This window comes from Streptomyces clavuligerus, assembly GCF_005519465.1.
GTDB lineage: Bacteria > Actinomycetota > Actinomycetes > Streptomycetales > Streptomycetaceae > Streptomyces > Streptomyces clavuligerus.
In genome coordinates this window covers 5,395,877-5,452,509 of record NZ_CP027858.1, presented here as the reverse complement: position 1 = coordinate 5,452,509, position 56,633 = coordinate 5,395,877, and the positions used below count along the sequence as shown (strand labels likewise).

The window sequence follows — 56,633 nt, the reverse complement described above, 5'->3', positions numbered from 1 at the left end:
GCCGGGTGGCGGGGGTCGGCGCTACGCGCCTCCCGTGTGGACCTGGAAGGCGGCGCGGCGGACGGCCTTCGCGAGGGCCGGATCGGGATGCGCGGCGGCCAGGGCCACCAGGACCTGGACCGTACGGGGGTGACCGCCGGACCGGACCTCTTCGAGGAGGGCCGGGACGGTGCCCTGGACCGCGGAGTCGAGGTGGCGCAGCAGCAGTTGGGGCTCGCCGTGGTCGGCGACGGCCGCCGCGGTGTCCACCCAGAGCCAGGTGGCGTCCTCCCGGCTGAGGACATCGGGCGCGTCCTCGGGGTCCATGCCCTCGTACTCGGCGAGCCAGAGCAGGGCGTAGGGGCGCAGCGACGCCTCGGCGGCGGCGGAGCGGACCTCGGCCTCGGCGGGGGCGCCGACGACGCGCAGCGCCTCGAAGGCGAGCCCGCGCAGCAGGGCGTCCTCGCCCCGGGCCACGGTCAGCAGTTCGGTCACCGCACTGGAGACCGGGCGCGCCGCGAGCCAGGCCCGGTACTCGGCCCTGGCGGGCCCCGGGGTGAGCCGGGCACAGCCGCGGAGCATGTCCTCGGCCGACTGCTCGATATTGCCCGCGGGGCTCTGCGCGGCCACGCAGATCTGCTCCAGCTTGACCCAGACCGCCCAGTTGCCGAGCGGGGTGAGCGTGGCGGAGCGGCCCTTGTCCAGGGTGAGCGCGCCCACGGCGGCGAGCCCGTCGAGGGCCCAGTCGAGCAGCGGGGAGACGGAGGGCAGACCGTGCAGGACGGGCGCCCCGCCCTCGCCCCCGGGGCGGGGTGCCGTGTCCTGGCCGGGGGGCGTTCCGCCGTCCGGCACCGGTTCCGACGATGATTGCGGCGATTGCGGCGTTCCGCCGGGGCCCCCGGCCGCGGGTCGGTGGCCGGGGCCGTAGGGGACCTCGCAGCGCTCCTCGCGCAGCTCCTGGACCCGCTGCTCCAGCAGGTCCAGCAGGGCGGGCACCAGGACGGGCCCGGCCGAGAGCTGAAGGAGGGAGAGCAGTTGCGGAACGGCTTCCACCACTTCCGCCACGGCGGTCGGGGGGACCTCGGTGGGCGCCGGGTGCGCCAGCGACCAGGCGTCGAAGAGGGCGACCCAGCCGCGCAGCACGGCCATGTCGTCCCGGTCCCAGGCGCGCAGCCGCCAGCCGGGGCGGGCGGTGCCGCCGTGCAGCTCCACCAGTCCGGCGAGGCGGGCGCGGTCCCAGCCCGCGCGCACCTGGAGGGGGGTCATACGGAGTGCGGCGGCGGCCCGGTCCCGGGCCGGGGCGGCCAGGGGCACGGGCCCGGGGTCGCGCTCCACGGCCGCCCAGCGGGCGATGCGCACGGCGTCGGCGAGGACCTCTCTGGCCTGGCGGGCCAGCTCGGCGGGGGGTGGGGTGCCCTCGGGTGGCCTGGCGGCCGACCGGGTGCGCCGGGTCGTCACCGCCCTCCGGGCGGTGGCCAGGGGTCGCGGGCGGACAAGACGGAGTCTGGAGTTGCGCGCCAATTGCTCATCAGGCTTTCGGGACGTCACAAGGAGCAGTGTTCCCGCTGACGGCCCGAAAGCCCAAACGGAACCCGGTGGGCACGGGCCGGGACGGGCCGGCAGGAGCACACCGCCGGGGGTCGCCGCGGACCGTGCTGGTGGCGGTGTGCCGCCCGTGTTCCGACGGGGCGTCAGATCAAGGGGGTGAGGAAGCGGCGCAGCGCCTCCTCGTACCGCTCCGGGTCGGCGTTCCACATGGCGGCGTGCGGGGCGCCCCGGACGGTGGTCAGCCCGACCAGGTCGGGGCGGCGGGCCGCCAGCTCGCGCGAGGGCTCCCACGGGGCGACGGTGTCGTCCGGGCCGTGGAGGATCAGCGTGGGGACCCGGAGCGTCTGCGCGTCCGCGACCGGGGCCGGGAGCTGCCGGCCGTCGTAGAGCCCGGCCCGGCTGCGGGCCGCCCGGACCGCGAGCGGCACCAGCGGGGCGGGGGTGTGCCGGGCGGCGGCGAGGGCGTGCAGGGTCGCGTCCTTGTCGAGCACCGGCGAGTCGAGGACCAGTCCGCTGATCCGGTCGCGCAGCGCGGAGTCCGCGGCGGTGTGCAGCGCCATGGTGGCGCCGGTGGACCAGCCGTACAGGACGACCCTGCGGGCGCCGCCCCGGACTGCGAAGCGGAGAGCGGCGTCGAGGTCGCGCCACTCGGTGTCGCCGAGGTGTCCCATGCCGTCGGGGGAGCGAGGGGCGTCGGGGTCGCCGCGGTAGCCGACGCCCAGCACCGGAATGCGGCGGCGGTGCAGGAACGGAAGGAGGTTCAGAGGGTGCTCGCGGGTGGTGCCCAGGCCGTGGACCGCGATGACCCAGGTCTCCCGGGCGCCGGGGACGGACCACGCGGGGAGCGGGCCCAGCTCGCCGGGGACGGTGACGTCGGCGTACTCGATACCGAGGGCTGCCGCCGGGTCGCCCCGGTGGAGCTGCGGGGTGAGCCGGACCCGGGCGCCCGGTTCCAGGACGCCGTGGACGACGCGCTCCACTCTGCGGACGAGGGTGTCCGCGGAACGGGTCACCTCCTCCAGGACCGGGCCGACCACGGCGTGGACCCCGGGCCCGCGCAGCCCGTAGACGCCGGGGCGGCCCGCGGCGAGGGTGCGGCTGAGGGTGACGCGGTCCTCGTCGAGGGCGTGGACCGTGAGGCGGGGGTCGCCGGGGAAGGGGCGGTCGGGGGTGGGGCGGAGGATGGCGTCGCTGGTGTGGCGGCCGACGGCGAAGGTGGCTGCGCCGAGGCCCAACAGGGTGGTGGCAGCCGCTGCCGCCGCGGTGACCGGTCGCACTGTTCCAGTGTCGGTGCCGGGTCCGTCCGCTGCCAGTGGACACCCCGGGTGGGGGGCAAGTCGACCCCTTGGGGGTGTGTGGTCCCCTCCGGGGGGGGCGGTGTGGGGCCTGAGGTTGCAGCCTCGTGGGGGTGCCCGAAATTCAGCCTCGCCGACGATTGAGGCGCGGGGGTTCGGGGGCTGGCCCCCGACAACGGGGCCGCGCGGGGGTCCGTCGGCTTGCGCATCAGCCTTGCGTTGGACGCGGGTCCGTCCTCAATCGCCGGACGGGCTTGTTGTGCTCGGGTCGGCCGTATTGGTGCGGGATGTGGGGGCCTCCGGGCTCGACTCCTCAGGGCCGGCAGACCGGACGTCCGACGCAGAGTGCGGGCGGTTCTCCGCCGGTCCCTTCCGGGGACGACCCTGCACCCCCCACCACGGGCAGACGGCCCACTCGGTGCGGGACGTGGGCACACTCCCGCCCGGTGGGAAGGGGGAGCCGCAGGCCCCTCCCGCACGCAGGGGGCACACCCCCGCCCCGGGGGGAGACAGACGGCCCCTTCGGGTCCCGCCAGGGGGATGACCCTGCCCCCACCACGGGGCCGGGCCGTCTCGGTGCCGGCAGCGGGCACACCCCCGCCCGGTGGGAGACGGACGGCCTCGGGTCCCGTCACAGGGGCCAGGCCGCCCGGTGCGGGAAGTGGGCACCGTCCCGCCGGGGGGAGAGTGCCCTGCGCCGCCGTCCCGCGGGACGGCGGCGTCCCGCCCCGGGGGGAGCGCGCGGCCCCTCTGGGGCCGGAGGTCAGCCCGGCTGGCCGTATGTCGAGAGTTTGGACGCGGTCTCCGCGAGCTGCGCGGAGGTGAGGAGCGTCGGGGTGCGGCCCGGGAGGGAGGAGGCGAGGAGCCAGAGGTGGCACATCCATTCGAGCTGGGCCGTGTGGTCGTAGGCCCGGTCGAGGGTGTCGGCGTACACGACCGTCCCGTGATTCCTCAGCAGCGCGGCCGTCCGCCCCTCCAGCGCCCCCGCCAGGTTCCGCGCCAGCTCCTCCGTCCCGTAGAGCGCGTACTCCGCCACCCGCACCGGCCCGCCGAGCGCGGCGGTCATGTAGTGGATCGCGGGCAGCTCCCGCACCAGCGTGGAGACGGCCGTGGCGTGCACGGCGTGGGTGTGGACGACGGCGCGCGCCCCGGTGTGGCGGTAGACCTCCAGATGGAGCGGCAGCTCACTCGTGGGTCCGAGCGTGCCGAGCACCTGCCGTCCGTCGAGGTCGACGCCCACGACGTCGTCCGGGGAGAGCCGGTCGTAGGGCACCCCGCTGGGGGTGACCAGGATCAGTTCGCCGAGCCGGGCCGAGACATTGCCCGATGTGCCCACCACCAGGCCCTCGGCGGCGGTCCTGCGGGCGGTGTCCACCACGGCCCGCCAGGTCGTGTCGATCGCGTCCTGCCGCACGTAATCGGTCATGTGAACGATCCTGTCAGCATCGGGCGCCCGACTACAGAGGGCGACCATCGGGAGACGCGAAACGGCTCACCCGGCAAAGCGGTCAGATCCTTGGAAAAGGTGATGAAAGCCACTTTGATCGGCGTCCATCCCGTCACAGAGGCCCATCCAGCCCCCCGAGAACGGAAGCGGAACCATGATCCTCAGTTGGATCAACCGGGATGCCCGCCTGAGTTCACCTTCCGTTCACTCAGGTTACCTACGTTCGCCGAGCCACTGACGTCCAAAGATTGCCTGGGTAAATGGAACACATCACGCTGCTGCTCGCGATTGTGATCGTGACGGCTCTCGTGTTCGATTTCACGAACGGTTTCCACGACACCGCCAACGCGATGGCGACGACCATCTCGACCGGCGCGATGAAGCCCAAAGCCGCGGTGGCCATGTCCGCCGTGCTCAACCTCGTCGGCGCGTTCATGTCCGTGGAGGTCGCCAAGACGATCTCCAGCGGCATGGTCGACGAGTCAGGCATCACACCAGAAGTGATCTTCGCGGCGCTCGTCGGCGCCATCCTCTGGAATCTCCTGACGTGGCTGGTCGGCCTGCCGTCCAGCTCCTCGCACGCCCTCATGGGCGGTCTGATCGGCGCGACCATAGCCTCGGTCGGCATCAGCGGCGTCAACGGCGGCACCGTCGTCACCAAGGTGCTGATCCCCGCCCTCGCGGCCCCCCTGGTGGCCGGTATCGGCGGTTACCTCGCCGCGAAGCTGACCTACAAGCTCGGCAAGAACATCGACGACAAGACCAGCGCCAAGGGCTACCGCGCGGGGCAGATCGCCTCGGCCGGCCTGGTCTCGCTCGCCCACGGCACCAACGACGCCCAGAAGACGATGGGCATCATCACGCTGGCCCTGGTCGCCGGCGATGTCCTCGCCCCCGGCTCCAACCCGCCCATGTGGGTCATCGTCTCCGCCGGTGTCGCGATCGCCCTCGGCACCTACCTCGGTGGCTGGCGCATCATCCGCACCATGGGCAAGGGCCTGACCGACCTCCAGCCGCAGCAGGGCTTCGCCGCCCAGACCAGCGCCGCGAGCGTCATCCTGGCCTCCTCGAACCTGGGCTTCTCGCTCTCCACCACCCACTCCTGCTCCGGCGCCGTCATGGGCTCGGGCCTCGGCCGCAAGGGCGGTGTGGTCCGCTGGTCCACCGCCACCCGGATGTTCGTCGCCTGGGGTCTGACCCTGCCGGCCGCCGGTCTGGTCGCCGCCCTCTCCGAGCTGGTCACCAAGCAGGGCCCCTGGGGCGTCGGTGTCGTCCTCGCCTTCCTGATCGGCTCCTCCGTCGCGATCTGGGTCTACTCCCGCCGCCAGGTCGTCGACCACACCAACGTGAACGAGGCCGAGACCGCCGAGGAGACGGACGCTCCCGGTGTGGTCACCACCGCCATGGCCGCCGTCACCCCGCCGCCCGCCGGTGTCGTCACCGGTCAGGACGGGTTCCAGAAGACCCCGGCCACCCCGGCCACCGCCCCCGACTCCGGCCCGGCCAGCCCGGCCGCGGTGTAAGGACAAGATCAGCATGAACATCGACTGGGTAGCCCTCGGCTCCGTCTTCGGCGTGAGCCTCCTGGCCACCGTGACCATCGCGGGCCTCTTCGTCCTCGGTCTCGTCGGCCTCAGCAAGCAGGAGATCGCCTCCGCGCAGGGCGGCTCGGCCGTCCTCGCCCGCACCAGCGCCTACCTCTGCTTCGCGCTCTGCGCCGTCGCGGTCAGCTTCGGGATCTACCTGATCGTCACCTGACGAGCGGCGCGACAGCCGAACGAAAAGGGCCGGGCATCCCCCAGGGACGCCCGGCCCTTCCGTGTGCCCGCGCACCCCGCCGTCGCAGGTCAACGGCAGGTTGACGGCTGTTCTCACAGCGTGGTGGACTGCCGGGGCCAATGGGCGGCAGCAGAGGAAGCCGGTGCGAATCCGGCGCGGTCCCGCCACTGTCACCGGGAACCCCCGGAAGCCAGGAACTCTCGCCGCCGATCACGTCGAACCAGGGCGCGGACACCCTGAGTGAGGACATATCGCCATGCCCGGCCCCGACCCCACCCCCGTCGCCCCGGCGGCCCTCTCGTGCGCCCCCGGAACCGGTGGCTGAGCCGGTGCGGGCCGAACGGATCTTCGTCTGCGGCGCCGCCGCGGGCATCGCCGCCGATCTGCTGCTGGGCGACCCCCGCCGGGGCCACCCCGTCGCCGCCTTCGGGCGGGCCGCCGGGGCCGTCGAGCGGGTGCTCTGGCGCGACCACCGCGGCTGGGGCGCCCTGCACACCGCCGTCTGCGCCGGGGGCACCGCCGCGGGCGCCGCGCTGCTGGCCCGGGGCGCGCGCCGCAGCCCGGCGCTCTCGCTGGCGCTGACCGCCGCCGTGACCTGGTCCGTCGTCGGCGGCACCACCCTGGGCCGGGAGGCCGGGACCATCGGTGCCGCGCTGGCCGAAGGGGACACCGAACGCGCCCGGGCGCGGCTGCCGCATCTGTGCGGCCGTGATCCGCAGGCCCTGGACGAGCGGGGGATGGCCCGCGCCGTGGTGGAGTCCGTGGCCGAGAACACCTCCGACGCCGTCGTCGGCGCGCTGGTGTGGGGCGCGCTCGGGGGTGTGCCCGGACTCGCCGCGTTCCGCGCGGTCAACACCCTGGACGCGATGGTCGGCCACCGCTCCCCCCGCTACCAGCGCTTCGGCTGGGCCTCGGCCCGGCTGGACGATCTCGCGGGCTGGCCGGGGGCCCGGCTGACGGCCGCCCTCGCGGTGCTCGCGGGCGACGACCCGAAGGGCGCCGTACGGGCCTGGCGGGCCGACGCCCACCGGCACCCCAGCCCCAACGCCGGACCGGTCGAGGCGGCCTTCGCGGGCGCCCTCGGCGTACGGCTCGGCGGGACCCTCGCGTACGGCGGGCGGGTGGAGCACCGCCCGGTGCTCAACGGCGGCGCGGGCCGCCCGGTGGAGATCGCGGACATCGAGCGCGCGGCCCGGCTCTCCCGGCGGGTGGGGCTGCTGGCGCTGGGGGTCAGCGCGGTGGGGCGGCTCGCCGCCGGACACATGCTGCGGACAGCGCGCGGGGGACGGGGAGGGACACGATGACCGGAGGCGGACTGCTCGTCGCGGGCACCACGTCCGACGCGGGCAAGAGCGTCGTCACCGCGGGGATCTGCCGCTGGCTGGTGCGCCAGGGGCTGAAGGTGGCCCCCTTCAAGGGGCAGAACATGTCGCTCAACTCCTATGTGACCCGGGACGGCGCGGAGATCGGCCGGGCGCAGGCGATGCAGGCGCGGGCCGCCCGGGTGGAGCCGACCGCGCTGATGAACCCGGTCCTGCTCAAGCCCGGCGGGGACCGCACCAGCCAGGTCGTGCTGCTGGGCCGCCCGGTGGGCGAGATGGGCGCCCGGGGCTACTTCGGCTCCCCCCAGGCCCCCGGGGACTCCCCCGGACCGCTGCGCGGGGGCGGCCGGGAGGCCCTGTTCGGCACCGTCATGGAGTGCCTGGAGGAGTTGCGCGCCACCCATGACGCGGTGATCTGCGAGGGCGCGGGCAGCCCCGCCGAGATCAATCTGCGGCGTACGGACATCGTGAACATGGGCGTCGCCCGGGCCGCGCAACTGCCGGTGCTCGTCGTCGGCGACATCGACCGGGGCGGCGTCTTCGCCTCGTTCTTCGGCACCACGGCCCTGCTCACGGCCGAGGACCAGCGGCTGGTCTCCGGCTATCTCGTCAACAAGTTCCGCGGCGACGTGTCCCTCCTCGAACCGGGGCTCGACATGCTCCGGGGGCTGACCGGGCGGCCGACGTACGGGGTGCTGCCGTACGCGCACGGCCTCGGCATCGACGAGGAGGACGGGCTCCGGGTCTCGCTGCGGGGCGCGGTCCGCGAGTCCCGGCCGACCCCGCCGGCGGGCGAGGACGTGCTCCGGGTCGCGGTCTGCGCGGTGCCGCTGATGTCGAACTTCACCGACGTCGACGCGCTGGCCGCCGAGCCGGGCGTCGTCGTCCGCTTCGTCGACCGCCCGGAGGAGCTGGCCGACGCCGATCTGGTCGTCGTCCCCGGCACCCGGGGCACCGTCGGCGCCCTGCGGTGGCTGCGGGAGCGCGGACTCGCCCGGGAGCTGGCCCGCCGGGCCGCCGCGGGCCGTCCCGTGCTCGGCATCTGCGGCGGGTTCCAGCTCCTGGGCGAGCACATCGAGGACGGGATCGAGTCCCGCGCCGGGTCCGTGCCCGGTCTGGGGCTGCTGCCCGTACGGGTGCGCTTCCACGCCGGCAAGACGCTGGCCCGGCCGGTGGGCACCGCGCTCGGTGAGCGGGTGGAGGGGTACGAGATCCATCACGGTGTCGCCGACGTCCTGGGCGGCGAACCCTTCCTGGACGGCTGCCGGGTCGGCGCGGTGTGGGGCACCCACTGGCACGGCTCGCTGGAGAGCGACGGCTTCCGCCGGGAGTTCCTGCGGCGGGTCGCGGCGGACGCGGGGCGGCGTTTCGTCCCCGCGCCGGACACCTCGTTCGACGCGCTGCGCGAGGAACAGCTCGACCGGCTCGGCGATCTGATCGAAGAACACACGGACACGGACGCGCTGCTGCGGCTGATCGAGCAGGGCGCGCCCGCCGGACTTCCCTTTGTCGCGCCCGGAGCGCCCGAACTGGTCGAGGAGACCGCATGAGCACCCCGTACCCGTTCACCGCCGTCGTCGGCCAGGACGATCTGCGGCTGGCACTGCTGCTGAACGCCGTCTCCCCACGGGTCGGCGGGGTGCTGGTGCGCGGCGAGAAGGGAACGGCCAAGTCCACCGCCGTACGGGCCCTGGCGGCGCTGCTGCCGCCGGTGGAGACGGTGGCGGCGTGCCGGTTCTCCTGCGACCCCGCCGGGCCCGACCCGCTCTGTCCGGACGGTCCGCACGGCGCGGCCGACGGGGCCGGGGCACGGCCCGCGCGGATGGTGGAGCTGCCCGTCGGCGCCTCCGAGGACCGGCTGGTGGGCGCGCTGGACATCGAACGGGCGCTCGCGGAGGGCGTGAAGGCGTTCGAGCCGGGTCTGCTGGCCGACGCGCACCGGGGCATCCTCTATGTCGACGAGGTCAATCTGCTCCACGACCATCTCGTGGACGTCCTCCTGGACGCCGCCGCGATGGGGGCGTCCCATGTGGAGCGCGAAGGGGTATCCGTCCGGCACGCGGCGCGTTTTCTGCTGGTGGGGACGATGAACCCGGAGGAGGGCGAGCTGCGCCCGCAGCTCCTGGACCGGTTCGGGCTGACCGTCGAGGTCGCGGCCTCCCGGGAGCCCGATCAGCGGGTCGAGGTGGTGCGGCGGCGGATCGCGTACGAGGACGACCCGGCGGCGTTCGCCGAGCGCTGGGCCGGTGCCGAGGAGGAGTTGCGGGGCCGGATCACGGCCGCGCGGGAGCTGCTGCCCCGGGTGGTGCTGGGGGACGCGGTGCTGCGGCAGATCGCCGCGACCTGCGCCGCGTTCGAGGTGGACGGGATGCGCGCGGACATCGTGATGGCGCGGACCGCGACCGCGCTGGCCGCCTGGGCGGGGCGCACGGACGTGCTCCCCGAGGATGTCCGGCAGGCCGCGCTGCTGGCGCTCCCCCACCGGCGGCGGCGCAATCCGTTCGACGCGCCCGGCCTGGACGAGGAGAAGCTCGACCGGACGCTGGACGAGTTCGGCCCGCAGGAGTCAGAGGAGTCGCAGGACTCGCAGGAGCCGCAGGAGCCGCAGGACGACCCCGATCCCGACCCCGATCCCGATGGGGACGGTCCGGGTGACGGCGGCCCCGGCGGGGGCGGCGGCGGGGTGCCTCCGCAGGGCGGACCGGAGCAGCGGCAGGAGGCCCCGGAGCCGGAGCGGCCCGCCGGCGGCGGCGCCGACGGCGGCGGCGCCGACGGCGAGGAGAGCGGAGCGGTGGCGGGCGGCGGTGGACGCGAGCAGCGGCCCGTGGCGGCGGCCGAGCCCTTCCGTGCCCGGACGCTGAGCGTCCCCGGCATCGGCGAGGGCGCGGCGGGCCGCAGGTCCCGTTCCCGCTCCGAGCACGGGCGGACGACCGGGTCCCGGCGGCCCCGGGGCGCGCTGACCCGGCTGCATCTGGCGGCGACGGTACGGGCCGCCGCCCCGCACCAGCGGGCGCGCGGGCGCGGCGGCCCCGGGCTCGTGGTGCGGCGGGACGATCTGCGGCAGGCCGCCCGGGAGGGCCGCGAGTCCAATCTGGTGCTCTTCGTGGTGGACGCCTCCGGTTCGATGGCGGCCCGGCGGCGGATGAGCGCGGTCAAGGGCGCGGTGCTGTCGCTGCTCCTCGACGCGTATCAGCGCCGGGACAAGGTCGGTCTGGTCACCTTCCGGGGCCGGGAGGCGGAGGTGGCGCTGCCGCCGACCTCGTCGGTGGACGCGGCGGCGGCCCGGCTGGAGCGGCTGCCCACCGGCGGGCGCACCCCGCTGGCCGCCGGGCTGCTGAAGGCCCATGACGTGCTGCGGGTGGAGCGGATGCGCGACCCCTCGCGCCGGGCGCTGCTCGTGGTGGTCACGGACGGCCGGGCGACGGGCGGACCGGATCCGCTCGGGCTCGCGGCCCGCGCGGCACGGCTGCACGCCGCCGAGGGCACCGCCGCGATCGTGGTGGACTGCGAGTCGGGCCCGGTGCGGCTGGGGCTCGCGGGCGAGCTGGCCACGGAGCTGCGCGGCACGGCCGTCACCCTGGACGAGCTGCGCGCGGACGCCATCACCGGGCTGGTGCACGGCGCCCGTGCCGCGTCCACGGGCGGCCGGGCCGCGCCCGCCGCCCGGCCGCACCGCGACACCGGGCTCCCGGGCCGCACCGCGTCCGCATCCGCATCCGCGTCCACGTCCGCCGACCGCGCCGAGAGAAGGGTCGCGTAATGCCACAGGGAAAGCCGTCCGTCGTCCCCGAGGACGGGCTCACCACACGTCAGCGCCGCAACCGTCCGCTGGTGTTCGTCCACACGGGCACCGGCAAGGGCAAGTCGACGGCCGCCTTCGGGCTGGCGCTGCGCGCCTGGAACCAGGGCTGGCCCATCGGGGTGTTCCAGTTCGTCAAGTCCGCCAAGTGGAAGGTCGGCGAGGAGAACGCCCTCCGGGTGCTGGGCGCGTCCGGTGAGGGCGGCCGGGTGGACTGGTTCAAGATGGGCTCCGGCTGGTCCTGGGTGCAGCGGGACGCGCAGTTCAGCAACGAGGACGCGGCCCGGGAGGGCTGGGAGCAGGTCAAGCGGGATCTGGCCGCCGAGACCTATCAGCTCTACGTCCTCGACGAGTTCGCCTATCCCCTGCACTGGGGGTGGGTGGACACCGCCGAGGTGATCTCCGTGCTGCGGGACCGCCCGGGGAACCAGCATGTCGTGATCACCGGCCGCAACGCCCCGGCCGAGCTGGTGGACTTCGCCGATCTGGTGACCGACATGACCAAGGTGAAGCACCCGATGGACACCGGGCAGAAGGGCCAGCGGGGCATCGAGTGGTAGCACGACTCGTCATCGCCGCGCCCGCGTCCGGCAGCGGCAAGACCACGGTGGCGACGGGCCTGATGGCCGCCTTCGCCGCGACGGGGCTGAAGGTCTCCCCGCACAAGGTGGGCCCCGACTACATCGACCCGGGGTACCACGCGCTCGCCACCGGGCGCCCCGGGCGCAATCTCGACGCGTATCTGTGCGGTACGGAGCTGATGGCGCCGCTGTTCGCCCATGGCGCCGCCGGGTGCGACCTGGCCGTGGTCGAGGGCGTCATGGGGATGTTCGACGGCGCGTCGGGCGCGGGTGAGCTGGCGTCCACGGCGCAGCTCGCGAAGGTGCTGCGGGCGCCGGTGGTGCTGGTCGTGGACGCGTCCTCGCAGTCCCGTTCGGTGGCGGCGCTGGTGCACGGCTTCGTCTCGTTCGACCCGGAGGTCCGGATCGGCGGGGTGATCCTCAACAAGGTGGCGACCGACCGTCATGAGCTGCTGCTGCGCCAGGCTCTGGAGGAGGTGGGCATGCCGGTGCTGGGTGTGGTGCGGCGCCGGGCGGCGGTGGCGACGCCCTCGCGCCATCTGGGTCTGGTGCCGGTGGCCGAGCGGACGGCGGACGCGGTCGGGTCGGTGGCCGCGATGGCGGAGCTGGTGCGCGAGGGCTGCGATCTGGAGGCGCTGCTCGCGCTCGCGCGCTCCGCCCCCGGGCCGGTCGGCCCGGCCTGGAGCCCGCAGAGCCCGCAGAGCCCCGGCGGTAGCCCGGCCGCCGTGGCGGCCGGGCGACCGCCGGGGAGCGGGGAACGGCCGGTGGCCGGGGGGCGGCCGGTGGTCGCGGTGGCCGGGGGGCCCGCGTTCACCTTCTCCTACGCCGAGCACCCGGAGCTCCTCGCCGCGTGCGGCGCCGAGGTCGTCACCTTCGATCCGCTGCGGGACGAACGGCTGCCCGAGGGCACGGCGGGGATCGTCATCGGCGGCGGCTTCCCCGAGGTGTACGCGCCGGAGCTGTCCGCCAACAAGGAGCTGCGGGCCGAGGTCGCCGCGTTCGCCCTGGCGGGCGGAGCGGTGGCGGCGGAGTGCGCGGGGCTGCTCTATCTGGCGCGCTCGCTGGACGGGCTGCCCATGTGCGGGGTGCTGGAGGCGGACGCGCGGATGGAGAAGCGGCTCACCCTCGGCTACCGGGAGGCCGTGGCGCTCACCGACAGCTGTCTCGCGCCCGCCGGAACCCGGATGCGGGGGCACGAGTTCCACCGGACGGTGATCGAGCCCGGGGCCGGGCCCGCGCCCGCGTGGGGCATGCACCGCCCCGAACGGCGGGTCGAGGGTTTCGTCCGGCAGGGGGTGCACGCCAGCTATCTGCACACGCACTGGGCCGCGGAGCCGGGGGTGGCCCGCCGGTTCGTGGACCGGTGCGCGCGGCCGGGCCCGTGGTGACACACGGAGTCCGGGGCGTCCGGTCCGCGGTCCCCGCAGCCGGGCACCCGGGGGTGGCCTGGGCGCACACCCCCGGAAGAATCGTTTCCTCAGCGCCCTCGGAGCCCGTGGCCCGGCGGGCGCCCCGGCCCGGCCCTCAGTCAGAGGAGACGCCGACCACCAGCCAGATGAAGCCCGCGCCCGCCGCCGTGCAGAGCAGGGTCGAGCGGGCCGGGTGGGTGTGATGGGCCTCCGGCAGGATCTCCGCCGCCGCGAGATAGAGCAGCGCCCCGCCGAAGAAGCCGAGGTAGCTGCCGAGCGCCTCCGGCGGGATCGTCACCAGCAGGGTGGACGCGGCCCCGACCACCGGGGCGCACGCGTCCGCCACCAGCATCGCGACCGCCTTCGTCCGGGTGTTCCCGTACAGGCTGGTGAGCGTGTACGTGTTGAAGCCGTCCGCGAAGTCATGGGCGATGACGGCCAGCGCCACCGTGAGCCCCATGGCCTCCCCCACCTGGAAGGCGGCGCCGATCGCGACACCGTCGAGCAGGCTGTGGCCGACCATGGCCGCGGCGGCCGTCAGCCCCACCTGGGGCACCCGCTCCTCGGCGGCGCCGTGCGCCGCCTGGCGCACCGCCAGCAGCCGCTCGACCATATGGGCCAGCAGAAAGCCGCCCACGAAGAGCAGCAGCGCCTGCGGAACGCCGAAGACTCGGGTGCCGGCCGCCTCCAGTGCCTCGGGCAGGAGATCGAGACCGACGACGCCGAGCATCAGCCCGCCCGCCAGACCGAGCACGAGATGCCTGCGGTCGGTGACGCGCTGCGCCGTCCAACCGCCGACCAGCGTCATCACCAACGCGCCGAGCGCGACAAACACCGCCATGCGCCTTTGTAGCGGATTCGTCCGCCGCTGACCGGCCACACGGTGAAGAGCCGCCCGAATCCGCCTGAATCACCCGTTCGGCGCGCCCGCGCGCCCCTCGTCCGCCATCCGCCCCGCTGTCCGCGCACCCGCCGTCCGCCGTCCGCCGTCCGCCGTCCGCCGTCGGAACCCCTCCCCGTCGACCGCACTTCCCGCAGAGAGGCCGGGCACCGTCCATGCCAGCGCACAGGGACCCCGGAGCACCCCGGGTCACGGACCGTGTCGTCCCCTTCGGCCGCCGGGACGCGGTGCTGCGTCCGCCGTCGCTGGTGGCCGGGGTGGGCGCGGCGCGCGGGGTGGACGCGGACGAGATCGTGGAGCTGGTGACGGCGGCGCTCGGGGCGGCCGGGCTCTCGGTGCTGAGCCTCGCGGAGCTGGCCACGGTCGCCGCGAGGGCGGCGGAGCCGGGGGTCGTGGCGGCGGCCCGGCGGCTGGCCGTGCCCGTGGTGGCCCACGGCGCCGACCGGCTCGCCCGGGTCCGGGTGCCCCATCCGTCGGAGCGGGTGCTGCGGGCCCTGGGCACGGCCTCGGTCGCGGAGGCCGCCGCGCTGGCGGCGGGCGGGGAACTCCTCGTCCCCAAGCGGGTGTCCCGCCCCCGGGGCCGGGCGGCCCGTGCCACCTGCGCGGTCGTCCGCCGTCCCGGCTTGGGTCCGCCGCCGTCCGGGAGGGTTCCGGCAGCGGAGGTCTGGGTCGGTCTCTGCGATGGTTTTCCGCCATGGGAGCTTCTGCGGGAGCGGCTGGGGGACCGAGTGGACTCCGGGGCGGCCGTGACCCTGCTCAACAGTGGTGAGCAGGGAGAAAGCCAGCGACTTGGCGCGATTCTGGCGTGGTTCACCCAGCGGTGGGGATCTCGGACGCCGGTGAAAATCGTATGGAACGAGTCTCGAACGGATGAATCAAGCCGTGTGACCACCCTGGCCGGAGTGGATGCCGCACGGGTGGACATGATGTCCGTCGTGACGGTCGGCAACTCAGCCACCCTCGCCATCGCCGGTCCTGCGGCGACCCCGCGCGGCTATCGGTGGCAGGCGTGATTCCGCGCGCCCCCACGCCCGGAGCCGCGCGGCGCGCGGGGGCCCTTCCGCTGAGCGGTGGGGTCGGCTCCGTGCTGCCCGTGCCCGGAGCCGCGCGGGCGGCGGCCGTCCGACCCGCGTCCGTCTCCGGGTATCCGCCCGGTTCTCCGGCCCACCGCCGGGGGGTCCGTCCGCCGCACGGACCCCCGTACCCCCTCCCGCCGTCCCCGTGTCCGGCCGCCGCCGGGCCGCGGCGGTGCGGGGGGTGCGCGGGCGGGCGGCGGGCCCGGCACCGTCCCCGGCACGGCCGGAACCGCTCCGGCGCACCCGGGTGCGGACCGGGTACCGGTGATTCCCGGGACCCGTGCGGGCATCACACGGGCCAGGGCACCGGGGCGAGGAGGACGCGCCCCGCCCGTCCCATGGCGTACTCCCCGGCCGTCCGGTACCCCGGGCGCCCACGCCGGGCGGAGCGCCGATCCGTTCCGCTCTTCGACGGCCTCTTCCCCGTGACCGTTTCCGCCCCCTTCGTCCTCGCTTCTGTCCCCCACCCCCCTAGGAGAACGCTGATGAACGTCGGCCATGCCACCCGCAGCGGCACGGCGAGACCGGACGGCGCACCCGCCGTCCCCGTGAAGAGACGATCCGCCTCCCTGCCGCGGACAACCCCCGGCAGCTGCGGCACGTCCCCCGCGCGGCCCGTGGTGCCCACCGGTCCCGCCGGGCATCCCGGCCCCGTCCGACCCGACCGACCCGGACGGCCCGACGGACCCCGGTCCGGCCGGGTCGCCGGTCCGCACCAGCACGGGCGCCACGCACATGTATACGCACACTGACGGCCCCCACGACCTGCGCCACCACGGCGACGCCGAGATACGCGACTCCGGTGCCCTGCTGACCGATCTCGCGGTCAACGTCCGTACGGGCACTCCCCCCGAGTGGCTGCGCGAGTGCATCGCGGGCTCCCTGCGTTCCCTGGCGGCCTACCCCGACGGGCGGGCCGCGCGCGGGGCCGTCGCGGCCCGGCACGGTGTCGCCGCCGAGCGGGTGCTGCTGACGGCGGGCGCGGCGGAGGCGTTCGTCCTGCTGGCGCGGGCGCTGCCGGTCCGCCATCCGCTGGTGGTGCATCCGCAGTTCACCGAGCCCGAGGCGGCGCTGCGGGACGCGGGCCACACCGTGGACCGGCTGCTGCTGCGGGAGGAGCAGGGCTTCCGGCTCGACCCCGACTCCGTTCCGGAGGAGGCGGACCTGGTCGTGGTCGGGAACCCCACCAACCCCACGTCGGTGCTGCATCCCGCCGCGGATGTCGCCGCGCTGGCCAGGCCCGGCCGGGTCCTGGTCGTGGACGAGGCGTTCATGGACTCCGTGCCGGACGAGGCGGAGTCCCTGGCGGAACGTACCGACGTACCGGGTCTGGTGGTGCTGCGGAGCCTCACCAAGACCTGGGGGCTCGCGGGGCTGCGGATCGGCTATGTGCTGGCCGATCCGGAGCTGATCCGGACCCTGGAACGGGCCCAGCCGCTGTGGCCGGTGTCGACACCGGCGCTGGCGGCGGCGGAGGCGTGCATGACCCCCGCCGCGCTGAAGGAGGCCGAGCAGGCCGCCCGGCAGATCGCGGTGGAGCGTGCCCATCTCCTCGCCGGTCTCTCCGAGTTCGACGAGGTCCGGGTGGTGGCGACCGCGGAGGCGTCGTTCGTCCTGGCGCATGTGCGGGAGGGCGCCCGGGTGCGGGAGCGGCTGCGGCTGCTGGGGTTCGCGGTGCGGCGCGGCGACACGTTCCCGGGGCTGGGTCCCGACTGGCTGCGGATAGCGGTCCGGGACCGGGTCACGACCAACCGTTTCCTCCAGGCGCTGGACCAGGCACTCGCCATGGTCTGCGGCTGAGCACGGCACGGCCCCGGGGCGGGTGGGAGCCGCTCCGGGGCCGTGTTCCTCACTCGGCCGCCGCCGACCGCGGGTCAGCCCCGGGCACGGGCCCGGGCGCGGTTGCGGGCCACCAGGACGGTTCCGCCGCCCAGGGCCAGCAGCACGGCGGCGCCGCCCGCGATATAGGCGGTCGCGGAGGTGCCGCCGGTCTCGGCGAGGTTCTCGTTCGGCCCCTGCGGCTCGATGCCCGGCTTCTGGGGGGTCTCGGGCTTCGCCGGGCCGGTGGGCTGTTCCGTGGGCCGTTCCGTGGGCTGCTCGGTGGGCTGCTCCGCCGGGGGCTTCACGGCCGCCCGGGGCGCCTCGCAGGTCGCCTTGGCGAGGGTGACGGTGCCGTTCACCTCGGCGACGTTCAGCTTGAGCGGGTTGACCGCGACCCTCAGCTCCAGCGCCGTGGCCGCCGCGGTGGTGGAGGCGATCTGCTTGCGGGCCAGGTCGAGGGTGACCTCGCCGACGCCCGCCGCGGTGACCCGGGTGGTCCCCGCCGCGGTGAGGGTGACCTCCTTGCCGAGCACCTTCACCGGGCCCAGCAGGACCGACTCGGCCACCGGCCGCGCCCCCGCGGCGCAGACGGCCCGGGAGGTGGCCTTCCCGATCTCGACGAGCGGGATCAGCGGCAGCCCCGGAAGCTGCACCCGGGCCCCCGCGAGCCGGGCGTACCCCTCGGTCCGCCCCTGTTCCGTGGTGGCGCGCGCGGTGGCCACGTCCGCGCGGGCGAGCTGGACGGGACGGCCCCCGTCGACCCCGTCGAGCCGTACGGTGAGCGCGGTGCGGGAGGCCGACGCGGGTGCGGTGACCTCGTTGAGCGAGGTGTTCACCGGCACCTGGACGGTCTTGTCGAGCAGCGAGACATCGAGTCCGGCGCGGAGGACGACCGCGCTCGCCCGCCCCTGGGCCCCGCTCCCGGTGGCCGCAGCCGGACCGGCCAGGGCCACGGGCCCCGCGAGCAGCGCGACGGCGGCCGTGGCGGCGGCGCAGCGGCGTGCGGGCATGCGGAAGGTGTTGCTGTTCACGGTTGGTGGAACCCCCACAGAAGTCATGACGTCGCCCGCCGACGGGAGAGGACCCGGGAGGCGGCGACAGGGACACCGGAATACTTACGCACTGAGAGTGAACTGACAGACACCTGGCGTCAGTTCATCCCAACGGGTGGTTTCCGAGTCCGCGTTCGAATCCTGCGGTACGGCTGTTCCCACCGGCCCCGGCCGAGGGGGCTGAGCACCGTGTGGTCAACGACCCGGACCGGCACGGCGTCACGCGCCGTCAACCGCGTTCGGCCGAACCCGGCCGGTGCGGCGGCACACATACCGACCGGGCCGGACCGGTGCGGCGGCGCACCTGGCCGGCCGGGCCCGGCCGGCGGGGCGGGCGCGGCGTCGACCGGTGCGGCGGCACGCGCCGTCGTACGGACCCGGCCCGACCGGCCGGCGAGCGCGGCGGCACCCGGCACCGGACGGGCTCAGCCGACCACCCTGCCGCGCAGGACGATCCGCAGCGGGGCGGCCAGTACCCGGACGTCGGCGCGCGGATCTTCCTCGTAGACCACCAGGTCGGCGGGGGCGCCCTCGTCCAGGCCCGGCCTGCCGAGCCAGGCGCGGGCGCCCCAGGTGGTGGCCGAGAGCGCCGCGAGCGGCGGAAGGCCCGCCGTGACGAGTTCGGCCACCTCGGCGGCGACCAGGCCGTGGGGCAGCGAGCCGCCCGCGTCGGTGCCGACGAAGACCGGGATGCCCGCGTCGTACGCGGAGCGGACGGTGTCGTGGCGCCGCGCGTGCAGTCGGCGCATATGGGCCGACCAGGCGGGGAACTTGGCCTCGCCGCCGTCCGCGAGGGCCGGGAAGGTGGCGATGTTGACCAGGGTGGGCACGATCGCGACCCCGCGTTCGGCGAAGAGCGGAATGGTGTCCTCGGTGAGTCCGGTGGCGTGCTCGACGCAGTCGATGCCCGCCTCCACCAGGTCCCGCAGGGAGTCCTCGGCGAAGCAGTGCGCGGTGACCCGGGCGCCCAGCCGGTGGGCCTCGGCGATGGCCGCCTCGACCGCGCCGCGCGGCCAGCAGGCGGTGAGGTCCCCCACCTCCCGGTCGATCCAGTCGCCGACGAGCTTCACCCAGCCGTCGCCGCGCCGCGCCTCCCGGGCCACATACGCGACCAGGTCGTCCGGTTCGATCTCATGGGCGTAGTTGCGGATGTAGCGGCGGGTGCGGGCGATGTGCCGGCCCGCGCGGATGATCTTCGGCAGGTCCTCGCGGTCGTCGATCCAGCGGGTGTCGGAGGGCGAGCCCGCGTCCCGGATCAGCAGCGTGCCCGCGTCCCGGTCGAAGCGCGCCTGCCGCTCGCTGGTGGCGTCGTCCACCGGGCCGTGCGCGTCGAGTCCCACATGGCAGTGGGCGTCGACCAGGCCGGGCAGCGCCCAGCCGGTGACCGTGGGCGCCGTGTCGGCGCCGGCCGGGCGCCGGTAGGTGATCCGGCCGCCGACGACCCACAGTTCGTCCCGCACCTCCTCCGGGCCGACGAGCACCCGCCCCTTCACATGCAGTTCCACGCGATCGCTCATGCCCGCACTGTACGAGCAGCCACACGGGGCGGGACCGCCCCGGGGGCGCCCGGGCCCGGGCCGGGGAGGCCGGGGCCGGGTGCGGACGGGCGGCTACTCTCGTCCCGGAGACCGGACAAGGCCGGTCGAGCGCACTCAATTCCGAAGAAGGCACCGCCGTGACTCATCCGCTTCTGGACCTGCCCCCGCTCACCGCCGAGCACTTCGCGCGCATCGCGGCGCGGGTCGCCGCCCTGCTCGACACGGAGCAGGACGTGGTGATCACCCAGGGTGAGGCGCTGCTGCCGCTGGAGGGCTGCATCCGCTCCGGGGCCCGCGCCGGGTCGACCGCGCTGAACGTCGTGACCGGCCCGTACGGCCAGACCTTCGGCAACTGGCTGCGCGACTGCGGCGCCCGGGTCGTCGATCTGGAGGTCCCCTTCCACACGGCGGTCACCGCCGAGCAGGTGGAGCGGGCGCTCGCGGCCCACCCCGAGATCGACTTCGTCTCGCTGGTGCACGCGGAGGCCGCCACCGGCAACACCAACCCGGTCGCGGAGATCGGTGAGGCGGTCCGCCGCCACGGGGCCCTGTTCATGCTGGACGCGGTGGCCTCGGTGGCCGCCGAGCCGCTGCTGCCGGACGCGTGGGGCGTGGACCTGTGCGTGATCGGCGCCCAGAAGGCGATGGGCGGCCCGGCGGGTGTGTCGGCGGTGTCGGTGAGCCCCCGCGCCTGGGAGCGGTTCGCGGCCAACCCGGCCGCGCCCCGGCGCTCGTACCTCTCGCTGCTCGACTGGAAGGAGCGGTGGATCGACGGCGGTCGCACGGCGCTGCTGCACGCCCCCGCCCAGTTGGAGATGCTGGCGCTGGAGGCGTGCGTCGAGCGGATCGAGTCGGAGGGGCTGACGGCCGTCATGGAGCGGCACGCGCACGCGGCGGCGGCGACCCGGGCGGGGGCGCTGGCCCTCGGCGGCGGTCTTGAGCCGTATGTGTACGAGGCGAAGGACGCCGCCCCGGTGGCCACCACGCTGCGCGCGCCCGCCGGGATGGACGCCTCCGCGCTGGTGACGAAGGCGCTGGCGGCGGACCCCTCGCTGCCGCTGATCGCGGGCGGCGGGGCGCTCGCCAAGGAGATGATCCGGGTCAACCACTACGGGGTGGACGCCACCCGGGGCGCGGTGCGCTCCTCGCTGGCGGCCCTGGGGGTCGCCCTCGCCGAGGCGGGCGCGACGGTGGACCCGGTGGCGGCGGGCCGCGCGGTCTCCGAGGTCTGGGCCTGACCGCTTTCCGGTCCGCCTCTTCGCGGTCCGTCTCTTTCTGGCCCACCGCTTTCCGGTCCGCCGCTTTCCTGAGAAGTCAATCCATACGGGCAGTCGCTTTTCTGGCGGCTGCCCGTATTTTTCTTTCCCTCTTTTTCCCCGCCTTTCGAGCGGTAAACGCAAAGATTCCAACAAGATCCGAACGGATGTGACCGACCCCACATCGCGCCCTTTTTGCGGTATATATGCCGGACAAAAGCCTCCATACTTCTGAGCTGCCGGCCAGGGATTCACGCCCGCGCGATAACACGGGCCGACCATCGGTCCAAGCGTTCACGACCAGGAATATTCCCTTTCCGATCGGTAAGTTGCGAGGTCATGACCACCGTGCAAGAACCTCGCCCCCAAGCCGACCGCACCGAAAGCAGCGGATTCACCGAGAACGCCGGAAGCACCGGAAGCACCGGGGAATTCACCACGGTCGAGAGCCCGCGGGTGACGGACGGGGCGGCGCTCTGGCGGCTCGCCCGGGACACCCGGACCCTGGACCTCAACTCCCCCTACAGCTATCTGCTCTGGTGCCGGGACTTCGCCGCCACCTCGCTGGTGGCGCGGGACGCGGCGGGCGCGCCGATCGCCTTCGTCACCGGCTATCTCCGGCCCGGTCGGCCACATGCGCTGGTGGTCTGGCAGATCGCCGTCGACCGCGCGCACCGGGGGCGGGGGCTGGCCGGGACCCTGCTCGACACACTGACCGCCCGGGTGACCGCCGGGCAGGGGGTGCGCGAGGTCGAGGCGACCGTCACCCCCGACAACACCGCGTCCGACCGGCTCTTCACCTCGTACGCGCGGCGCCACGGGGTCCGGCTCGAACGCGAAGTGCTCTTCGACGGGCCGCTGTTCCCCCGGGAGCCGGACGGGGCGGCAGGCACCCCGGCGCACCAGCCCGAGGTGCTGTACCGGATGGGCCCCTTCCGGGACTGAGACCCCGCCCGCTCGGCCCCCGTTCCCCCGGCCCCCCGTTCCCTCAGCCCTCCCCGCCCTCTGCGCTCCCTCTCCGCTCCCTCTGTTCGCTCCGCACGACCGACCACCCCCTCAGGAGACCGCCGTGACCATCACCCCGCCCGCCCTGAGCGTCTTCGAGACCCTGGAGTCCGAGGTCCGCAGCTACTGCCGCGGCTGGCCCGCCGTCTTCGACCATGCCCGGGGCTGCCGCGTCCACGACGAGGACGGCCACAGCTATCTCGACTTCTTCGCCGGGGCGGGATCGCTCAACTACGGCCACAACAACCCAGTCCTGAAACGGGCCCTCCTCGACTACATCGAGCGCGACGGCATCGTCCACGGCCTGGACATGGCCACCACCGCCAAGCGGGCCTTCCTGGAGTCCTTCCAGAACATCGTGCTGCGTCCGCGCGATCTGCCGTACAAGGTGATGTTCCCCGGGCCGACGGGGACCAACGCCGTGGAGGCGGCGCTCAAGCTGGCCCGCAAGGTCAAGGGCCGGGAGTCGGTGGTCTCGTTCACCAACGCCTTCCACGGCATGTCGCTGGGCTCGCTCGCCGTCACCGGCAACGCCTTCAAACGGGCGGGGGCCGGGATTCCGCTGGTGCACGGCACCCCGATGCCGTTCGACCACTACTTCGACGGCACCGTGCCGGACTTCCTCTGGTTCGAACGGCTGCTGGAGGACCGCGGTTCCGGCCTCAACCAGCCCGCCGCCGTGATCGTGGAGACGGTCCAGGGCGAGGGCGGGATCAACGTCGCCCGCGCCGAGTGGCTGCGCGCGCTCCAGTCGCTGTGCGAACGCCGGGACATGCTGCTGATCGTGGACGACATCCAGATGGGGTGCGGCCGGACCGGCGGCTTCTTCTCCTTCGAGGAGGCGGGCATCACCCCGGACATCGTCACCCTGTCCAAGTCCATCAGCGGCTACGGACTGCCCATGTCGCTCTGTCTGTTCAAGCCGGAGCTGGACATCTGGGAGCCCGGCGAGCACAACGGCACCTTCCGGGGCCACAACCCGGCCTTCGTCACCGCCGCCGCCGCGCTCGACACCTACTGGGCGGACGGGCAGATGGAGAAGCAGACCCTCGTCCGGGGCGAACAGGTCCAGGAGGCGCTGCTCGCGATCGCGGCGGAGAGCGGCGATCCGGGAGTGTGCTTCCGGGGCCGGGGCCTGGTGTGGGGGCTGGAGTTCACCGACCCCCGGCGGGCCGGAGCGGTCTGCTCCCGCGCCTTCGAACGGGGGCTGCTGCTGGAGACCTCCGGGCCGCGCGGCGAGGTGGTGAAGCTGCTGCCGCCGCTGACGATCACCCCCGAGGAGCTGGACGAGGGGCTGCGCGTCCTGGCCCGTTCCGTCCGCGAGACCGCCTGACACCGCCACCAGCAACCGCAAGCGACCGCAAGCGACCGCAAGCGACCGCAAGCAGCCGTCAGCAGCCGTCAGCAGCCACAAGCAGCAGAAAGTACCCGTAGCCAGAAAGGCCGTGCACCCGTGATCGTCCGATCGCTGAAGGACATCGAGAACACCGAGCGCCATGTGAGGTCCGCGTCGGGCACCTGGGAGAGCAAACGGCTCGTCCTCGCCCGGGAGAAGGCGGGTTTCTCGTTCCACGAGACCGTGCTCTACGCCGGGACACAGACGTCGATGTGGTACGCGCACCACGTCGAGGCCGTCCTGTGTGTGGCGGGCGAGGCCGAGCTGACCGACGAGGAGACCGGCGAGACCCACTGGATCGAGCCGGGAACGATGTATCTCCTGGACGGGCACGAGCGCCACACGCTCCGCCCGAAGACCGACTTCCGCTGTGTCTGTGTCTTCAACCCGCCGGTCACCGGCCGGGAGGACCACGACGAGAACGGCGCCTACCCTCCCCCGGACCCTTCGGCCTGGGAGGACTCCCGGACCGAGGAGGGATGATCATGACCGCTTCCGTACCGGCCGATGCCTACCCGACCCGCGGCGCGCGGGAGGCGGCCGTCCCCCGCCGGGACCCGGTGGTCTGGTCGGCCCCGGGCGCCCCAGGCCCGGCGACCGCCGCTGAACTGCTGGCGTACGAGCGGGACGGTTTCCTCCCCGTCGCGGACATGATCTCGGACGCCGAGGTCGCCCTGTACCGGTCCGAGCTGGAGCGGCTGGTCGCCGATCCCGCCGTGCGCGCCGACGAGCGCGCGATCGTGGAGCCGAACTCCCGTGAGGTGCGCTCGATCTTCGAGGTGCACCGGATCAGCGAGGTGTTCGCCGCCCTGGTCCGCGACGAGCGGGTGGTGGGGCGGGCCCGGCAGATCCTCGGCTCGGACGTCTATGTCCATCAGTCCCGGATCAATGTGAAGCCCGGCTTCGGCGCCTCCGGCTTCTACTGGCACTCGGACTTCGAGACCTGGCACGCGGAGGACGGGCTGCCCGGGATGCGCGCGGTCTCCGTCTCCATCGCGCTCACCGAGAACCACGACACCAACGGCGGGCTGATGATCATGCCCGGGTCGCACCGGACCTTCCTGGGGTGCGCGGGGGCCACACCCGAGGAGAACTACCGGACCTCGCTGCGGATGCAGCAGGTGGGCACCCCGTCGGACGCCGCCCTGACCCGGCTCGCCGACGCGCACGGCATCCGGCTGCTCACCGGGCGGGCGGGGTCGGCGACCTGGTTCGACTGCAACTGCATGCACGGTTCGGGGGACAACATCACCCCGTTCCCCCGGAGCAATGTGTTCATCGTCTTCAACAGTGTGGAGAACGCGGCCGTAGGGCCGTACGCGGCTCCGGCGCCCCGGCCGGAGTTCATCGGCGCGCGGGACTTCACACCGGTGCGCTGACCCCGTCGGGCCGCTGCCGCGCGGACCGCGCGCCCGGTGGGCGGCGGTGGGGCCGGGACCACCCCCGTGTGTCCCGGCCCCGCCGCGTCCGGCGGCCCGGTGGCCGGGGGTCAGACGGCCGTCGTCTCCAGCGCGGGGTAGTCGGTGTACCCCGTCCCGCCCCCGCCGTAGAAGGTGGTCAGGTCGGGGGTGTTGTACGGGCCGAGGCCGCGCAGCCGCGCGGGCAGGTCGGGGTTGGCGAGGAAGAGCGCGCCGAAGGAGAGGAGATCGGCCAGGCCCTCCTCGATCAGCGGGAGCGCCCGGTGGTCGGTCGGCCCCTCGGTGACCGGGTTGAGCACGACGGTCCCGCCGTACTGCGCGCGCAGCGCCCGGGTGATCTCCCGGGCCTCGGCCGATGTCTCGGTGATGTGGAGATAGGCCAGGTCCAGCGGTTCCAGCTCCCGGACGAGGGCGGGGTAGAGCGTGTGCGGGTCGCTCTCCGAGATGTCGTTGAACGTATTGGCCGGGGAGATCCGGATGGCGGTGCGGTGCCCGCCGATCCGGGCCGCGACGGCCCGGGTCACCTCCACGGCGAAGCGGATGCGGCCCTCGGTGGAACCGCCCCACCCATCGGTGCGCAGATTGGTGTTGGAGGCGAGGAACTGGCTGATGAGATAGCCGTTCGCGCCATGCAGCTCCACCCCGTCGAAACCGGCCTCGACGGCGTTCGCCGCGGCCTGGGCGAACTCCTCGATCACCCCGGGGATCTCCTCGGCGGTCAGGGCGTGCGGCTCGGTGAAGTCCTTCATGCCCTCGCCGGTGTAGAGCTGTCCCGCGGCGGTGACCGCGGACGGGGCCACGCTCGCGCGGCCGTCCGGGAAGAGCGACGGGTGGCCGGTGCGGCCGGTGTGCATGAGCTGGGCGAAGATCCTTCCGCCCCGCTCGTGGACGGCGTCGGTGACCGTGCGCCAGGCCGCGATCTGCTCGGCGCTGTGCAGACCGGGGGTGTGGGGGTAGCCCTGTCCGGTGACGGACGGCTGGATGCCCTCGGTGACGATCAGCCCCGCCCCGGCGCGCTGGGCGTAGTAGCGGACGGTCTCGGCGGTCGGGGTGAGGCCGGGGCCGTGGGCGCGGCTGCGGGTCATGGGGGCCATGGCGATGCGGTTCGTGAGCGGGACGCCGGCGAGGTCGAAGGTGTCGAACGCGGTGGGCATGGGATCTCCAAGGATAAGTGGTCGACCAAATAATTATGTGGTCGGCCAATCATGTGCGCCGCGAGCCACTGTAGCGCATTCACTTGGTCGACCAAGGTAAAATTTCCGGAACCGGATGCCCGACAGTGGACACCAGCGGTCGAGGGGGACTGCGCCGACCACCGCCACCCGACCACGTCACCCCGAGGAGGCCCCATGACACCCGAGGCCATGACATCCGAGGCCACGGCATCCAAGGCTGCGGCACCCGAGGCCGGGCCGGCTCCGGCCGGGGAGTGCACCACCGGCCCGCAGCGGCTGGAGTGCCTGCTCGACGGGCCCGCGAGCCGTGAGATCGCCAGGATCAGCAGACTGCACCGGCTGGCCGCGGCGAAGCTGCTGCGCGGGCTCGGCCTCTACCCGGGGCAGGAGATCCTGATGACCCTGCTGTGGGAGCGCGGACCGGTGCGCCAGTCGGAGCTGATCAGGAAACTGGAGCTGGACCCGTCCACCGTGACGAAGATGCTCCAGCGGCTCGAACAATCCGGCCAGGTGCGCCGCAGCCCCGACCCCGCCGACCGCAGGGCCGCGCTGGTGGAGGCGACGGAACGGGGCCATGAGCTGCGGGAGGAAGTGGAACGGGCCTGGGCGCGGCTGGAGGAGCAGACCCTCGCGGGGCTCGCGGACGAGGAGCGGGCCGAGCTGATACGGCTGCTGGGGAAGGTGTCCGAAAACCTCTGCGCGCAGACGTCGGAGTGCTCCGCGGAGGCGCGCAACGAGGTCTGCTGAGCGCGGCGCGGGCCCTCCCGGGGCGCCCGCCCTGTCCGTTCCGGCGGGGGGGGCGCCACTCCGGGTGCGCGCGGCGCCGTCGTCCGGCGGGCGTCCCCGTCCGGCCTGCGCCGTCACCGGATCGGCGCCGTCACCGGGTCGATGCCGTCAGTCGGCCCGCGCCGTCATCCGGTCAGTGCCGCGAGCGCGTCGAGTGCCCGGTCCACGTCGGCGGCGGAGTTGTAGAGGTGGAAGGCGGCCCGCAGATTCCCGGCGCGGGCCGAGACGGCCACCCCGCCGCGCGCCAGTCCGGCGGCCTGCCCGCCGAGCCCCGGTACGGCGACGATCGCCGAGTCGCCGGGCAGCGGCCGGTGCCCGAGCGCCGTCAGCCCCTCGCGGAACCGCCGGGCGAGCCCCGTGGCGTGCGCGTGGACGGCGTCGATCCCGATCTCCTCCAGCAGGGCCAGCGCGGGCCCGGCGGCGTGGTACGGGAGGGTGGCCGGGGTCTCGTCGTAGCGCCGGGCGGACGGGGCGAGGTCCTCGACCGGCCCGTAGAACGTCCACTGCCGCTCCCCCGCCGAAGGACCGGCGTGGATGGGGACGAGGGAGTCCTGGGCGTCCTCGCCGACGGTGAGGAACGAGACCCCGCGCGGGCAGAGCAGGAACTTGTAGGCGGCGGTGACGGTGTAGTCCCAGTCGCCCGCCGCCAGCGGCAGCCATCCGGCGGACTGGCTGGCGTCGGCGAGCGTGCGCGCCCCGTGGGCGGCGGCGGCCTCGCGGACGGCGGCGGAGTCGGCGATCCGGCCGTCGGCGGACTGGACGGTGGAGAACGCCACCAGCGCCGTGCCGGGGCGGACGGCGTCGGCCAGGGCCTCCAGGGGCGCGTAACGGACCCGGAGGTCGCCGCGGACGGTGAAGGGGGTGACGACGGAGCTGTACTCGCCCTCGGGGAAGAGGACTTCCGCGCCCGGCGGCAGGGCCTGGGCGACGAGTGCGACATGGACCGCGACCGAGCTGCCGATGGCGACGCGGTCCTCGGGCACATGGGCGATCCCGGCGAAGGACCGGCGGGCGGCGGTGATGGCGGACCCGTTGTCCGGGCCGCCGTGCCGCCCCGTGGTCAGTGCCCGGGTCAGCACGCCGACCGCCGCGGCGGCGCGGGCGGGCAGCAACCCGCTGACCGAGGTGTTCAGATAGGTGCCCTCCGGCGTGAACTCTCCCTCACCGAGCGTCTTCTCCATGGCGTCCACCCTGGCGCCCGGCGCCCGTCCGGTCAATCGCGCCGGTGGTCACGCGCCGGGGCGCGCGTCCGGAATCCGCGCCCCCGCCGCGCGCGGGCCGCCGCCCGGCTGCGGGCCCGGGGCGGCGGTTCAGGAGCCGTCGCGCAGCCCGGCCGGGGCGTACGGGCGGTAGGTGATCCGGTCGAAGCGCACCGCGCACCCCTCCCCCGTCGGGGACTGCGCCATGAAGCCGGCCAGGGCCGTCCGCGCCTGCCGGTCCGTGCCGAGGGTGAAGGTGCGGACGAAGGTCCACCGCTCGCCGTCGGCGGAGGCGTGGCAGGCGAAGGCCCGCCCGGTGCGGCTGATCCGCAGCCAGGCCGTGTCGCCTTCGACCTCCCAGGCGTTGGCGTCGTCCGAGTGGCCCCGGGTGACGACGGTGCAGATGGTGGGCCGCCGGGGGGACAGCTCCAGACAGAGTTTCGCCCACTCCCGCTCCCCCGCCTGCACGGTGAGCACCCCGGCGTCGAAGGGCGCGGCGAAGCCGACCGTGACCCGGGCGGCGAGCTGGAAGTCCCCCGTCGGCGCGGCCAGCAGCCGGGGCGCGTCGGACGCGGGGTCGAGCGCGTCCCCGGCGGGCGGGACGAAGCGGTCCTGGCGGGCACCGGCCCGCCCGGTGAGCACGCCGTCCTCGTAGGACCAGCCGCCGCCGGGTCCGTGGGGCCGCAGCGGGAAGGGGAGTTCGGGCAGGTGGAGCGTCGCGTCGTCGTCCGTCACGGGCTCAGCCTGCCCCGGGCCGCGGCCTCCCGTCCACCCTGCGCGGCAGCCCCAGGGGGTTGTCCTCGCGCAGCTCGGGCGGGAGCAGCGGGTCCGGGGTGGACTGGTAGGTGACGGGCCGCAGCCAGCGCTCGACGGCGGTGGCGCCGACGGAGGTGCCCGTGGAGGTGGTGGCCGGGTAGGGCCCGCCGTGGTGCTGGGCGGGGGCGACGGCGACCCCGGTGGGCCAGCCGTCGACGAGAATCCGCCCGGCGAGCGGGGTGAGCCGGGCGAGCAGCCCGGCGGCCGTGCCCCCGCCGCCGTCCGCCGTGCCCCCGCCGTCCGCCGCGTCCGCGTCCCGTCCCGCCCCGGCATCCCTTCCCGTCTCCGGGGGCGTCTCCCCGCCCCGCGCCTCTTCCGTGGAGAGTTGAAGAGTCGCGGTGAGGTTGCCGGGGAGCCGGTCGAGCACGGCGGCGGCCTCCTCGTCGGAGGTGTAGCGGGCGACGACGGTGACGGGGCCGAAGCACTCGTCGAGCAGCAGATCGTGCGGCCCCCCGGCGGTCAGCAGCCGGGCGGGGACGGTGAGGAAGCCCGCCGTGACGGTGTGCTCGCCGTCGCCCGGTCCGGGGGCGGCGGGCGCCGTGACCGAGGGCAGCCGCAGCCGCTCCGCCACCCCGTCGAGGAACGCGGTCCGCATCCGGTGGTCGAGCAGCACCCCGGGGGCCCGGTCGGCGACGCCCTCGGTCAGCGCGGTCAGCAGCCGGTCGCCGCCGGGGCCCTCCGGGACGAGCACCAGACCGGGCTTGGTGCAGAACTGCCCCTCGCCCAGGGTCATCGAGCCCGCGAGCCCCGCGCCGATGCACTCGGCGCGCTCGGCCGCCGCCGCCCCGGTGACGACGACGGGGTTGAGGGAGCCCAGCTCGCCGTGGAAGGGGATGGGCACGGGCCGGGCGGCGGCGAGGTCGTGCAGCGCGCGTCCGCCCCGTACCGACCCGGTGAACCCGGCGGCGGCCACGAGCGGATGGCGGATCAGCCCGACGCCCGCGTCGAAGCCGTGCAGCAGGGTGACGGCGTCCTCGTCGACCCCCGCCGCGCGGGCGGCGCCGCGCAGCAGCCCGGCGCACAGCTCCGAGGTGGCGGGGTGGCCGGGGTGGGCCTTGACGACGACGGGGCAGCCCGCGGCGAGCGCGCTGGCGGTGTCGCCGCCGGGGACGGAGAAGGCCAGCGGGAAGTTGCTCGCGGCGTAGACGGCGACGACGCCGAGCGGCACCCGGTAGCGCCGCAGATCCGGCCAGGGCGGGGTGCGGCTGCCGTCGGCGTGGTCGATCCGGATGTCGAGGAAGGCCCCCTCGGCCACGGCCTCGGCGAAGGCCCGCAACTGGGCGGTGGTGCGGGCCAGTTCCCCGGTGAGCCGGGCCGCCCCGAGCGCGGTCTCGGCGTCGGCGGTGGCGACGATCCGCTCCCGCGCGCCGTCGAGCGCGTCGGCGGCGGCGGTCAGCAGCCGGATGCGCGGGGCCCGGTCGGCGAGGGCGCCCCGGGCCGCGTGGGCCGCGCGCACGGCCCGGTCGACGTCCTCGGCCGTGGACTCGACGGTGACCTGCTCACGCCTGTCCCCGGTACGGGGATCGACGCTCCAGACCGGTGCTGCTGCCACTGCGGCTTCCTTCCTGGATTTTCTTCCCTCTGAGGTCCGCCCGCACCAGGCTGCATTCGGTATGGTGAACGCCGTTCCTGGTGATGAATGGCAAGGGGACTCTATTTCCGGGCGTTCAGCACGGTCAAGAAGTCGTCCACGAAGGCAGGTCGAGGGAGCCCGCGCGGTCTTGAGAGCCCGCGCGGCCGGTTCCGCGCGGTCGGCAGTACCGCGCGGTCGAGAAGGGGCGTAGAGCGATGCCGACGGTCGATTCCGGTGGGTCCGGTGGATCACAGGTCAAGTCCGCAGTGCGCACGGTGGAGTTGCTGGAGTACTTCGCCGGACGCCCCGGTATGCACTCCCTCGCCGCCGTCCAGGAGGCAGTGGGCTACCCCAAATCCAGCCTCTACATGCTGCTGCGCACCCTGGTGGAGCTGGGCTGGGTGGAGACCGACGCGACCGGCACCCGGTACGGCATCGGGGTGCGCGCCCTGCTCGTCGGCACGTCCTACATCGACGGCGACGAGGTCGTCGCGGCGGCCCGCCCCACCCTGGACCGGCTCTCCGACGACACCACCGAGACCATCCACCTCGCCCGGCTCGACGGCACCAATGTGGTCTATCTGGCCACCCGTCAGTCCCAGCACTATCTGCGCCCGTTCACCCGGGTGGGCCGCAGACTGCCCGCGCACTCCACCTCCCTCGGCAAGGCGCTGCTCGCCACCTACAGCGACGAGCAGGTGCGCGCGATGCTGCCGCCGACGCTGTCCTCGCTGACCGAGCACACCACCACCGACCGGGAGAAGCTCATCCGCGAGCTGCACACCGTCCGGGAGCAGGGCTACGCGGTGGACCGCGAGGAGAACACGCTCGGGCTGCGCTGCTTCGGCGTGGCGATCCCCTACCGGACCCCGGCGCGCGACGCCATCAGTTGCTCGGTTCCGGTGGCCCGGCTCACCCCGGCCCATGAGCAGCTCATCAAGGACGCGCTGTTCGACGCGCGGGACCGGCTGGCGCTGGCGACCCGCAGACTCTGACCACCCCCGCGATGGGCCGACCGCCCCGTTCCGCCCCGTTCCCCCGTTTACGCTGATCCGATGACGATCGGTCCATCGGGGGAACGGCGCACGGGCAAAGGGCCGGCCGTCCGGTCCTTACCGGCCCGGTCCGTGCGGGTCCTGCCCTTCCTGGCCCGGTCCCTGGGGGCCCTGTGCGGCCGGACCGCCCGGCTGCGCTGGCTCCATCTGCTGCTGGGCGGGGCGCTGCTGATGCCGTACTGGCTGCTGGCGTCCGTGCTGCTCGCCCCGGTGACCACGGACGTCACACCGCTCTCGGGGTCGCTGCGGAGCCAGTTCCAGGTGTACGCGTTCACGGTGCCGATCGCGGCGGTGAGCGCGTGCGCCCCGGTCGCCCGGCCGCTGTCGGTGGCGGCGGCCCGGGCGCTGTGCGGGGTCCCGGCCGGGGCTCTGGTGGACGGGCCCGCCAGGACCTGGGGGGCCCGGCTGCGCACGGCGGCCTGGTTCGCGCTGCACTCCGGGCTCGGGGCGCTGGTCAGCGGGGCGTCGCTGGCGATCCCTCCGGCGGCCGGGACCATGATCGTGGTGCCGTTCCTCCCCTCGCTGCGGCGGGCCCTGCGGGTGCCCGACTTCCCGGACTGGGTGTTCGTCGTCCTCCCCCTGGGCGGTACGGCCATGCTGCTGGCCCTCGCCGGGTGCGCGGCGGCGGCCGGACGGCTGCTGTCCTGGTCGGCGCCCCGGCTGCTCGGCCCCTCCCCCGCCGACCGGCTCGCCGCCGCCGAGGAACGCGCCGCCCGGCTCGCCGAGCGCAATCGCATCGCCCGTGAGCTGCACGACTCGGTGGGGCACGCGCTCAGCGCGGTCACCCTCCAGGCGGGCGCGGCGCTGCGGGTGCTGGAGCGGAACCCCCCGTTCGTCCAGGAGGCGCTGACCGCCATCGAGGAGACCGCCCGGCGCACGGTGGGCGAGCTGGACGCGGTCCTCGGACTGCTGCGGGAGGACGGGATGAACGGGGCGGACGGGGTGGACAGGGCGAGTGTGGTGGACGGGACGGGCGGGGCGGGGCCCGGACTGGAGTCGCTGGCGGGGCTGGTGTCCCGCAGCGGGCTGACGGTGGCGGTGACGGGCGACGACGACTTCTCCGCCGTCCCCCGCCGGGTCTCCCGCGAGGCGTACCGGATCGTCCAGGAGGGGCTGACCAACGCCCTGCGCCACGGCGGGGGCGCGCCGGTGGCGCTGTGGATCGGTCGCCGCGACGGCGGCAGCGGCACCGGCGGCCCGGCGGTGGAGATCCGGATGGACAACCCGGTGCCGGGCGCCCGCCGGGAGGCGCGGCCGGGCGGCGGCCGGGGGCTGCGCGGAGTCAGCGAGCGGGCCTCGCTGCTCGGCGGCCGCTCCGGGGCCGGGACGGTGGGGGCGGGCCCCGGGGGCGCGGTCTGGCGCCTCTGGGTCCGGCTGCCGCTGGACGGCGGCCCCGGCGCCCGGGAGGACGGCCCGCCCGCGCGACCGGAGCGGCCGGGACGGCGGACATGACAGGGACGACGAAGGGGGCTCGGGTGACCGAGGGGGCCGGGACGACGACCGCGGTACGCGTGGTGCTCGCCGACGACGAACGGATGGTGCGGACCGCGCTGCGGGTGATCCTTGAGGCCGAGCCCGACCTCACGGTGGTCGGCGAGGCGTCGACGGGCGCGGAGGCGGTCTCCGTCACGGCGGAGGCGGGGCCCGACGTCGTCCTGATGGACGTCCGGATGCCGGAGCTGAACGGCATCCGGGCCACCGAGCGGATCGTGGCCGGACCGGGCCGGCCGCCCAAGGTGCTCGTCGTGACCACCTTCGAGAACGACGCGTACGTGTACGACGCGCTGCGCGCGGGCGCGGCCGGTTTTCTGCTGAAGCGGGTCGCCGCCGACGAACTGATACAGGCGGTGCGGCTGATGGCCCGCAGCGACTCGCTGCTCTTCCCGGCCGCCGTGCGCTCGCTGGCCGCGGAGCACGGGGCGCGCCGCACGGCCCCCGTCCCGCCGTGGGCGCGGAAGCTGACCGAGCGGGAGGCGGACACCCTGCGGCTGATGGCCGCGGGGCTGACCAACGGGGAGATCGCCGAGCGGATGGGGGTGGGTCCGGCGACGGTGAAGTCGCATGTGGCGGCGGTGCTGGCGAAGACGGGGGCGCGGCACCGCACCCAGGCGGTGATCCTCGCGTACGAGTCGGGCTTCATCACCCCGCGATAGCCCACACCGCCCTGACCAGCCGCTGACCAGCGGCTGACCGGCCCCGCCCGCCCTGGTGGATCATCACATTGCGCCCCGGTAGATGAGGAATGTCTGAGAATTCCCCGGAACCGGAACGGAATGCCTCACTCCGTTCGTCTTCCCATGGGATGAACAGAACGATCAGGCACATCGCCGTCTTCAGTCTGCTGATGGTGCTGGCCCTGCTGGTCCGGGCCACCTGGCTCCAGGGCTACCAGGCCGACGCCCTCGCCGACAACGACCGCAACCAGCGCAAGAAGATCGCCCAGTACGCGCAGCCGCTGGGCGACATCGTCGTGGCCGGGGCGCCCGTCACCGGCTCCACCCGTTCCGAGAGCGGTGATCTCGCCTATCAGCGCACCTACCCCGACGGGGGTCTGTACGCGCCGGTGACCGGCTACAGCTCCCAGCTCTACGGCTCCACCCAGTTGGAGGGCATCTACAGCGAGGTGCTGGACGGCACCGACGACCGGCTGAAGAACCCCGCCGACGCGCTCACCCGCAAGCAGCAGGAGCCGGGCACCGTGCTGACCACCATCGACCCCGAGGTCCAGAAGGCGGGCTACCGGGCGCTGGGCGACACCAAGGGCGCTGCCGTGGCCGTCGACCCGGCGACCGGGAAGATCCTCTCCCTGGTCAGCACCCCCTCGTACGATCCGTCCGCCATCGCGGGCATGGACGGCGCGGACGCGTGGCAGGCGCTGCTCGCGGACGAGGACAAGCCGATGGTCAACCGCGCGATCCGGCAGCCGCTGCCCCCGGGCTCCACCTTCAAGCTGGTGGTCGCCGCCGCCGCGCTGGAGGAGGGGCGCTACGGCTCGGTCGACGAGCCGACCGACAGCCCCATGCCGTATGTCCTGCCCGGCACCGTGCGGGAGCTGCCCAACGACATCGCCTCCGCCCCCTGCGAGAACGCCTCGATCCGCACCGCCATGCGCTGGTCGTGCAACAACGTCTTCGCGAAGCTCGCCGTCGACCTGGGGCAGGACACGGTCCGCGCGATGGCCGAGAAGTTCGGTTTCAACGACAAGGAACTGGATGTCCCGGTGCGCGCGTACGCCAGCGTCTACCCCTCCGGGATGGACCGGGCCCAGACGGCGCTGACCGGTATCGGGCAGTTCGATGTGACGGCGACCCCGCTCCAGATGGCGATGGTCTCGGCCGCCATCGCCAACGACGGGGTGCTCAAGGCGCCGCACATGGTGTCCGAGGTCGTCGACGGCGACGGGGAGACGCTGGAGTCGTACGAGGACGCCCCGGCGGAGCGGATCATGTCGGAGCGGACGGCGGAACAGTTGCGCAGCGCGATGGTCACCGTCGTGGAGGACGGCACCGGCTCCAACGCCCGGGTCGCGGGCGCCGAGGTCGGCGGCAAGACGGGCACCGCGCAGCACGGCGAGAACAACGCCAGGACGCCGTACGCCTGGTTCACCTCGTACGCGAAGGACCCGGCGAGCGGCAAGGAGGTCGCCGTCGCCGTGCTGATCGAGGACGCGGGCGGCCCGCGCTCGGAGGTCAGCGGCAACGGTCTGGCGGCGCCCGTCGCCCAGAAGATGATGGCCGCCGCGCTGAAGTGAGCCGCCGCGCCGAGGGGGGCCGCCGCCCCGGCGCAGGGGGCCGGTGCGGCTATCCGGCGCAGGGGTCGGGGGTGCGCCCCGGGCGGGCGAGGAAGCCGAAGTCGCAGCCGGTGTCGGCCTGGGTGATGTGCTCGGTGTACAGGGCCCCGTACCCCCGTTCGTACCGCCGCGGGGGCGGGGTCCACGCGGCCCGGCGGCGGGCCAGCTCCGCGTCGGGGATCTCCAGGCGCAGGGTGCGCGCGGGGACGTCCAGGGTGACGAGGTCCCCGTTCCGCACCAGCGCCAGCGGTCCGCCGACGGCGGACTCGGGCGCGATGTGCAGCACACAGGCGCCGTAGCTGGTGCCGCTCATCCGGGCGTCGGAGATCCGGACCATGTCCCGTACGCCCTGTTTCAGGAGGTACGCGGGGAGCGGCAGCATCCCGTACTCGGGCATCCCCGGACCGCCGACGGGGCCCGCGTTCTGGAGCACCAGGACATGGCCGGGGGTGATACCGAGGGCGGGGTCGTCGATGGTGCGTTGCAGGGTGCGGTAGTCGGGGAAGACGACGGCGGGCCCGGTGTGCCGCAGCAGCCGGGGCTCGGCGGCGATGTGTTTGATGACCGCGCCGTCGGGGCAGAGGTTGCCGCGCAGGACCGCCACCCCGCCCTCGTCGGCGAGCGGTCGCTCCCGTGGCCGGATCACGTCGGCGTTGTGGACGAGCGCCCCCGCCAGTTGTTCGCGCAGGGTGGGGTGGGCGACCGTGGGCCGGTCCCGGTGGAGCAGATCGGCGATCCGGGTGAGGAAGCCGGGCAGCCCGCCCGCGAAGTGGAAGTCCTCCATCAGATATCGGCCACCGGGCCGCAGATCCGCGAGCACGGGTACGGTCCGGGCGATCCGGTCGAAGTCGTCCAGGGTGAGCCGGACGCCGGAGCGGCCCGCGAGGGCGATCAGATGGATCACGGCGTTGGTGGAGCCGCCGAGCGCGAGCACGGCGGTGACGGCGTCCTCGTACGCCTCGCGGGTGAGCACGGACGACAGCCGCAGATCGCGGTGGACGAGGTCGACACAGAGCCGCCCGGAGGCGGCGGCCATCCGCTCGTGCCCGGAGTCGACGGCGGGGATGGACGAGGCGCCGGGGAGGGTGACGCCGAGCGCCTCCGCGGCGGCGGTCAGCGTGGACGCGGTGCCCATGGTCATACAGGTGCCGGGCGAGCGGGCGAGGCCGGTCTCCAGCTCGGCCAGTTCGCGGTCGCCGATCAGCCCGGCGCGGCGGTCGTCCCAGTACTTCCACATATCGGTGCCCGAGCCCAGCACCTGGTCGCGCCAGTGGCCGGGGAGCATCGGCCCGGCGGGGACGAAGACGGCGGGCAGGTCCGCGCTGGCGGCGCCCATCAGCAGGGCGGGGGTGGATTTGTCGCAGCCGCCGAGCAGCACCGCGCCGTCGACCGGGTAGGAGCGCAGCAGTTCCTCGGTCTCCAGGGCGAGCAGGTTGCGGTAGAGCATCGGGGTCGGCTTCTGGAAGGTCTCCGAGAGGGTGGCGACGGGGAACTCCAGCGGGAAGCCGCCCGCCTGCCAGACCCCGCGTTTGACGGCCTGGGCCCGGTCGCGGAGGTGGACATGGCAGGGGTTGATGTCGGACCAGGTGTTGAGGACGGCGATCACGGGTTTGCCGAGGTGTTCCTCGGGAAGGTAGCCGAGCTGGCGGGTGCGGGCGCGATGGCTGAAGGAGCGCAGACCGCCGGTGCCGTACCACTGGTGGCTGCGCAGCCGCTCCCCCGTACGCGGCTCCCCGGCGCGCTCCGCCGTCGGCCCGGTGGCGGCGCCCCCGGCGGGTCCGGCCGGTCCGGCGGCGGATACGGGCCCGGACGCGGCGGACGCGGACGCGGCGGCGGATACGGATGCGGCAGCAGACGCGGCGGCGGGTCCAGCCGGTCCGGCGTGTCCGGCGTGCCGTTCCCCGGCTCCGTCGGCGGGCCCCGCGGCCTGGCCGGTCATGCGTCCCAGCTCCGGACCAGGGCCGCGACCCGGGCGCGCCGGTCCTCGGGGAGCACCCGGCCGGGCGGGCGCACCTCCCGGCGGCAGCGCCCGAGCGCGGCCAGCGCCTCCTTGACGACGCTCACGTTGTCGGCGGACCGGTCGCGGGCCCGCAGCTCCTCGAAGGGCCTGACGCGCTCCCACAGCTCCATGGCGTCCGCGTACCGGCCCGCGCGCAGCGCGTCCCGCAGCGCGAGCGGGATCGCGGGGGCCACATTGACCAGCCCGGAGGTGAAGCCGGTCGCGCCGGCCGCCCAGTAGGAGGGCGCGTACAGCTCGGCGAGGCCCGCGACCCAGACGAAGCGGTCGAGCCCGGCGTCCCGGGCGAAGGCGGCGAAGGTCACCGCGTCCGGTACCGCGTACTTCACCCCCGTCACATTGGGGCAGTGCCGTCCCAGCTCGGCGAGGACCGCGCCCGGGAGCAGCGGATCGCGGACGTACGGGACGACTCCCAGCTCGGGGACGGCGTCCGCGACGGCGCGGTGGTAGTCCACCCAGCCCGCGTGGGAGACGTACGGATGCACCGGCTGATGGATCATCACCAGCCGTGCCCCGGCCGCCGCCGCGTGCCGCGCGGCGGCGACGGCGGCCGGGACCTCGTGTCCGACCCCGGCGACGACGGTCGCGGCACCGGCGGCCTCCTCGACGGTGACCTCGACGGCACGGCGGCGCTCGCCGGGGGTGAGGGCGTAGAACTCCCCGGTGTTGCCGTTGGGGGTGAGCGTGGTGACGCCGCTGTCGACGAGCAGCCGCAGCAGCGCGCGCTGGGCGGGCTCGTCCACGGTGCCGTCGGCGGCGAAGGGGGTGACGGGGATGGCCACGACATCGGCGAGCGCGGCGCGGAGTGCCTCGTTCATGTGCTCTCCTCGGCGTTTCTCGGTACTTCTCGACGCGCCGCCCGGCCGGGCCCGGGAGACGGTGCCCCGCCGGGCGCCCCGGACGCCCGAAGGCGCGGACGGACGGCGGGCCACAGGGGACAGCCGCGTACGGACACCCGGCGGGCACGGTAGGGCCCCGGGGCGCGCGCAGGCGGACGGGCAGGCGGACGGGCGAGGGCCTGTACGCGGCGGCCCGGAGGACGGGCGCCGGTGTCCCGGACCGCCCGCGCGGCGGCGGCCCGGAGGACGGGCGCCGGTGTCCCGGACCGCCCGCGCGGCGGCGGCCCGGAGGACGGGCGTCCGCGTGCCGGGCCGTGCGCGTGGTCACGGCAGCCGGGACAGCGCCGCTCTCACCGCCCGCAGATCCTGGTCGGACGCCAGCCCCGCGTGGTAGAGCCGCAGCTCCGTGGCGCCGAGCCCGACGGCTCTGCGGGCGTCCGCCTCCAGGGTGCCGGGGCTGCCGCCCATCCCGGAGACCACCGTCAGATTCGCCGCGAGCACCGAGTGGTCGGCCGCGTGCCCGGCGAACGGCTTCAGCGCCTGGGCGCCGCCCGTGCAGGGGACGACCACGCCGTCCGCGACGGACAGGATGTGCGCCGGGTCCACACCCGCGTTGGCCCCGCAGTGGTGGACGGCCGGATCGGCGTGCAGCAGCACCTGGAAGTCCTCGGGGGCCGCCGCGCGCACCGCCGCGACCATGTCCTCCTGGAAGGTGCGTGCCGTGCGGGCCCTGAAGTCGAGGGTCGCGGCGGCCGGTTCGTCGCCGAGCAGCCGCTCGATGCCCGCGTCGGCGGGGGCCGCGCTCCAGGAGCCCTCCCACACCGGCCGCAGCGCCTCGCGCACCGCCCCGGCCAGCCGGGCGGGGTCCAGGCCCTGTTCCGCGTACCCCTGTCGGCAGCTCCCGCAGAAGCAGAGGGACATCAGATACTGCGCCGCGTCCCCCAGGCCGACCCCGGCGGTCTTGTCGTGGGCGTGCAGATGCGCGAGCCCGTACCAGCCGCAGGACTCCAGCTCGGTGCCGTGTGCGCCGGGCCGGGTCGCCGCCTCGGCGGCCAGGCACGCGAGGTGGGCCCGGACCTCGGGCCTGGCGATGCAGGGGGCCCAGGGGTAGCGGTCGCCGTAGGCGTTGACCACGCTGCTGTCGGGGTGCTCGGCGCCCAGCCGGGAGTTGTGGGCGAGGACCACCCAGGAGTGGACGGAGAGCCCGGCGGCGGCGAGCGTCCGCGCCGCCGTGCCGAAGGCGTCGCCGGGGGCCCACTCCCCCGCCGGGTACGGGCGCAGCCGCCGCCCCGCCCAGCGTTCCGGGTCCGGTTCGTAGAGCACGGACGCGTACTCGGCGGTGACGATCCGGTGCCGGGGGTGACGGGGGGTCAGGGCCCGGGTCGAGTGGTAGGCGGCGGCCAGGGTGACCTGCTGGACACCGAGGGCGGCGATCCGGGAGGCGGCCCCGGGGTCCCCGTTGACGTCCCAGGGGTAGAGGAAGACGGAGGCCCTCACGCCGTTCCCTCCAGCAGCGCGCGGCCCCGTTCGATCAGCGCCGCGAGCCGGCGCACATGGTCGGCGGACGGCTCGCTCAGCGGTGGCCTCACCCCGCCGACGTCGAGCCCTTCGAGCCGTACCCCCGCCTTGACGAGCGAGACGGCGTAGCCGCGCCCCTGGTTGCGCAGGGCGACCAGCGGTGCGAAGAAGCCGTCGATCAGCCGTGCCGCGGTCTTGTCGTCCCCCTGGGCGAGCGCGCGGTGGAAGGCCATGGCGATGTCGGGGGCGAAGGCGAAGGCGGCGGAGGAGTAGAGGGTGACGCCGATGCCCCGGTAGGCGAGTCCGGTGAGTTCGGCGGTGGGCAGCCCGTTGAAGTAGAGGAAGTCCCGGTCGGGGACGTCCCGGCGGACGGCGCTGAGGATGCGCTGCATCAGATCGAGGTCGCCCAGGCCGTCCTTGAGCCCGGCGATCGACTCGTCGCGGGCGAGTTCGACGACGGTCTCGGGGGTGAAGACGGCGTTGTCGCGCTGGTAGACCACGACCTCCAGGGAGGTGGCGGCGGCCAGCTCGGTGTAGTGGCGCAGCAGTCCCGCCTGGTCGGCGAGGACGAGGTAGGGCGGCATGGCGAGCAGTCCGTCGGCGCCCGCCGCCTCGGCGAGCCGCGCGTAGTGGACGGCGAGCGCGGTGCCGTAGCCCGCACCGGCGATCACGGGCACCTCGCCCGCGGTGGCGTCGACGGCGGCGGCGACGCAGTCGGCGAACTCGTCCGGGGTCAGCGCGTGGAACTCCCCGGTGCCGCAGCAGGCGAAGACGGCGGCGGCACCGGCGTCCACCCCCGCCCTGACATGGGTGCGGTAGGTGTCGAGGTCGATGGAGCCGTCTCTGCCGAAGGCGGTGACGGGGAAGAAGAGCGGTCCCTGGACCCGGGTGAGCCGGGCGGTGAGCGGGGCTGTGGTCACGGGCGCTCCCTGGCCGTGCGGCGAGCCCTCAGGCTCGTGCATCAATATGATCGATGTCCACACTTCTGAACGCCGTCACGCTAAGACAGCCGCCGGGGACGGGTCAAGACGGAACGCATGAACCTTGGGGCGGATTCGGCTGCCCCGCGCCAGACTTGACGACGCCTGGGGCACTCCCTAGCGTGTCCATGAATGTGAATGGTGTCCATGGACATGAGCTGAAACAGCAAGGAGACGCATCGTATGACCGCTCCCCGCACGGTTCTGCTCACCGGCGCAGCAGGCGGACTCGGCACCCTGATGCGGGAGCTGCTGCCCGCGTACGGCTACGAGCTGCGCTGTCTGGACGTCCGACCGGTGGAGGGCGAGCCGGACGCGGTCGTCGCGGACCTCTCCGACCGGCGGGCGCTGCGCGAGGCGGTCCGGGGCGTCGACGCGATCCTGCATCTGGCGGCGATCTCGCTGGAGGCGTCGTTCGAGAAGATCCTGCGCGCGAACATCGAGGGGACGTACCACCTCTACGAGGCCGCCCGCGAGGAGGGCGTGAAACGGGTCGTCTTCGCCTCCAGCAATCACGCGGTCGGCTTCACCCCCCGGCCGCCGGGGGAGCCACCGATCGCGCCCGGCGCGCTGATCCCGGTCGACACCCCGCGCCGCCCGGACACGTACTACGGGCTCTCCAAGTGCTTCGGCGAGGATCTGGCGCAGCTCTACTGGGACCAGCACGGCATCGAGACGGTGTCGGTGCGGATCGGCTCCTGCTTCCGGAGGCCGTCGACGGTGCGCATGCTGTCGGTGTGGATGAGCCCCGAGGACGGCGCCCGGCTCTTCCACGCGGCGCTGACCGCCGGGGACGTCGGCCATACGGTGGTCTACGGGTCCTCCGCGAACACCCGGATCTGGTGGGACCTGGGTTCCGCGCGGGCCCTCGGGTACGAGCCGCGGGACGACTCGGAGCGGTTCGCGGCGGAGCTGATCGCGGAGCAGGGCGAGCTGGACGAGGGGAACCCGGACCACCGCTGCCTCGGCGGGCACTTCGTCACCCGTCCGCCGATCTGGCCGCACTGAGCCGGGCCGGACCGGACCGAACAGCGCCGAGCCGGGTTGGGCCAGGCCGAGCAGGGTTGGGACGAGCGGGAGCGGTAGCGCACGCCGGGGGCGCGGGCCCGGCACGGACGCGCCGGTATCACCCGATCAGGCGATACCGGCGAGAACCGTAAGGGAACGGCAAAGCGGGGTCGCTCGTTGTCCGGGGTATGACAGCTATGACCCCCGGCTCGAACCTTCCCCTCCCGGCCGCGCGTGTCGCGGTGGACGTCGCCGCCCCGGTGCGGCTCGACGTGTCGGGCCTGCTGCTCACGGCCCAGGGCAAGGTGCGCTCCGACGACGACTTCATCTTCTACAACCAGCCCACGGGCCCCGGGGTGAGCCACCGCCCGGGCGGCGGGGCCGCGCCGGACGCGATCATCGTGGACACGGCGGCGCTGCCGCCCGGCATCGAGAAGGTCGTCGTCACGGCCAGCCCGGACGCCGCCGGGCAGACCTTCCAGGGCATCGAGCCCACCGCCACCGTGCGGGACGCGGAGAGCGGAGCGGCGCTGGCCACCTTCACCCCGCCCCGGCTGGGGAGCGAGACGGCGCTGGTCGTGGTCGAGATCTATCTGCGCAACGGGGCCTGGAAGGTCCGCGCCGTGGGCCAGGGGTACGCCGACGGGCTGGCGGGCATCGCGACGGACTTCGGCGTCTCCGTGGACGAGCCCGCCGCACCGGCGGCCCCGGTCGCTCCGCCCGCGCCCGCCGCCCCCGCGCCACCGGCGGCGCCCGCCGCCCGGTCCCGTGCGACGACGGCCCCCGCCGCCGCACCGGCACCCCAGGCCCCGGCCGCGCCGTCCGCCCCCGCGGCGCCTCCCGTCGGGACCGGGAAGATCAATCTGGACAAGGGCCGGGTCAGCCTGCGGAAGAACGAGACGGTCTCGCTGGTCAAGGGCGGCCGTCCGCTGCTCTCCCAGGTCCGGATGGGCCTCGGCTGGGAGCCCGCCTACCGGAGCCGGGACATCGACCTCGACGCCTCGGTGATCGCCTACGGGCCCAACCGCAACGCGATCGACGCCTGCTACTTCGGCAAGCTGGTGATCCTCAACGGCGCGGTCCAGCACTCCGGGGACAATCTCACCGGCGAGGGCGCGGGCGACGACGAGACGATCACCGTCGACCTGGGCCGGCTCCCCGCCGAGGTCACCGGCCTGGTCTTCACGGTGAACTCCTACTCGGGCCAGAAGTTCACGGAGGTCGCCAAGGCGTACTGCCGACTGCTCGACGCCGCGTCCGGAGAGGAGCTGGTCCGGTTCGAGCTGACCACGGCGGAGCCCCGCACCGGCGTGATGATGGCGAAGCTGATCCGCCAGTATTCGGGCGAGTGGGAGATGACGGCCATGGGTGAGTTCGTCAAGGCACGGACCGTGCGCGACATGGTGCGGCCCGCCGGTCAGGCCCTCTGAGCCCGGCGGCCTCCGAGGGGCCCGCCGGGGCAAGGGCCCGGCGGGGCCCGGTGGCGGCGGGCCCGGCGGCCGGGCCGGACCGGGCCGGACCCGCCGGGCGGCGGCCCCGGGGCGGGACAGCCCCGGCCCTGGCCCTGACTCCGGCTCCAGCTCCGGCTCCGGCTCCGGCTCCGGGGTCAGAAGAGCGCGCTGTAGGCGTTGAGCGCGGGCTGTCCGCCGAGGTGGGCGTAGAGCACGGTCGAGTCCGCGCCGATCTCGCCCCGGCCGACGAGGTCGATCAGCCCGGCCATCGACTTCCCCTCGTAGACGGGGTCGGTGATCATGCCCTCGGTGCGGGCCGCGAGCCGCATCGCCTCCAGGGTGGTCTCGTCGGGGATGCCGTAGACGCCCGCGTGGTAGCGCTCGTCCAGCTCGATCTCGGCGTCGCGCACCACCCGTTCGACCCCGATGAGGGAGCCGGTGGTCCGGGCGATCCGGCCGATCTGCTCCCGGGTGCGCCGCGGTGCCGCCGAGGCGTCGATGCCGAGGACCCGGCGGGGCCTGCCGCCCGCCTCCTCCAGCGCGGCGAAGCCCGCGACCATGCCCGCCTGGGTGCTTCCGGTGACCGAGCAGACCACGACCGTGTCGAAGAAGACGCCGAGTTCCTCCTCCTGTCCGGCCAGCTCATAGGCCCAGTTGGCGAAGCCGAGACCGCCCAGCGGATGGTCGGAGGCCCCGGCGGGGATCGCGTAGGGCCGGCCGCCGGCCGCCTCGACCTCGCGCAGCGCCCGTTCCCAGCTCTCCTTGACGCCGATCCCGAAGTCCGCGCGCACCAGCCGGACCTCGGCGCCCGCGAGTCTGCTGACCAGGATGTTGCCGACCTTGTCGTAGACGGAGTCCGGCCACTCCACCCAGCTCTCCTGGACGAGGACACAGCGGAGCCCGGCGCGGGCCGCGACGGCGGCGACCTGACGGGTGTGGTTGGACTGCACCCCGCCGATGGAGACCAGGGTGTCGCAGCCCTGCGCGAGGGCGTCGGCCACCAGGTACTCCAGCTTGCGGGTCTTGTTGCCGCCGTAGGCGATGGGCGAGTTGCAGTCCTCGCGCTTGGCCCACAGCTCGGCGCCGCCCAGCCGCTCCGTCAGCCGCTCCAGCGGATGCACCGGGGAGGGGCCGAACAGCAGGGGGTACCGCTCGTACGAGGAGATCGCAGCGGGCGGGGCGGCGGGGGAGGAAGAAGGGGACGGGGGGGTCGACACACTCGGCTCCTTGGGGCTCGGGGTCGGTTGCCACGGCCCGGCGGACCGGGCCGGAGTCTCAGGGGGCGGTGCCGGTACTCCTCGGCCCGCCCGGGGCGGCAGGCCCGTCGGTGCCCGCTCCTTCGGGGTCCGGACGCCCGCCGTCCGGCCTGCCGACAGCCACCGGTCCGCCGACGACCACCGGTCCGCCGCCGCCCGGCGCCCGGCCGCTCAGCTCCTCGTCGGCCGACTCCTCGTCGGCGAACTCCTCGTCGGCCAGTTCGTCGAGCGTCCGCCAGATGTCGGCGGTGATCCGGGCGGCTTCCTCGGCGTCGCGCTCCGCGCAGGCCGCGATGAGCCGCTCGTGCAGAACGGCGGAGTCCAGGGCGCTCGCGGTGGCGAACCGCCGCCACTCCAGCCGCCGGATCAGCGGGGTGTACCGGGCGATGGTGGCGGCGACCGCGTGGTTGCCCGCGACCCGCACCAGCACCCCGTGCAGGGCGTCGTCGGCGCTCAGCGCCACAGCGACGGCACCGTCCCGGGTCGCCCGGACGAAGCGGTCGTTGGCCCGGCCCATCGCGGCGACGTCCCCGTCCGTGAGCAGCGGCACGGCCGTCCGCGCGGCCAGCTCGTGCATCGCCCGCACCACGACGGCGGCCTCCCGCACGGCGCGCGGCTCCAGCCGGGTGACCCGGGTCCAGCTCTGCGGCTTGGTCTCGATGAGCCCTTCCTCGGCGAGCCGGGCCAGCGCGTCCCGCACCGGCGCCCGGGAGAGCCCCAGCGCCTGGGCGAGATCGGCCTCGCGCACCGGTCCCCCCGGCGGCAGCTCGCCCCGGACGATCGCGTCCTGAATGGCCGCGTACGCGGTGTCCCGCAACAGGGTCCGCCCCACGGGCCGCAGTGATCCCATGGACTGAAATGTTAGATGTCAGCCGCCCGGTGGGCAACGGCCCCGCCGCCACCGGGCGACCGAAGGGGGCCGGACGGCCGAAGGGGATCGGACGGCCGTCGGGGCCGACCGGGGCCGGCGGTGTGCCCGTATCACCGCAGAGCGGTCGGCAGGGGCACACCACCGGCCACCGGATCAGCCGTGGTGGTGCTGGCGCCGCCACGGCCCGGTGATCGCGAACATGACCCCGGGGTTCTGCGCATGGGCGAAGAGGGTCCGCCCGTCCGGCGAGAAGCAGACCCCGGCGAACTCGCTGTACTCGGGCGCTTCCTCGGTGCCGAGGTTCCGCTCGCTGCGGGCGATGGGGTACGTGCGCCCCCGCTCGGTCGCGCCGAACAGATGCTGGGCGCCGTCGCCGTCCTCCGCGATGACGAGCCCCCCGTACGGCGAGACGGTGATGTTGTCCGGGCCGTCGTAGCCGTCGGCCACGCCGAGGAGCACCTTCAGGGTGAGGGTGCGCCGCCGCGGGTTGTAGAACCAGACCTGGCCGTTGTGCGCGCCGCCGGGGCTGTCCGCGCGGGCGTACGAGGAGACGAAGTAGGCGCCGCCGTCGCCCCACCACATGCCTTCCAGCTTGCGGCCCCGGGTGATCTCCCCGTCCGCGAACTGCCGCCGCACCGAGGTGGTACGGGCGTCCCGGTCGGGTACGTCGGTCCAGTCCACGCCGTAGACCGTGCCGATGCGGGTGGCACGGGAGAGGTCGTCGACGAACTGTCCGTGGGAGTCGAAGCAGCGGGGCGCCTGGAACAGCCCGGCGTCGTCCGCGAGGGTGCGCAGCCTGCCCCGGCCGTGGCGGAAGCCCTGCGGGGGCACCCAGCGGTAGAGGAGGCCGTGCGGACCGCTCGCGTCCTCGGTCAGATACGCGTGGCCGCGCGCGGGGTCGATGACGACGGCCTCGTGGGGGAAGCGGCCGAACGCCTTGATGGGCCTGGGGTCCCGGTTGGCCCTGCGGTCGTGGGGATCGACCTCGAAGACATAGCCGTGGTCCTTGGTCATGCCGTTCACCCCGGCGAGGTCCTCGTTCTCCTCGCAGGTGAGCCAGGTGCCCCAGGGGGTGCTGCCGCCCGCGCAGTTGGTGGAGGTGCCCGCGACACCGACCCACTGGGCGACGGCGCCGTCGGGCCGGGACTCCACGACGGTACAGCCGCCGGACGCCGCCGGGTCGTAGACGAGACCTTCGGTGAGCGGTACGGGGAAGGGCCAGCGGTCGCGGGTGCCGCGCAGCTCGTGGTTGACGACCAGGAGGGTCACTCCGCGCCGCCCGGGGAAGGCGGCGGTGCCGTCGTGGCTGGCGGGGGTGGGCTCGCCGGTCTCCAGCCGGGTCACCCCGGCGTGGGTGAGCACCCGGTACGAGAATCCCGCGGGGAGCGCGAGCAGTCCGGCCGGGTCCGGTATCAGCGGCCCGTAGCCGAGCGTCCTGCCTCCGGTGCGGTCCTGGTGCGCGGGCTCATCGGCAGCCAGCGCACCGGGCGCGGTGGCCAGTGCCCCGACGGCACCGGTGAGGGCGAGTCCCGCGCCGGTGAGGGCGGATTGTCTGCTGAAATCCCTGCGGGTGAGCGGCATGTGGTGTCTCCTGGGGTGAGGGGGGAACCCGAGGCGTTCTGCCCGGTCCCTTTCCGCGCCCGCGTCCCTGGCTGAGAGGCGAGCAAACGATTTCTCCCTCGTGCGAACGGCGTTTGAACACCCCGCGACACGGGGGAGTTGGAATCAGCCACTCACTTGGCCTGTACTTTTCGTTTTACCGGCGCCTTACGCGTTTCAGACCGACGCGTTACCCGCGCGGGCCGTCCGGACGGTCCTCTTTGAGCCGCCTCCGGGCCTCCCTGACGGACGGGGGCTCAGCCCGCCGAGGCGTCCGGGAGCGGGGCGGGGCACCGGCCGCCCGGCTCGGTCCGCAGCTCGAAATGCCACATCTCATTCGCGTACACCTGGCACAGACCGAAAGCGGCGCCCTTCCGGATGAGCCAGTCGTCGGCGTCGGTCGGACCGATATCGACGGCCTTCCCGGTGACATGGGCGGAAGTCTCGGGCGTGCCCACCCATTTCCGCGCCTTTTCCCTGCTGCCGTGTTTCCGTATCGCGTCATCGAGCAGCCGCTGCTGATACTCCTTGCTGCGCCAGCCCGAGGTGACGGAGAACTCGATTCCGTCCTCCCGCGCCTTCCGCGCCGCCCGCTGGAGTGCCGTGCGGAGTTCTTCGTCGAGTCCGGCGACGGCGGGGTGTTCCGTGTCGAACGGGGTGATCCTGGCCCCGCTCCCGACCGCGCCGCTCTCCGCGCCCGCCGTGCTCCCCGCGCTCCCGGAGGGGCGGCCCCGCGCCGTGTCGAGCAGTCCCTCGGCCCGGGCGGCGGGACCGGCGCCCTGCCCGGCGACCGCCCAGACCGCCGCCCCGGCCAGCACCAGCACCGCGCCGACCCCGGCCAGCTCCCTGCGCCAGGACCGCCGCCGGGAGGCCGGGGAGACCGCGCCCCCGATCTCGTGCTCGCCGGGCCGGCCGTGCTCGCCGTGCGGGTCGGTGTGCGGTCGCGTGTCCATGGTCGCCTCCGGGTCGTCGCTGTCGCTGGGGAACGGGGAAGGGGGTAACGGGGAAGGGGTAACGGGTAACGGCGACGAGTCAAGGACAGGGCGTGTTGTGGGGCCGTCTCGTTTTCCCGATACGTTCTCGATATCCCTCCTGTGGTCTCATGGACGGCGGAACAGCGAGCCGGGCCGGGGTCCGACCCGGAATCCGGAAGCACCGGTCAAGAAGCACCGGAAACGCGGGAAAGGGCGGCAGTGAATCCGGGAGGGACCGCATGCGGGTACTGATCGTCGAGGACGAGCCCTATCTCGCCGAGGCCGTCCAGGCGGGACTGCGGCTCGAAGCGATCGCCTCGGACATCGCGGGCGACGGCGACACGGCGCTGGAGCGGCTGGACGTCCACCCCTATGACGCGGTCGTGCTGGACCGGGACATTCCCGGCACCCACGGCGACGAGGTCTGCCGGTTGATCGTCGAGCGCGGCCACGGCTGCCGGGTCCTGATGCTGACGGCCGCGAGCCGCCTCCAGGAGAAGGTGAGCGGCTTCGAGCTGGGCGCGGACGACTACCTCACCAAGCCGTTCGAGATGGCGGAGCTGGTGGTCCGGCTGCGTTCGCTCGCCCGCCGTCCCAAGGAGAGCGCTCCGCCGGTCCTGGAGTACGCGGGCATCCGGCTCGACCCGTTCCGGCGGGAGGTCTTCCGCTCCGGCCGCTATGTCGGACTCACCCGCAAGCAGTTCGCCGTCCTCGAAGTGCTCATGGCCGCGCGCGGCGGGGTCGTCAGCGCCGAGACCCTGCTGGAGCGGGCGTGGGACGAGAACGCGGACCCGTTCACCAACGCCGTCCGCATCACCATCTCCGCCCTGCGCAAGCGGCTGGGCGAGCCCTGGGCGATCCTGACCGTGCCGGGTGTGGGCTACCGCCTGGACGAGGAGGCGGACGCATGACCTCCGCCCTGATCCGTCCGCGCCCCCGTGCGGACGAGGACGGCGGCCCGGCGGACGGGACCGGCCCACTGCTCGACCGGCGGCCCCGCCGGCTGACCGCACGCGCCCGGCTCACCCTCAGCTACGCGTTCTTCACGGTGGTGGCCGGGGCGGCGACGCTCGCGGTCGTCCTGCTGGCGATGCGGTTCATCCCGAACTATCCGCTGACGGCGTCCAACCCCCGGGACCGGCCCCACGCGCCCACCCGGAACGAGATCATGAACGCGCTGATCGAGGCGTCCGGCATCGCGCTGCTGCTGCTGGGAGTCATCGGTCTCGCGGGCGGCTGGCTGATCGCGGGCCGGGTGCTGCGGCCCCTCCAGCACATCACCGCCGCCGCGCACCGGGCGGCCACGGGCTCGCTGGACCACCGGATCGGGCTGCGGGGGCCCCGGGACGAGTTCACGGACCTCTCCGACGCGTTCGACCATATGCTGGACCGGCTCCAGCGCTCCTTCGAGACCCGGCAGCGCTTCGCCGCCAACGCCTCCCACGAGCTGCGCACCCCGCTGACGGTGACCCGCGCCATGCTCGACGTCGCCCGCGCCGACCCGGCGGGCCAGGACTGGGACCGGCTGGTGGGGCGGCTGCGCGAGACCAACGAGCGCGGCATCGAGATCGTCGAGGCGCTGCTCCAGCTCTCGTCCCTCGGGCACACCCCGCTCGCGCTGCGCCCGATCGACCTGTCCGAGGTCGCGTCCGACGCGCTGACGGCGGTCGGCGAGGAGGCGGCGGAGCGCGGGATCGCGCTCGGCGTGGCCGTCCGGCCGGTGACCGTCATGGGCGACGCGGTGCTGTTGCGCCAGCTCATGGTGAACCTGCTCCAGAACGCCGTACGGCACAACCTCCCGGCGGACGGCTCCCTGACGCTGGAGGCGGGCCCCGACCCCGAGGCCCCGGGCGGCGCGGTGCTGACGGTCGTCAACACCGGCCCGCCGCTGAGCCCGGAGGCGGTGGCCACCTTCGCCGAACCCTTCCTGCGCGGCCAGGGCCGCACGACCACGGCGGGCCGCCGGGGCCACGGCCTCGGCCTGGCCATCGCCACCACGATCGCCGACCGCCACCACGCGGCCCTGACCCTGACCCCGAACCCGACGGGCGGCCTCACGACCCGCCTCGCGCTCCCCCCGATACCGACGACCGCCTGACGACCACCTGACGGCGCCGCACGCCGTGGCGCGGCGGGACCGACGACGGCTCCCCGACCGGACCACCGAACCGGAACGAGGCCACACCGGCGGCACCGAGGCCCGCCTCCCGGGCGAGCCGGGCCCACGGCCACCCCGCCGCCCGAGGGGCACCACCCCACCCCGACCCGGGAGCAACGGGTGCCACGGCGGCCGGGCACAAGGCACCGGCCCAGGGCGAGGGCGCGCCCGGCGACAGGGCGCCCGGCGTTCTCCCCAAGGGAATCCCCGGCCGCCCCAGGCACCCGCGTTCTCCTGCGACCCCGGAGACCTCGGCCGCCGGATCGGGCCCCGGGCAGCCGGGGATCAGGCACCGGCCCACGGCAGGGGCACACCCGGCGACCGCCGGACACACCGGCACAGGTGGCGGAGACGGCACACCACCCCGGCGTTCCCGGCGGAACACCCGCGTCCTCCCGAAGAGCCGCAGGCCCGGCCGCCGGAGGCCGCCCCGCGCAGCCGGGCACGAGGCCCCGGGCACACCCGGCGGCAGGCCGCTCCCGGGGCAGGCGGGTGCGCCGAGCGCCGCGCCCGGCGTGCTCCCCGGCGCGGCCGGTCTCCCGCTCAGTCCCGGACGGCGGCGGCGGACGAGGACGAAGCGCGCGAGCGGGCGCGGAAGGCGGCCTTGCGGGCCGCCTTGGCCGCGTGCTTGTCCGGGTGGAGGCGGCCCATCGCCTCCAGGACATCGCCGGTGGCCGGGTGGTCCACCCGCCACGCCGCGTCGAAGAAGCCGCTGTGCTGCCCGGTCAGCCCCTCGATCAGCGCGCACAGCTCGGCGGACTCGCCCTCCGCGTCGAGCTGCGCGGCGAGCGTGTCCACGGCGAGCCAGAAGATCAGCGCCTCCGGCGGCGCGGGCACATCGGCCGCGCCGCGCTCCGCGAGCCAGACCCGGGCCAGGCCGCCCAGCTCCCGGTCGTCGAGGACGGCCCGCACCTCCGGCTCGGCGTCCGCGTCGACCAGCGCGAGCGCCTGCTGACAGCGGAGCCTGCGCAGCGGCGCGCCCTCGTCGGCGCCGCGCGCCGCCGCCAGCAGCTCCTGCGCGGCGACGGCGGAGCCCCGCCGGGCGAGCCACTGCTCGGTCTCGGCGCGGGCGGCCCGCTCCGGGTAGTGGGCAAGGCCGTCCAGCAGCACATCGGCGCCCTTGTCCGCCAGCTCCCCCACCGCCGGGGCGTCCACACCGGCCTCCAGCATCCGGGCCCGTACGCCGTAGAGGCCGAGCGGCGTGAGCCGCACCAGCCCGTACCGGGAGACGTCCTCGTCGACGAGCGGCCCGGACTCGCCGTCGTCCTCGCCCATCAGCGCCTCGTCCACGGGCTGGTACTCGACCAGGCCGATCGGCTCCAGCAGCCGGAACTGGTCGTCGAGCCGCATCATCGCGTCCGAGACCTGCTCCAGCACATCGTTGGTGGGCTCGCCCATGTCATCCGGAACGATCATGGACGCGGCGAGCGCCGGAAGCGGCACGGGCTCGTCCGCCGCGCCCTTGTCGGAGACGGTCAGCAGATAGAGGTTGCCGAGGACCCCGTCGAGGAAGTCGGCCTCGGCGTCCGGGTCCCAGTCCAGCCGCGCGTAGTCGATCTCGCCGTCCTCGCCGATGACGTCGGCCAGGTCGTCGAGGAGCGGCGCGATGGCGTCCGCGTGCACGGCCTCCAGCGCCTCCAGCCAGACGGCGAGGACGTCCCGGGGGCTGCCGCCGGTGAGCAGCCCGAGGTTCTCGCCGGGACCGGCGGTGCCCCAGGAGGCGTCGTCCGGGCCCGCCCCGGAGTCCTCGGTGCCGTCGGCGTCCTCGGGGTCGGTGACCTCGATCAGCCCGGCGTCGACGGCGATCCGCCACGCCTCGCTCGCGTACGCGGGCCCGTCCCCGTCGGTGTCGGTGTCGAGCCCCAGCACTGCGGCTGCGGCGGGGAGCTGCTCCTCGGCCAGCTCGCCGCCCGCGCCCACGCGGGTCTCCGGACCCGCCCAGCGGGCGAGCCGCACGGCCCGGGTCAGCAGGGGGGTCGCGAGCGCGGCCCGCGCCAGCTCCGCGTCCGGGGACAGCCGTACGGGCGGCAGGGTGGGACCGTCGTGGGACATCGCGCTGTATCTCCTCGGGGGGATGCGGTTCCGGGCAGGGCACCGGGCTGGCTCCGGGCTCCGGGGGCCGGCTCCGGACGGGCTCCAGCGTAGACGTATTGCACCGGTTTTCGCCGCGCGGGCGGCGTTCTCCGGACACCCTCCGCACACCTCTGCGAGCACCCGGGTGACCTGCGCGCCCCCCGTCGGCGGGCCCGGCTGCGGCGGAGTGGCTTCCGCTTGTGGGCGGGCCCTTGACAAGTCCGGGGGGAACCACGGAAATTGACGCGCGTAGAGCCGTTGATCCGGTGTGCCGTCACCTCGACGCCGCACCAGGGCGGTTCCGCCACTCGCTCCCGCCACGACCCGGAGTTCTTCCATGGTGTCCTCGCACTCCCCGTCCCCGTTCTCCTCCGCCGTACCGAGACCCGCCGCCCTCTCGGCCGCCGTCGCCACCGCGCTCGCCGCCGGACTGCTCGCCGGTGCCCCGGCGGTGGCCGGACCCGCCGAGCGGACCGAGCGGGCCGCCGCTGTGAGCATCCACGACATCCAGGGGTCCACCCGGATCTCGCCGCTGGCCGGGCAGCCGGTCGCGGGCGTCCCCGGCATCGTCACCGGGGTGCGCGGCTACGGCTCCGCGCGGGGCTTCTGGATTCAGGAGCGCGTGCCGGACGCCGACCCCGCGACCAGCGAGGGCGTGTTCGTGTTCACCGGCTCCACCACCCCGTCGGTGAAGGCCGGTGACGAGGTCACCGTCTCCGGCACGGTGACGGAGTACATCCCGGGCGGCACCTCGTCCGGCAACCAGTCGCTGACGCAGATCACCCGTCCCACGGTCACCGTGGTCTCCTCCGGCAACGCGCTGCCCGAGCCGGTCACCGTCTCGGCCCGTACGGTGCCGGACGCGTACGCCCCGCAGGGCGACCCGGCCGCCGGGGGCAGCGTCAACGGGCTGCCGCTGAACCCTGGCGCCTACGCCCTGGACTACTACGAGTCCCTGGAGGGCACCAGCGTCCGCATAGGTACCTCCCGGGTCGTCGGGGCGAGCGACCCGTACTCCGAGCTGTGGGTGACGGTGAAGCCGTACGAGAACCGCACCCCGCGCGGCGGCGCGCTCTACGGCTCGTACACCTCGCAGAACAGCGGCCGTCTGAAGATCCAGTCGCTGGTGCCGCTGGCGGAGCAGCCCTTCCCGACCGCGAACGTGGGTGACGTGCTCACCGGCACCACCGAGGGCGTGCTCGACTTCAACCAGTTCGGCGGCTACACGCTGGCCGCGCGCGCCCTGGGCGAGGTCCGCGACCGGGGCCTGAAGCGCGAGCAGGCCCGCCCGCACCGCTCCGGCGAGCTGGCGGTGGCCACGTACAACGTGGAGAACCTGGACCCGACCGACCCGCAGACGAAGTTCGACTCGCTGGCGAAGGCCGTGGTGGAGAACCTGGCCTCGCCCGACATCGTGGCCCTGGAGGAGATCCAGGACAACAACGGCAAGAAGAACGACGGCGTCGTGGCCGCCGATGAGACTGTCCGAAAGTTTACGGACGCGATCGTCGCGGCGGGCGGTCCCGCGTACGAGTGGCGCAGTATCTCCCCGGAGAACAACAAGGACGGCGGCGAGCCCGGCGGCAACATCCGCCAGGTGTTCCTGTTCAACCCGGAGCGGGTCTCCTTCACCGACCGTGCGGGCGGCGACGCGACCACCCCGACCGATGTGACGTCCACCCGGCGCGGCGGCGCGGCCCTCACCCTGTCCCCGGGCCGGGTCGACCCGGCGAACCCCGCGTGGGAGTCGAGCCGCAAGCCGCTCGCGGCGGAGTTCTCCTTCCGGGGCGAGACGGTCTTCGTCATCGCCAACCACTTCGGCTCCAAGGGCGGCGACGAGGGCCTGACCGCCCACCGCCAGCCGCCGAACCGTTCCTCCGAGGTCAAGCGCCTCCAGCAGGCCCAGTCCGTGAACGCCTTCGTGAAGAAGATCCTCAAGGCCGACCGCCGCGCGGACGTCCTCGTCGTCGGCGACATCAACGACTTCGAGTTCTCGGCGACGACCCAGGCCCTGACGGACGGCGGCGCCCTGTACCCGGCCGTGAAGTCCCTCCCCCGGAAGGATCGTTACTCTTACGTCTTCCAGGGCAACAGCCAGGTCCTCGACCAGATCCTGACGAGCCCGTCGATCCGGAACTTCAGCTACGACAGCGTCCACATCAACGCGGAGTTCTCGGACCAGAACAGCGACCACGACCCGCAGCTCCTGCGCTTCCGCCCGTAGGCGCCGCCGGAACGAACGGACGGCCCCGTCCCCTCACGAAGAGGGGGCGGGGCCGCGCCGTGCGCGGGGCGCCGTCGGCACTTCCCGCGATCTCCATCAAGGCCCGCGCCGAGAAACGGCAGACAGCAAGATGTACTCGATGCGCAAGCAGACACATCAGGGGGCGCGGATGGGCCGCACAGTGATCGACCTGGACGACGAACCGCTGGCCGACGTGGCGCTGGTACTGGGCACCAGCGCCAAGAAGGAGACCGTCAACACCGCCCTCCGGGAGGTGCTGGAGTACCGGCGCCAGGCACTCGCACTCGCCCGGCTCCTTCGCGGTGACGCCGAACAGTAGGGCTGGGGCCAGGCGGCAGCGGCCGGGCTCAGCGCAAACTCCCCGAACCGGCGCTGTCCACAGCTTGTGCTGCCCATGACGAAGCGCCCGGCCGGGAGGTCCCGGCCGGGCGCTGTGCCCGCGCATCTGTCAGAGGGTGGCGCTGCGCGCGAGGGCGACGAGGCCCACGAAGGCAGGGGCCGAGACCATCAGGACCGGGCCATCGGCCCGCTTACTGTCACGCACCGGGACCACACCGGTCGCGGACGCGTGCCCGGGCGCCCACTCCACGCAAGTGCCGCCGTTGTCGGTGCTGTAGGAGGACTTGACCCAACGAAGGCAGTCGGTCACAGCTCGGCCCCCCGGGCGAAGTCGACGAGACCTGCGAACGCGGCGGCAGACACCATCAGTACCGGGCCGGTGCTCTGCTTGCTGTCCCGGACGGGAACCACACCGGTCGCGGACGCGTACGCCGGAGCCCACTCCACGCAGACGCCGCCGTTCTCGCTGTAGGAGGACTTGATCCAGCGGAGGGAATCGGTCGTGATCGTCACGGGGTGCCCTTTCGTAACTGCTCAATCATGGCTACGGATGCCGCCTGTGAGAGCGCGTCGGCTTGGAGCTGATGGTATGCGGTCAACAGCGGTACCACGAAGGAGCTTTCCCGTTCGAGAAAGCCACGATGCGCAGACTCCGTGTAGGAGATCAGCGAACGACTCTCCATGGTCAGGACATACAGCGGCAGGCTGAGCGGGCGGCGGTCGCCCATCTCGAACGGGGCGACCTGAAGCACGGTATTCGGCAGCCGAGCGAACTCGATCAGCCGGGCGAACTGCGCGTCCATGAGGGCGGCGCTGCCGACGGGCCTTCTGAGACAGCTCTCGTCCAGCACCACGAACAGCAGAGGTGGCGGCGTCCGCTGTAGCACTGTCTGACGCGTCGCGACGATTCCGTTCCGCTCCTCGCCCTGCTCGGGCGTGATCGCGCCTCGCTCGACGGCGCGATCGTTCAGTACCGCCGCGTACTCGGGGATTTGCAGTATGCCCGGGATGACACCGACGTCGTAGAGCCTGATCTCTGTCGCGCGAGCCTCGAAGTCGACGTAGTCCGAGAGCCCGTCGATCATGGCGGTGTACCGCACCGCAAGGCTCTGGCGTTCGAGCCTGTCCCCGGTGCCGAGAGCCCTGTCGGCCTTCTTCGCGAACCGGGGAGTCGGCGGACGCCGACCAGTTTCGATGGCGGAGATATGCGTCGCAGAGCAACCGATGCGCTGCGCCAGCTCCTCCTGTGTCCAGCCGCGCTCATCGCGCAACGTGCGCAAACGCGCTCCGAAGGCGGCCCTCGGGGACTTCTCGGGGTCCAGTTCTTTTCTGTGCATGCCGCAACCACCCAACCGGCTAAGCAGAAAACGCAAGTTGAAGGAGTGCTCACGCTAGTCCACGCTGATGCCACCCGGTAGCGACGTAGCTACAGAGAGGAAGCGTCATGCCTGGTCACAGCGGCAAACTCCGCGTAGGGGAAATTGCGTTCGACCCCACGCGGCAGATCCTCGGCGAGGTCATGGAGGTCTACGAGACCCACTACGCGCTGCGCCCCCTGCGCGGCGGCATCGAATGGGACGCGGACCTCACAGCCACCCGCCGCCCCACCACGGCCGAACAGCTCACCCCGGCCCTCGCCACCCGCAACGCCCTCAGCCGACAGTCGACGGTCAGCGGCCTGACCACATGAACCGCCGCCTCCGCCACTGCGCCGTCCTCATACTCCTCGGTCTCGGCTACCTCTGCGTCGCCTGGGACCCGCCCCCGCTCCAGCCCCCCACCGTCTGAAAGGACCCACACAGACCCCTCCCGGCCCGCACCGGGAGGAAGAGGGAGCGCGCGCAACGCACCCACCGCGCTCCCCGGCCCCGGGCCGGCCGGACACACCCCGCACCCGGCCGCCCGGGGCCACCCACACTTCCGCGCCCCGGAGCCCGGACAGGGGTGAACTCGCCCTCGGCGCAGTACTGTTCGAGCCGATCACGCGACACACGGCGAGAAGGAAACAGTGCTGTTCCTCATACTCCTCCTACCGACCGCATGGTTCGCCTGGAACGTCTGGAACGTCGTCCAGCTCTTCAAGGCGCTGGGGGAAAGGTTCTGGACCCAACCGATGTGGTGGGTCCGCGCCCTGTCCGTCTCCCTCTTCCTCGGCGCCGCCGCCTGGCTGTTCGGCGCCGTGCCCGGAGGGCTCGACGTCGCGGAGACCTGTGTGCTCAACCACCACCAGGCGTACGACTCCGCCTACCGCTCGGCCCACTCCGAGGATTTCGACCGCCTGTTTCCCCT

Annotated in this window: 48 protein-coding genes, 1 pseudogene and 1 riboswitch (1 of these 50 cut by a window edge); of the genes and pseudogenes, 27 read left to right on the top strand and 22 right to left on the bottom strand. The window is 74.2% G+C overall.

The annotated features are described in order from the left end of the window. Positions 1-21: 21 nt before the first annotated feature. The 3 genes from CRV15_RS22965 to CRV15_RS22955 all read right to left on the bottom strand — a co-directional run bounded on the left by CRV15_RS22965 (position 22) and on the right by CRV15_RS22955 (position 4,248). Positions 22-1,527: a hypothetical protein gene (locus CRV15_RS22965; RefSeq protein WP_003960002.1), complete on the bottom strand. Its 1,506-nt coding sequence runs from the start codon at positions 1,525-1,527 to the stop codon at positions 22-24. 143 nt (positions 1,528-1,670) lie between these two features. Continuing rightward, the gene (locus tag CRV15_RS22960; protein ID WP_003960003.1) at positions 1,671-2,804 is read right to left on the bottom strand and encodes an alpha/beta hydrolase; all 1,134 of its coding nucleotides are present in this window, start codon (positions 2,802-2,804) and stop codon (positions 1,671-1,673) included. Between the two features lie 781 nt (positions 2,805-3,585). Next, positions 3,586-4,248, bottom strand: coding sequence for a class II aldolase/adducin family protein (locus CRV15_RS22955; protein ID WP_009995733.1), 663 nt, complete (start codon positions 4,246-4,248; stop codon positions 3,586-3,588). A gap of 281 nt (positions 4,249-4,529) precedes the next feature. Between CRV15_RS22955 and CRV15_RS22950 the strand changes: the two genes are divergently transcribed. From CRV15_RS22950 to CRV15_RS22920, 7 genes are all read left to right on the top strand, one after another. Then, complete coding sequence (locus CRV15_RS22950; RefSeq protein ID WP_003960005.1) at positions 4,530-5,792, top strand: inorganic phosphate transporter; 1,263 nt, start codon at positions 4,530-4,532, stop codon at positions 5,790-5,792. Between the two features lie 13 nt (positions 5,793-5,805). After that, a complete protein-coding gene (locus CRV15_RS22945) occupies positions 5,806-6,027 on the top strand; it encodes a hypothetical protein (protein ID WP_003960006.1) in 222 nt (73 codons plus the stop codon). Positions 6,028-6,134: 107 nt separating this feature from the next. Next, positions 6,135-6,270, top strand: a riboswitch (cobalamin riboswitch). 107 nt (positions 6,271-6,377) lie between these two features. Further along, positions 6,378-7,352 (top strand): cobalamin biosynthesis protein, encoded by a 975-nt coding sequence (locus CRV15_RS22940; protein WP_009995735.1) that lies wholly within the window; start codon positions 6,378-6,380, stop codon positions 7,350-7,352. Next, positions 7,349-8,920 (top strand): cobyric acid synthase, encoded by a 1,572-nt coding sequence (locus CRV15_RS22935; RefSeq protein ID WP_003960008.1) that lies wholly within the window; start codon positions 7,349-7,351, stop codon positions 8,918-8,920. Before CRV15_RS22940 ends, CRV15_RS22935 begins: the two co-directional genes overlap by 4 nt. Then, entirely contained in the window at positions 8,917-11,130 is a 2,214-nt protein-coding gene (locus tag CRV15_RS22930) for a putative cobaltochelatase (RefSeq protein ID WP_003960009.1), read from the top strand. The genes CRV15_RS22935 and CRV15_RS22930 overlap by 4 nt, the downstream gene beginning before the upstream one ends. After that, on the top strand, positions 11,130-11,729 hold the full coding sequence (gene cobO, locus CRV15_RS22925; protein WP_003960010.1) for a cob(I)yrinic acid a,c-diamide adenosyltransferase: 600 nt from the start codon (positions 11,130-11,132) through the stop codon (positions 11,727-11,729). Before CRV15_RS22930 ends, cobO begins: the two co-directional genes overlap by 1 nt. Then, entirely contained in the window at positions 11,723-13,138 is a 1,416-nt protein-coding gene (locus CRV15_RS22920; RefSeq protein ID WP_003960011.1) for a cobyrinic acid a,c-diamide synthase CobB, read from the top strand. Before cobO ends, CRV15_RS22920 begins: the two co-directional genes overlap by 7 nt. A gap of 136 nt (positions 13,139-13,274) precedes the next feature. Here CRV15_RS22920 and CRV15_RS22915 read toward each other — a convergent pair whose 3' ends face one another. Continuing rightward, complete coding sequence (locus CRV15_RS22915) at positions 13,275-14,000, bottom strand: ZIP family metal transporter (RefSeq protein WP_009995737.1); 726 nt, start codon at positions 13,998-14,000, stop codon at positions 13,275-13,277. Between the two features lie 245 nt (positions 14,001-14,245). Here CRV15_RS22915 and CRV15_RS37915 point away from each other — a divergent pair. Both CRV15_RS37915 and cobC read left to right on the top strand, forming a co-directional pair. After that, a pseudogene (locus tag CRV15_RS37915) lies at positions 14,246-14,689 on the top strand (cobalamin biosynthesis protein); the annotation flags it as partial. A gap of 1,182 nt (positions 14,690-15,871) precedes the next feature. Next, positions 15,872-16,936 carry an Rv2231c family histidinol phosphate aminotransferase CobC gene (gene cobC / locus CRV15_RS22905; RefSeq protein ID WP_003960015.1) on the top strand — a complete coding sequence of 355 codons (1,065 nt, stop codon included), beginning with the start codon at positions 15,872-15,874 and terminating at the stop codon, positions 16,934-16,936. 74 nt (positions 16,937-17,010) lie between these two features. On the opposite strand, the gene CRV15_RS22900 is transcribed toward cobC, so the two are convergent. Together CRV15_RS22900 and CRV15_RS22895 are read right to left on the bottom strand one after the other, a co-directional pair. Further along, positions 17,011-17,988, bottom strand: a complete 978-nt coding sequence (locus CRV15_RS22900) for an SCO1860 family LAETG-anchored protein (RefSeq protein ID WP_009995742.1) — start codon at positions 17,986-17,988, stop codon at positions 17,011-17,013. 446 nt (positions 17,989-18,434) lie between these two features. Next, positions 18,435-19,526, bottom strand: a complete 1,092-nt coding sequence (locus tag CRV15_RS22895) for an amidohydrolase family protein (RefSeq protein ID WP_003960017.1) — start codon at positions 19,524-19,526, stop codon at positions 18,435-18,437. A gap of 158 nt (positions 19,527-19,684) precedes the next feature. Here CRV15_RS22895 and CRV15_RS22890 point away from each other — a divergent pair, with 158 nt between their 5' ends. From CRV15_RS22890 to thpD, 5 genes are all read left to right on the top strand, one after another. Continuing rightward, entirely contained in the window at positions 19,685-20,785 is a 1,101-nt protein-coding gene (locus CRV15_RS22890; RefSeq protein WP_003958951.1) for a pyridoxal-phosphate-dependent aminotransferase family protein, read from the top strand. A gap of 357 nt (positions 20,786-21,142) precedes the next feature. Then, positions 21,143-21,748 carry a diaminobutyrate acetyltransferase gene (gene ectA, locus CRV15_RS22885; RefSeq protein ID WP_003960018.1) on the top strand — a complete coding sequence of 202 codons (606 nt, stop codon included), beginning with the start codon at positions 21,143-21,145 and terminating at the stop codon, positions 21,746-21,748. 124 nt (positions 21,749-21,872) lie between these two features. Continuing rightward, positions 21,873-23,141, top strand: coding sequence for a diaminobutyrate--2-oxoglutarate transaminase (gene ectB, locus CRV15_RS22880; RefSeq protein WP_003958949.1), 1,269 nt, complete (start codon positions 21,873-21,875; stop codon positions 23,139-23,141). 120 nt (positions 23,142-23,261) lie between these two features. Next, the gene (locus CRV15_RS22875; RefSeq protein WP_003958948.1) at positions 23,262-23,687 is read left to right on the top strand and encodes an ectoine synthase; all 426 of its coding nucleotides are present in this window, start codon (positions 23,262-23,264) and stop codon (positions 23,685-23,687) included. After that, positions 23,684-24,583 carry an ectoine hydroxylase gene (thpD, locus tag CRV15_RS22870; protein ID WP_003960019.1) on the top strand — a complete coding sequence of 300 codons (900 nt, stop codon included), beginning with the start codon at positions 23,684-23,686 and terminating at the stop codon, positions 24,581-24,583. Before CRV15_RS22875 ends, thpD begins: the two co-directional genes overlap by 4 nt. Before the next feature lie 110 nt (positions 24,584-24,693). On the opposite strand, the gene CRV15_RS22865 is transcribed toward thpD, so the two are convergent. Next, positions 24,694-25,776, bottom strand: a complete 1,083-nt coding sequence (locus CRV15_RS22865; RefSeq protein ID WP_003960020.1) for an alkene reductase — start codon at positions 25,774-25,776, stop codon at positions 24,694-24,696. 195 nt (positions 25,777-25,971) lie between these two features. On the opposite strand from CRV15_RS22865, the gene CRV15_RS22860 reads away from it, so the two are divergent. Continuing rightward, entirely contained in the window at positions 25,972-26,544 is a 573-nt protein-coding gene (locus tag CRV15_RS22860; RefSeq protein WP_009995747.1) for a MarR family winged helix-turn-helix transcriptional regulator, read from the top strand. A 164-nt stretch (positions 26,545-26,708) separates the two neighbouring features. Here CRV15_RS22860 and CRV15_RS22855 read toward each other — a convergent pair whose 3' ends face one another. The 3 genes from CRV15_RS22855 to CRV15_RS22845 form a co-directional block, all read right to left on the bottom strand. Further along, positions 26,709-27,764 carry an aminotransferase class V-fold PLP-dependent enzyme gene (locus CRV15_RS22855; RefSeq protein WP_009995748.1) on the bottom strand — a complete coding sequence of 352 codons (1,056 nt, stop codon included), beginning with the start codon at positions 27,762-27,764 and terminating at the stop codon, positions 26,709-26,711. A 129-nt stretch (positions 27,765-27,893) separates the two neighbouring features. Further along, complete coding sequence (locus tag CRV15_RS22850) at positions 27,894-28,517, bottom strand: DUF1349 domain-containing protein (protein WP_003960023.1); 624 nt, start codon at positions 28,515-28,517, stop codon at positions 27,894-27,896. Between the two features lie 4 nt (positions 28,518-28,521). Beyond that, complete coding sequence (locus tag CRV15_RS22845; RefSeq protein WP_003960024.1) at positions 28,522-30,150, bottom strand: aldehyde dehydrogenase (NADP(+)); 1,629 nt, start codon at positions 30,148-30,150, stop codon at positions 28,522-28,524. A gap of 236 nt (positions 30,151-30,386) precedes the next feature. Between CRV15_RS22845 and CRV15_RS22840 the strand changes: the two genes are divergently transcribed. From CRV15_RS22840 to CRV15_RS22825, 4 genes are all read left to right on the top strand, one after another. Continuing rightward, positions 30,387-31,166: an IclR family transcriptional regulator gene (locus tag CRV15_RS22840; protein WP_003960025.1), complete on the top strand. Its 780-nt coding sequence runs from the start codon at positions 30,387-30,389 to the stop codon at positions 31,164-31,166. Between the two features lie 60 nt (positions 31,167-31,226). Further along, positions 31,227-32,678, top strand: coding sequence for a sensor histidine kinase (locus CRV15_RS22835; protein WP_078566361.1), 1,452 nt, complete (start codon positions 31,227-31,229; stop codon positions 32,676-32,678). Then, complete coding sequence (locus tag CRV15_RS22830; protein ID WP_003960028.1) at positions 32,675-33,379, top strand: response regulator transcription factor; 705 nt, start codon at positions 32,675-32,677, stop codon at positions 33,377-33,379. Before CRV15_RS22835 ends, CRV15_RS22830 begins: the two co-directional genes overlap by 4 nt. Before the next feature lie 149 nt (positions 33,380-33,528). Further along, positions 33,529-34,977: a peptidoglycan D,D-transpeptidase FtsI family protein gene (locus CRV15_RS22825; RefSeq protein ID WP_009995755.1), complete on the top strand. Its 1,449-nt coding sequence runs from the start codon at positions 33,529-33,531 to the stop codon at positions 34,975-34,977. A 49-nt stretch (positions 34,978-35,026) separates the two neighbouring features. On the opposite strand, the gene araD is transcribed toward CRV15_RS22825, so the two are convergent. The 4 genes from araD to CRV15_RS22805 form a co-directional block, all read right to left on the bottom strand. Next, the gene (araD, locus tag CRV15_RS22820) at positions 35,027-36,955 is read right to left on the bottom strand and encodes an L-arabinonate dehydratase (protein WP_003960030.1); all 1,929 of its coding nucleotides are present in this window, start codon (positions 36,953-36,955) and stop codon (positions 35,027-35,029) included. Next, positions 36,952-37,851 carry a dihydrodipicolinate synthase family protein gene (locus CRV15_RS22815; protein WP_009995757.1) on the bottom strand — a complete coding sequence of 300 codons (900 nt, stop codon included), beginning with the start codon at positions 37,849-37,851 and terminating at the stop codon, positions 36,952-36,954. Before CRV15_RS22815 ends, araD begins: the two co-directional genes overlap by 4 nt. A gap of 345 nt (positions 37,852-38,196) precedes the next feature. Beyond that, positions 38,197-39,369 carry a hypothetical protein gene (locus tag CRV15_RS22810; RefSeq protein ID WP_003960032.1) on the bottom strand — a complete coding sequence of 391 codons (1,173 nt, stop codon included), beginning with the start codon at positions 39,367-39,369 and terminating at the stop codon, positions 38,197-38,199. After that, positions 39,366-40,310, bottom strand: a complete 945-nt coding sequence (locus tag CRV15_RS22805; protein WP_009995759.1) for a 5-dehydro-4-deoxyglucarate dehydratase — start codon at positions 40,308-40,310, stop codon at positions 39,366-39,368. The genes CRV15_RS22810 and CRV15_RS22805 overlap by 4 nt, the downstream gene beginning before the upstream one ends. Positions 40,311-40,553: 243 nt before the next feature. On the opposite strand from CRV15_RS22805, the gene CRV15_RS22800 reads away from it, so the two are divergent. Together CRV15_RS22800 and CRV15_RS22795 are read left to right on the top strand one after the other, a co-directional pair. Continuing rightward, positions 40,554-41,378 (top strand): NAD-dependent epimerase/dehydratase family protein, encoded by an 825-nt coding sequence (locus tag CRV15_RS22800; RefSeq protein WP_009995760.1) that lies wholly within the window; start codon positions 40,554-40,556, stop codon positions 41,376-41,378. A gap of 188 nt (positions 41,379-41,566) precedes the next feature. Then, on the top strand, positions 41,567-42,808 hold the full coding sequence (locus CRV15_RS22795; protein WP_003960036.1) for a TerD family protein: 1,242 nt from the start codon (positions 41,567-41,569) through the stop codon (positions 42,806-42,808). 176 nt (positions 42,809-42,984) lie between these two features. On the opposite strand, the gene CRV15_RS22790 is transcribed toward CRV15_RS22795, so the two are convergent. From CRV15_RS22790 to CRV15_RS22770, 4 genes are all read right to left on the bottom strand, one after another. Continuing rightward, positions 42,985-44,046 (bottom strand): 1-aminocyclopropane-1-carboxylate deaminase, encoded by a 1,062-nt coding sequence (locus CRV15_RS22790; RefSeq protein WP_003960037.1) that lies wholly within the window; start codon positions 44,044-44,046, stop codon positions 42,985-42,987. A gap of 58 nt (positions 44,047-44,104) precedes the next feature. Continuing rightward, positions 44,105-44,935: a GntR family transcriptional regulator gene (locus CRV15_RS22785; protein WP_003960038.1), complete on the bottom strand. Its 831-nt coding sequence runs from the start codon at positions 44,933-44,935 to the stop codon at positions 44,105-44,107. 174 nt (positions 44,936-45,109) lie between these two features. Then, positions 45,110-46,537: an alkaline phosphatase PhoX gene (locus CRV15_RS22775; protein WP_003957052.1), complete on the bottom strand. Its 1,428-nt coding sequence runs from the start codon at positions 46,535-46,537 to the stop codon at positions 45,110-45,112. Between the two features lie 275 nt (positions 46,538-46,812). Next, entirely contained in the window at positions 46,813-47,508 is a 696-nt protein-coding gene (locus CRV15_RS22770; protein ID WP_003960039.1) for a M15 family metallopeptidase, read from the bottom strand. Between the two features lie 260 nt (positions 47,509-47,768). Between CRV15_RS22770 and CRV15_RS22765 the strand changes: the two genes are divergently transcribed. After that, positions 47,769-48,440 carry a response regulator transcription factor gene (locus tag CRV15_RS22765; protein ID WP_003957049.1) on the top strand — a complete coding sequence of 224 codons (672 nt, stop codon included), beginning with the start codon at positions 47,769-47,771 and terminating at the stop codon, positions 48,438-48,440. Further along, the gene (locus CRV15_RS22760) at positions 48,437-49,627 is read left to right on the top strand and encodes a sensor histidine kinase (protein ID WP_003960041.1); all 1,191 of its coding nucleotides are present in this window, start codon (positions 48,437-48,439) and stop codon (positions 49,625-49,627) included. Before CRV15_RS22765 ends, CRV15_RS22760 begins: the two co-directional genes overlap by 4 nt. Before the next feature lie 603 nt (positions 49,628-50,230). Here the strand turns inward: CRV15_RS22760 and CRV15_RS22755 are convergent. Continuing rightward, positions 50,231-51,739: a hypothetical protein gene (locus CRV15_RS22755; protein WP_003960042.1), complete on the bottom strand. Its 1,509-nt coding sequence runs from the start codon at positions 51,737-51,739 to the stop codon at positions 50,231-50,233. 358 nt (positions 51,740-52,097) lie between these two features. On the opposite strand from CRV15_RS22755, the gene CRV15_RS22750 reads away from it, so the two are divergent. Both CRV15_RS22750 and CRV15_RS22745 read left to right on the top strand, forming a co-directional pair. Continuing rightward, positions 52,098-53,984: an endonuclease/exonuclease/phosphatase family protein gene (locus tag CRV15_RS22750; protein WP_003960043.1), complete on the top strand. Its 1,887-nt coding sequence runs from the start codon at positions 52,098-52,100 to the stop codon at positions 53,982-53,984. Positions 53,985-54,153: 169 nt separating this feature from the next. Continuing rightward, positions 54,154-54,324, top strand: coding sequence for a type II toxin-antitoxin system VapB family antitoxin (locus CRV15_RS22745; RefSeq protein WP_107407492.1), 171 nt, complete (start codon positions 54,154-54,156; stop codon positions 54,322-54,324). Positions 54,325-54,453: 129 nt separating this feature from the next. Here CRV15_RS22745 and CRV15_RS22740 read toward each other — a convergent pair whose 3' ends face one another. Genes CRV15_RS22740 through CRV15_RS22730 form a run of 3 tightly spaced genes read right to left on the bottom strand, consistent with a single transcriptional unit; the run spans position 54,454 to position 55,681 of the window. Further along, a complete protein-coding gene (locus CRV15_RS22740; protein ID WP_003960044.1) occupies positions 54,454-54,654 on the bottom strand; it encodes a DUF397 domain-containing protein in 201 nt (66 codons plus the stop codon). Then, complete coding sequence (locus tag CRV15_RS22735) at positions 54,651-54,857, bottom strand: DUF397 domain-containing protein (protein ID WP_003957042.1); 207 nt, start codon at positions 54,855-54,857, stop codon at positions 54,651-54,653. The genes CRV15_RS22740 and CRV15_RS22735 overlap by 4 nt, the downstream gene beginning before the upstream one ends. Then, the gene (locus CRV15_RS22730; protein WP_009995768.1) at positions 54,854-55,681 is read right to left on the bottom strand and encodes a helix-turn-helix domain-containing protein; all 828 of its coding nucleotides are present in this window, start codon (positions 55,679-55,681) and stop codon (positions 54,854-54,856) included. Before CRV15_RS22730 ends, CRV15_RS22735 begins: the two co-directional genes overlap by 4 nt. 107 nt (positions 55,682-55,788) lie before the next feature. Between CRV15_RS22730 and CRV15_RS22725 the strand changes: the two genes are divergently transcribed. Continuing rightward, positions 55,789-56,034 (top strand): hypothetical protein, encoded by a 246-nt coding sequence (locus tag CRV15_RS22725; RefSeq protein ID WP_003957040.1) that lies wholly within the window; start codon positions 55,789-55,791, stop codon positions 56,032-56,034. Between the two features lie 318 nt (positions 56,035-56,352). After that, positions 56,353-56,633: the 5' portion of a hypothetical protein gene (locus tag CRV15_RS22720; protein ID WP_003957039.1), read on the top strand. The gene runs 157 nt beyond the window's last position; only the first 281 of its 438 coding nucleotides appear in the window; the start codon lies at positions 56,353-56,355; its stop codon lies off the right edge, out of view.

Bases quoted from the DNA above. Each gene is read 5' to 3' on its own strand.
- CRV15_RS22855 (WP_009995748.1), bottom strand. From the start codon at position 27,764: ATGGAGAAGACGCTCGGTGAGGGAGAGTTCACGCCGGAGGGCACCTAT.
- cobC (WP_003960015.1), top strand. From the start codon at position 15,872: ATGTATACGCACACTGACGGCCCCCACGACCTGCGCCACCACGGCGAC.
- CRV15_RS22825 (WP_009995755.1), top strand. From the start codon at position 33,529: ATGAACAGAACGATCAGGCACATCGCCGTCTTCAGTCTGCTGATGGTG.
- CRV15_RS22750 (WP_003960043.1), top strand. From the start codon at position 52,098: ATGGTGTCCTCGCACTCCCCGTCCCCGTTCTCCTCCGCCGTACCGAGA.
- CRV15_RS22945 (WP_003960006.1), top strand. From the start codon at position 5,806: ATGAACATCGACTGGGTAGCCCTCGGCTCCGTCTTCGGCGTGAGCCTC.
- ectA (WP_003960018.1), top strand. From the start codon at position 21,143: ATGACCACCGTGCAAGAACCTCGCCCCCAAGCCGACCGCACCGAAAGC.
- CRV15_RS22830 (WP_003960028.1), top strand. From the start codon at position 32,675: ATGACAGGGACGACGAAGGGGGCTCGGGTGACCGAGGGGGCCGGGACG.
- CRV15_RS22895 (WP_003960017.1), bottom strand. From the start codon at position 19,526: ATGAGCGATCGCGTGGAACTGCATGTGAAGGGGCGGGTGCTCGTCGGC.
- CRV15_RS22760 (WP_003960041.1), top strand. From the start codon at position 48,437: ATGACCTCCGCCCTGATCCGTCCGCGCCCCCGTGCGGACGAGGACGGC.
- CRV15_RS22950 (WP_003960005.1), top strand. From the start codon at position 4,530: ATGGAACACATCACGCTGCTGCTCGCGATTGTGATCGTGACGGCTCTC.
- CRV15_RS22915 (WP_009995737.1), bottom strand. From the start codon at position 14,000: ATGGCGGTGTTTGTCGCGCTCGGCGCGTTGGTGATGACGCTGGTCGGC.
- CRV15_RS22795 (WP_003960036.1), top strand. From the start codon at position 41,567: ATGACAGCTATGACCCCCGGCTCGAACCTTCCCCTCCCGGCCGCGCGT.
- CRV15_RS22785 (WP_003960038.1), bottom strand. From the start codon at position 44,935: ATGGGATCACTGCGGCCCGTGGGGCGGACCCTGTTGCGGGACACCGCG.
- CRV15_RS22835 (WP_078566361.1), top strand. From the start codon at position 31,227: ATGACGATCGGTCCATCGGGGGAACGGCGCACGGGCAAAGGGCCGGCC.
- CRV15_RS22765 (WP_003957049.1), top strand. From the start codon at position 47,769: ATGCGGGTACTGATCGTCGAGGACGAGCCCTATCTCGCCGAGGCCGTC.
- CRV15_RS22730 (WP_009995768.1), bottom strand. From the start codon at position 55,681: ATGCACAGAAAAGAACTGGACCCCGAGAAGTCCCCGAGGGCCGCCTTC.
- CRV15_RS22815 (WP_009995757.1), bottom strand. From the start codon at position 37,851: ATGAACGAGGCACTCCGCGCCGCGCTCGCCGATGTCGTGGCCATCCCC.
- CRV15_RS22865 (WP_003960020.1), bottom strand. From the start codon at position 25,776: ATGCCCACCGCGTTCGACACCTTCGACCTCGCCGGCGTCCCGCTCACG.
- CRV15_RS22725 (WP_003957040.1), top strand. From the start codon at position 55,789: ATGCCTGGTCACAGCGGCAAACTCCGCGTAGGGGAAATTGCGTTCGAC.
- CRV15_RS22800 (WP_009995760.1), top strand. From the start codon at position 40,554: ATGACCGCTCCCCGCACGGTTCTGCTCACCGGCGCAGCAGGCGGACTC.
- thpD (WP_003960019.1), top strand. From the start codon at position 23,684: ATGATCATGACCGCTTCCGTACCGGCCGATGCCTACCCGACCCGCGGC.
- araD (WP_003960030.1), bottom strand. From the start codon at position 36,955: ATGACCGGCCAGGCCGCGGGGCCCGCCGACGGAGCCGGGGAACGGCAC.
- CRV15_RS22935 (WP_003960008.1), top strand. From the start codon at position 7,349: ATGACCGGAGGCGGACTGCTCGTCGCGGGCACCACGTCCGACGCGGGC.
- CRV15_RS22770 (WP_003960039.1), bottom strand. From the start codon at position 47,508: ATGGACACGCGACCGCACACCGACCCGCACGGCGAGCACGGCCGGCCC.
- CRV15_RS22930 (WP_003960009.1), top strand. From the start codon at position 8,917: ATGAGCACCCCGTACCCGTTCACCGCCGTCGTCGGCCAGGACGATCTG.
- CRV15_RS22755 (WP_003960042.1), bottom strand. From the start codon at position 51,739: ATGTCCCACGACGGTCCCACCCTGCCGCCCGTACGGCTGTCCCCGGAC.
- CRV15_RS22745 (WP_107407492.1), top strand. From the start codon at position 54,154: ATGGGCCGCACAGTGATCGACCTGGACGACGAACCGCTGGCCGACGTG.
- CRV15_RS22955 (WP_009995733.1), bottom strand. From the start codon at position 4,248: ATGACCGATTACGTGCGGCAGGACGCGATCGACACGACCTGGCGGGCC.
- cobO (WP_003960010.1), top strand. From the start codon at position 11,130: ATGCCACAGGGAAAGCCGTCCGTCGTCCCCGAGGACGGGCTCACCACA.
- CRV15_RS22860 (WP_009995747.1), top strand. From the start codon at position 25,972: ATGACACCCGAGGCCATGACATCCGAGGCCACGGCATCCAAGGCTGCG.
- CRV15_RS22775 (WP_003957052.1), bottom strand. From the start codon at position 46,537: ATGCCGCTCACCCGCAGGGATTTCAGCAGACAATCCGCCCTCACCGGC.
- CRV15_RS22840 (WP_003960025.1), top strand. From the start codon at position 30,387: ATGCCGACGGTCGATTCCGGTGGGTCCGGTGGATCACAGGTCAAGTCC.